Here is a 57,671-nt window from a genome sequence, read left to right on the forward strand (position 1 = left end):
GCGGACGGATAGCGTTTTGGATCGAACGGCGGTGCCTCGCGAGGCTCACTGTCCTCTCCCTTTTTATCCTTTTTGGGTTTGGCTTTTGCATCGCCCGGCTTGGCCTCTGGCAGGTCGAAGGTCTGGCGCAATATCTGCGTCAGAGCATCGTTCATGGGAAGATTGCGCGTTACCTCGCGCAGCATCTTGCCCGTATCCTCGCTATCGAGGCTGAGGTTGGCTTTTCGACTCTTCGCAATATCGCTAAGTTCACTATCCGCCAGCAATTTGCGCAAATGCACGCGTAGGGCATCGGAGGTCGCACTGTTTTTTAGGCGATCACGTGAGGCCATGAAGAGCTCGTTGCGCACTCCGAGATGGAGCTGGGTGCAGTCGACATGGACGAGAACGTAGTCTTTCAGCAGCGGCATCTTTAGGCTGCGGGTGATGAACTCGGACGTAAAGCTGCCATGCACCTGGCCGTTGAGAGCGAACATCACCGACATGTCGTTCTTAAAATACTCGCGCCGGATATAAGCCTTCGTCTCTTTCACGCCCTTGCCGCGGGAGCGCGGACTGAAAACGTAGACGGTGAGCGCGAGCTTGCCGAACTCTTTGCTCGTATCCTCCAGCGAGAACTGCGCTTCGATAGTGCGGTCGTCACCTTCTAGCCGACGCTTCAAGCCAGCAACGACGGTCACCGGGTTTACGTTATCGGGATAGCGCTCATTGTTGTCGACCGTAAGGAACGGCAGGGCAGGCTCGAACAGATATTCGTTGAGACTGAGGTTGAGATCGCGCGAGATGATCGAACGCGCGCCGCGCGGTAGCTCGTAAGAGTACAGCTTGACGAACGAACCGGTTTTGAATGTGCGTTCTTCCAAGCCAAGGTCGAGCTCATCGACATCGATGCTGGGGATCTCGCCATTGATGACGAGATACTCGTACCAGGTGTTCTTGCGGTTGGCCGCATCGACCAAATGCGGTGGATGCTGGCGGAGCAAAGTGAAACCCAAAGGCTTCGACCCATCATATCGCTTGCTGGCGATCAACTGATATCGCTTCGTTCCACAAAACACGACCGCGCCTGAGCCGCCCATGTTGTACTTTCCCTGTACGAAATGGACATCGTTCTTGTTGCCGCGAAGGAGCGAGAGGAAGGTGGCCGGAAAATCCTCCGGCGCTTGACCGACACCGTTGTCATAGATGAGGAGTGAAGTATCCTTGCGCGGGCCAGTTGCTACGATTTGAAGATCGCGGGCCCGCTCGCGCCGAACCTGCGAAATGTCCCAGTTCTTGTGATTGGGAAAATAGCGATTGAGCGCCTCTCCGATGCTTTGCGGCGCCCGGGCTGATCGTGGGTCGATGCCATCCTCGACAACCTTCTTTTCAAGGATAGCGTCGATCCCATTGGTTACCTTCTCGACCAAGGCTGGCACGGGATTGGCCTGCTGGTTTTCGACCACGCCATAGAAAGCCTCGTTGTCACCGTAGGGGCGCCAATACTCAGCGTTTTCAGTCAGCGAGTACTTCTCTAGGATCCTGTCGACATCCTTTTCGCACGATGCCGCAAGAAATTCATCAAAAAGCTGTTTCGCTTGCAAGTCTAAGTCCCCGTTCATTTGGCGTCAGGCGTATCAATCACAGTAGAAAGCTGGTCAACCCTATCAAATACTCGGTACCGATCTCTACCTTCCAAAAATTCAATTTGAAAACAGATTTGCGGCTTTATTTCAATCGCGACAGTTCGGAACCCGGTACGTGATAAAGAGTACCTCTCACATGTCGCAGAACGGCGAATTTGGGCTAGATTTGAGCCCGTGAACGCCGATACTTCGCCCCTTGCCGCCGTCACCCACGAATGCGAAAATTGTGACGGACCTCTCACCGGCACTGTGTGGTCCCGGCTCCGCCGTTGATCGCGAAATGCAGGAAGCGCGCGCGGCAGACTAGCTTTGCGGCATCTCGTTTTTTTGGTCAGATGCACCACGTTAGTGACAGTCTAGACGTCTCTGGTGCCCACGCTTCTTATCCAAGGTTTTCGGCATCAAGTTCGACAAAGTCATCGTCACCCAACGCACAAACGAATTGCAACCACGGCTTTTTTGAGGGGTCACCAGCATTGGCTACAATTTCAAATTCCCTGACCTCGCCCGGAAGCTGAATCCCGTCTCGGACCATCATATCGAGGAATTTTTCCTTTTCACGCATGAGCACGCGGAACTTGGGTGCGTGGTCTTTATGAAACTTGTCTTCTTCCAGTCCTTCGAGGTGTTCAATGAGACCGCGCGCATAGTCCTGCGTAAAGATCATTCTTTTATACTCATCATCACCCCCGCGAGGCATCAAGATTTGAATCACGTCTCCGGGCAAACCCTCGATTTCATGCCGTTCCAATTTGCCGGTCTCCATTGTCCGTATGAAGCACCGAACCTTGGACCCGACATGTACCGTGGGCGGTACGGATAACCCGACCCTCGACAAGTCAGAAAGAACAGCTTTTTGTACCGCCTGCGCGGGCAAGCTCCGCAACCGCCCCATAAAATCATATGCCTCGCTTCCGACGGTGAGCTGGTCGTGATCCCGAGCGTCATGCGTCATAAGATCTTTATATTTCCACTTGATTCCTTTTGGGGCATTGAGATGGACCAATTCCTCAGCGAAGGCTGTCGTGTCTTTAAAGCTCTTCAGATCACCTTTGACAGTTAGAATGCGACACGCCGCTCTGCCGCCGTCCCGCACGACCAGATCGCAGTCAGGCGAGACCACCATTCTCACCGACTTCTTGTCCGGGCAGATGAAAACATCGCCTAACGCGAATCTTCGACGCGCCCGCACCTTGTGCGACGCAAATCGCATGCGGTGGAAGAACTTTGCAATAGCGTCGGATGGAAATGGATGCGCGCCTGCAATCGATGCAGTCAATTCTTCATTGTCGAGATGCTCGAAGTGTGGGTTTGTCCATGGCACTTTATCATCGACAACTGCTCTCAAAGTTTCGCCTAAAAACCACTCAAGATAATCGGCGAACGGCTCTTTCTCGTCATAAAGACGGAACCGCAGTAGATAGGCGAAGTCTTTGACATCGAACTCCAGAAGTTCCTTTTGGATATCGTTTAAAGCGTCTTCGGCGCCTTTCTTCCAGTCAAAGAGAGCGTTTTCGAGGGCCCTGCCGAATGCTAGTCCGCCAGATGTGTCTGCGAGAACATCCATTGCACTGCCGTTTGCTGAAAGATCATCTCCACTTCCACTGAGCCACTGCTTGTGAAGATATCCAAACCTAAGGCTCATGACCTGTCCCTCAAGACTGGTGCGGTACCCTTTAGTACGTTTCTTAACGTCCTTTGATGACATCAGAACGACGGCAGGTTTCGCTCCCTTGTGCGCGTTGAGCATCTGCTTAAGCGTATCGATTGAGCGCCGCCTGTCGCTGTCTTCTTGATTCTTGTTCTGAGGTCCTTCAGCCCGCGTGGGAGGGCTCAGGAAGAAATCCATGAGTATCAGATCAGGAGTAAACTCTTCGCAAGCAGCAACTGCTCCGCGTAGTCCGACAAGACGGACTTCAATCCCTTCGCAGCTCTCGAGCACCTCGATAAGCGGTTTCAGAACATTGAGCGATGCGCCCTTGGCCGCATCAAAAGCACCTCCGGGATCGAGACTGGCCTCGCGCGTTTTGTAAAACTCGGAGTACAGCGCCGATAAAATCGAAATCACCGCATCGTCATCAATTTCATCGGCCTCAACCGCGGCCAAAGCGTCATCCACCAAAGATTGGTCATACTCGCCTGTGTCAATTCGCGACTGGAAAGCCTCGCTTTGGAGCATATCGGCCAGGTCGCCGATATTTTCGGATTCAATAGTGGGCACATCATAGGAGTCGTCCACGACCAAAACACAACTGACCGCACTCTCGCGCATGGTTTCGACAATTTTAGTGACATAGTTCATGGATCTAGCCCATCTCTAGGAGGAAGCCGTTCACCCGCTTCAGATGAATGCGGTCGACTTCATCATCCGTTTCAAGGGACCAATCGTGATAAGTCGCCATGTCCCGAGCGATGAAGAGCCCTAGCCCCTTGCCGATCCCACTTGGTTTGGTTGTCACGAATGGTTGGAAGATGCGCTCTCTTCGTTCTGCGGGAATACCTGGACCATTATCGTCCACAAAAAGAGTGCGCTCCGAAGGGTCAAGTGCGATCGACAAGATAGGCTCAAACCCGTCCTCGTACCGTGATTGACTTTTCAACCAATATGAAGCGTTCACTACCAGATTCTCTAAAATCTGGACGACCATGCCGCGCACAGCGCGGATTTCGAACGCCTTGTCCGGCAGATCCAGATTGAGCGCTATGTCATGTCGAGCGAATTCCCTTTCATGGCTCGCAAGCACCTCGTGGACGACTTCTCGCAAATCGAAACGTGATTTGGTTTGACGCTTTTCACCGGTCAGTTCATCGAATGCGGCAATGCGCTTATACAGCGTCTGCAATTGATCACCGAGCGTCTTAACTACCGGTTGCGAGGCTCCGACATCCTTTATCAGGCTCATTGTGTGGGAGACGGCTCGCTCCAGTTCATGAAAAATGAACTCTGTCATGAGCCCGACGCCAGCCAGATAGACGAACTTGTCCCTGTCATCGCCTGCCTGTTTGTGAACTTTATCGAGCTGTTTTAGTACAGACAGAGCCTCTTTGCTGAGGCTCCCGGCTGTTTTTTCTATCTGACTTATTTCGCTGTCGAAAGCGCCATCGGCTTGGCTGCGTAGAGCTTCGACCGCTTTGCCCAGAGCTTTCTCAGCTCGCAGAATCTGGTTCTTCTCTAGCTCCTCCTTGCGGAACTGGATCTTTTCAGCATCGTCGACCTCATTGAGGAAATGCCGAAACTCTACATTGATGATCCATTCCACCAATCGCTTGAGCGCGTCGGAGACCTCAGACTGGACCAAGCCTTCTCGGTTTGTCTGCTCACTCAGATAGCGGTGCGGGGTTTCAATTCGAACCCGCCCAAACACTTGCTGGCGATTGAGTTTGAAGCCAGACGACCCAAACGCCTTTTTGTCGAGGCCCAACCAATCGTCGTCCGGCTCGCCGAACGGGAGAACCCGGAATCCGTGCCGATAAAGCATGGGGCCACCCGACCACCGTGCCAGTTCCTTCTTAGAAGCAGACGGGGTCGCGCTCAACCCTTCGATCTCCTTCAGGATGCCCCGGTTGTACCAATAGACCTCAAGCTCAAAAGCCTTGAGCTTTTCCAATGCCTCCAAACTGATTGGGGTTTGCGCGAAAGCGGCATGTCCTCGCTTCGCCCGACGCTTTTTCGTCGAGCTGGTTAAGGTCATCACCTCTGCGCCTTTTGCGTCGATCGTGGTTCGCTGCTTCTTGAGCTGATAGTCGACGAGCCCGGTGACCAATGGATTGCCATCATCGTCGATTGAGAAGTTGGCCTTGCATATGGCATGAGCGTTGTTTCGCAATGGCTTAGGCACGGAGGGAATCATGATCCGCTTTCCGTTGTGCCGAGCCTCAATTAGCTTGTTTGCTAACCCTTTCTCGAAAGGATCGACGAACCGGGAGATTTTACCATCTAGGAGCTGAGTGAAGCGAACCAGGTCCCAATCTGCATTGAGGTTCTCGATCCTGATATGCGTGCCGCTAAACGACGGCTCGGACTTCTCTTCTCCCAGCTCCGGTTCAATGACGATGCTTTCGACCCGCTGGTCCTTCTCGTGGCTGAACTTCGTCCAATCTATGTCGAGAATGTTCCAGTTTTCATCGTCCAAGGTGGTCGTTTTTACAAGGAGACGATCACCCAGGCGCATAGCTGATAGGCGGCCAATACCCTTGTCGCCAAGATTAGTTGCTCCTTTTTCGTTCTCTTTCCTCCTGGAGCGGGTGCCTATGCGCAAGAAAACGGTTTTCAAATCATCGAAGGTCATGCCGTTACCCTGGTCACGAATTTCGATCCAGTTGAGAGAGGGATAGTGGTGTTGTAGGACGGTCTTGAATTCACCGCGTTTCTTGCAGGCGTTGAGCGCTGCCACTAGGTCAAGAGAGGCGGGGTCGTCTGGTACAGCAAACTTTGAGCCGACAAACGTCACCAGTTCGGCAACGGACGCTTTCGTTTCTCGTGCTTGGCGCAAAGCCTCCCGATAATCAGAAAAAGACAAGGGACAGTGGACGTCTACAACCACTTTTGGTGATTTGGCGTCTACTGCATTCTTAATCAATTCATACAAAGCTATCTCATCATCGCTGATAAGTTCGCGGCCCAGCTCAAGCAAGGTTCGCGCTTCGAATGTAAAGCTCATTTATTTCCCCAATCGAGCCTACAACTGGCAGATAAGGCAGCCGCTCTCTTCGACTTCTTCTATATCGTCTCCAAAGACTTGTGCGAGCGTTAAATTCTCACCGCGCTCCTGCTTCCGCTTGCGGCGGCGTTCATGCTCGTCCTTGATGGCGTGCATGCGCTCGGGTTGCTCCAGTTCTGCCAGGCTTTCGCGCTCGCTCCATGTGAAGGTGTTTCCGCTACCCTCGAAAGGCTTCTCGTAGGCCTTGGCTTTCTCGAACAAATCGGGATGCGTTTCTTTCAATCGTACCCATTCGATCTTTTGCTGGTAAAAGCAGAAGAAACAGCCCGACCGCGTGCGACCCCATTCGGTGTAAGGCGGCAAGCCCACACCCGAGCTCATCAGGATCTCTCGAATGTCCGGCAGCTTCAGCCCGTCCTCCTGGAAAGGATAGACGGTACGTAATGTTGGGTTTGTGGCTGATATAGCCGGTGCGGTTTTCGTCCGCGCGCAAGCCAACATAATTGACGACCGGATCGTCGCCGACAAATTCCTCGAACGGCTTAAGCTTGAGCATCTTGGTGCACCAGCGCCGATGGTTGGAGGGGATCATGCCGCCGTAGACATCGTACCAATGATCGAAGCCTAGTTCTGCATTGAGGCGATGAACCCGTTTGCCCAGATAATCTTCGATGCGCTCGAGGTATTCGTAAGTTTCGGGAATCTCTTTACGGGTGTCGGAGAAGATATATTCCATGTCCGGCACGCGGTCGCGCATGTAGATGGCCAGTGCCGCGGAATCCTTGCCGCCGGAAAGGCTCAGAATGTGGCGTGTCATTGAGCGTCCTCTTTGTTTTTGTCCGCCAGCATGGACTGCAAAACCTTAATCAGAACCGCTTCAGGCCGGTCTACACCGGCAAGAAGTTTGCGAAGCTTGGTCGCTGTCTTCTCATCCGCCTCACTGCCTTCGTGGAGGAAATAGGCACGGTCAGCTCCGCCGGACGTGGTTATATGGATTGCGGTGATCGGTGTCGTTCCCGCCGCCTCCTTGCGCAGAATAGCAAGCCTTCTTGCAAGTTCCTGTGCAACGGCATTCACTTCGAACCCAAACTGGTCGAGATGGGTGTCGTCCCAGCCCTCCAGACGCTTTCCGACAAGCAGGCTCGCCACCCGGTCTAGCCAAAGCGCCTCGGTGAGGTCTTGGTTCATCGCCCGCTCGACGAAGGCTTTGAGCTTGTAGTCGCCCAGCTTCGCCAGATGATCTTCGTAGTCCGAGCGCAATTGCTCGCGAAGCTTCTTCAAGGAGCGCGCGCCGAAAGCCGACCTGATGTGCTCGGAGGCTCGAATGCGAAGGCGTGGCAGCGCCTCTTCGAGTTCGCACAACGCCGCATCGAAAGTCTCAATAAAGTGATCGTCGTCAATCCCGGGTTTGTCGACCGCATTGCATGCTTGAGGGAGCGAAAGGAATACGAACTGGATCGGGTCGCGCGCCTTTTTCAAAGCAAGTCTAACGGACTTCGCGATCCCGCTCACTTCGTTTGTGGTACGAGCGTAAGCGTTGAGATCGCGCCACCAAACGAATATCCGCTCGACCACTGGCTTTAGCTCGGGTTCTGGCCGGTCAGTAGCGAAGATTGAAAGCTCGTTACTCAGTCGTTGCAGCAGGTCATCATTGTTTTCCGCTGCGACTTTTCGGAGTGCGAAATGCTTCGGGGTCTTCGCAAGCCGCATAAAATGCGCCTGCGACAGCTCGGGCTGGAAAGTTCCGCGCTCAATTAGGGCGATGGTCGTGCGATGGTGTAGCATGACTGCGGCGATCAGCAACAAAGCAGGCCCCGCACGCAACCCCGTGGGTGGCTCTGCCAATTTTCCGATCAGCTCTTCGAAGGAGACTGGATCATCTGAACGCACCAGGTCTTCGACACGTTTCCAAGCGTGGTGCCAGCCAGGCTCGCTCCTCTTTGCAGGTGGGTGGAAGGCGAGCGTACCTTCTTCTTCCCGGTGCATGCCCGTAGCCTGGAACATCGAGCGGTAAATCGTCTTCTCGGGAGGTGCGCCCTCCAGGCCCAGTGACTCTTTGCCTTCCTCTTCGATCATCAGCTTCAAGAGGCGCATGCGAGCTGCGGCGATCGCCGTCGACAGCTTGGAGCGATTGATGAGCTCGTTGCGCAGCTTCGGCGCCTTTTTGAAGACGTCGTCGCATATTGCGCTCAGTTTGCGGCTCAGTTCCGAGCGGTTCCGGAAAGCCATGGGCGTTCCGAGATAGAACCAGCTCTCGCCATTCGCATCAAAATCGAACGGCGACAGACGGGATTGGAGCTGCTGCTCTCGTTGAGCGATGTTGCGCCCCACTTCACCGCGCGCGAGATCGTCCATTCGCAGTTCCTTGCAGGCCTCCGCGACCCATCTCCAGCATTTGAGCTCGTGTGATAGCGTAAGATCTGCCTCGGACACAGGTTTCAAATGAACGAGCGCAAGCGGACCCAAGCGTTCCGAAAGCGCCGCGGCGTGCCGCCGGCGGTCTTCGATTTGCTCACCAGGATTTACAGGGACAATCGCGATACTGCCATCGATACTATCCGGGAGAACTACTGGCGCTTCTCCGAACGCTGGCAGAAAACTGCGAAGCGTTCCCGCTCGATGATAGTGTCGCTGTGCGATTACCGGACGAAGCGGGGGTATTGAAGCGATGTCATCATTCAGATGCGATGGCTTGCTGATCGCTCGCTGCGCCTCTGCGTACCAGTGCGATAGATCGACACTGCTGTTCGACCACAAGCTATAGTCCCTCGACGACGCACGAGCATAAAGGATACCAGCCCGAGCAAGCTCGGAAAGCGCTTCTTCAACATCATCGGATCGGATATCGAGCGCCCATGAAAGCGTGTCTGCGTCACTCCGGAGCCCTGCTAACGGCTCGAGCGCGGCGATGACAGCCACCGATTTCAAAACTCGTATCTCGACTTTGTCGCCGCAGACCAAGCCCTCAACTGCTTCGCGACCCATGGCCCAGCGGCGATCCCGATCGGCACCGTCGAACCTCAGGCTTCCCAAAGTGCTCATGTAATCGTAGACTTGGTCGAGCCGATACCATTGGTCTGCCCCATAAGCGGTCGAATGCGCAAATTGCAGATATCCGGCAGGCTCGGAAGACTGAAGAAAACTGAAGACCGAGCGATCATGCTGGCCGAACCGGCTTGCTGCCATCGTCAGGCACGACAGGGCGGCCGGATGCAGTGGATAAAGGTCTCCGCCCATCCTGACGAGTTCGGCATCATCGATCGCAAAAAGCGAGCGCTTTGCTGCGCTCTCGAAACAGGATTTGGCCGCCTTGCGAACCGCAACTGCATGCTCCTTTTCCCGCTCGAGCGCATTGGCGACGAGGTAGATCGCCTGCTCGCGTGGCTCGGAAAAGGCGATCTCTTCGTACCGCTCGGCGCTTCGGGCCCACTCCTGGCTGGTCCAGCCTTCGCTCGAGCCGAGATAATCATCGAAGCGGTGATGGAGAAAAGCGACTACACCTAGTGCCGGATGCGCGCGACCGCTCGCGCGTTCTGCCAATTGCTGAAAGAGTGCCGGATCTTCGCTGCGCGGGTGAGCCGCAGCGTATTCGAGATAGCGGCCCATCTCATCGACCAACACCAAGAGACTGCGTCCGTCCGCTTCCGCAATCGCGGCAGCGAGGCGCGTCAAATAGGAGAGCACCGCCTTGGTCGATATTGCGTTTGCGTTATCCGCGCTGCGCAGTTGTCCGCACTGCGAAGCAATTTCACTGTCTTCGCCAAAAAGCGCAGAGGCTTTCTCGCCAACCGCATGGAGCAAGTCGCGCGCCAGGCTGGTCCGACTTCCGGTGAGGATTAGAGCCTCGCAGTCGGGGAGTCCGCTCTTTCCCAGAACGGGCGACGCTATTTCTTCCGCTTTTCCCGCGGCATCTCCGGCGAGCTTGGCAAGCAGCAATCCAAATGACGATTTGCCCGAGCCATAGGGGCCGGTGATCCGAAAGGCTCTTTGCGTTGAACTCTTCGAAAACCCTTTCGACAAGCGCTTGAGAGCCTCACGCGCTCGCGAGGTAAGTATATAGCCCTCAAGGGACGCAGGATCGGTCAGATCGCGTTCGATATCGACAGCCCGCACATAGCGCGGATGAACCTGAATGCGATCGGCGATCAGCGTGCGGGCCATGCGAGCGCCTCCAGTTCTTTGAAGTGATTGTCATCCGGCGAAATAAGCGCCTTCCCCCCGGCGCCGTCGCCTTCCAACTCCAGACTCGTCTTGTGTGCCACTTCTTCAACGAGGATTTGCAAACTGCCTTCATCCAGCCTGAATGCTGCGGTAGGCCCGCGCTTGTCCAATTGCAGCGTTCGAAGCGAGAGCTGCTGGGACGAAGCGCCGGTGCCGGCCCAGTAGTCGCGAAGCGCGAATGCGAAATCTCCCACGCGAAGATCAGACTTCGGCCCGCGATTGATACTGACGATCGTTCCTCCACTCGATTGAGTGGTTTCGAGCAGCTTCAGCTCCTGAAACGGCGAGCCTGCGCCTTCTTCGGCTGCGGATAGGGTGTCGCCGCGCGACCAGTCGTAGGTGCGAAGAAAAATATCGACATGAACGCTAGCCGTACTGGCCGAGATTGCACCTTTCGTTGCTGCCGCGCTGGCTTCGGCAAGACCAATGAGGTGCTCACGCGTGATCCGCGCGTCGAACACGTCCTGCAATGCGATCACCCACGCCCCCAGGCCGCCATGAGCCGCAATCTGCCAATGCAGTCGCCACAGCGTGCCATTGTCTTCCAGATAGGGGTCGATGCCCTTCGTGGGATGCATCAGGCGATGCGCAAGATCGGTATTGAGCGTCTGGCCTGATGCGGTTCGCGTCAGTCCAAAAGCCTGCCCCCAGAAACGGATAGACTTGACCATGTTGCGCCCGAGACCAAGCGCCAAAATCGCGCCTTCATCGCTCGCGAAGAGTTTCGGGTTCTCCTCCAACGCTTGGTAGAGCTTGACGAGCCATCCATATCGACACGCAAAGGATTCATGCCCTGAAAAAAGGCGCGATTTGCCTTCATCAAGAGGCCAGGGCGTTTGATCTGACACCAGTGTTTCTGTTTTGCTCATGACCTCTCCAGCAAGCGTGAAATCGCATTGGCGATGAGGTCCGCTGCCTCATCTATTTCGGCTTCGAGGCTCATTCTCCCAAAGCCGATCCGCACCGCCGTATTCAACCGAGCTTCCGGCAGCCCCATAGCGGCGAGCACTATGGACTTGCCGATCGCCCCGGAACTGCAGGCCGAACCCGTAGCAAGCGCCAGTTGAGGCAACAAGGCCAGCAGCGTATCGGCATCGACTTCATTGAAACTCAGATTGAGGTTGTGCGGAATGCGCTCCGAAGCATTCCCATTGATCGCAATGCAGACGTCACGCGACCCGAGCCGCTCAAGAAATCGGTCCGCGAGATCCGCGCAGCGATCCCAGTCTTCGACCCGCTCGGCTATCGCGAGCTCGGCCGCCCGTCCGAACCCAACAGCAAGCGCGGTCGGAACGGTGCCTGGAAACATTCCGCCCTGTTGTCCGCCACCTGTGACAAGCGGAGTCATTCTTTCGATCATGTCGGGCGAAGCGCAGATTGCTCCGATGCCCTGTGGACCATAAGCCTTATGGCTGGATAAAGTGATGATGGCGTCAGGCCCGAGCTCATCGATGGGAATACGCCCCAGAGCCTGCGCTGCATCGGTATGAAAGATGATACCCTGAGCGTTACAAAACTCTGCCAACTCGACAATCGGCTGTATGGTTCCAACCTCGTTGTTGACTGCCATAACCGATACAAACGACGCACCGGCGATGAGATCGTAGGCCGCGTCGAGATTTATTACGCCTTCTTCCGTAACTGGAAGGATATCCAGAGACGCGCCCATAGCTTCGCACCATTTGGCAGTTTCCATCACGCAAGGGTGCTCGATAGCGCTCACAGCAATGCGCGCATCAGTTCCAGCAAAGCTTCTTAAAACCTGGTTGCAAGCGAAGGTTGCGCTGGGCGTAAAGATGATGCCATCTGCAGTCTTGCCAGTTGCGTTGGCGATCTGAGCCCGTGCCTGATCCACTGCTCTTTCTGCCGCCAAACCTGCCTCGTGTTGCACCGAGTGTGAATTGGCAGGTGCGCTGAACCAAGGCAGCATCACTTCGAGCACCCGCGCATCCATAGGTGTCGTCGCTTGGAAATCAAGAAAAATGGGCAGGTTCATGACTTTACGCGATTCCCACGAATTGCGAGTGGTGATCGCACGAATACATCAAGAAAAGGCAGGTTAATGCTTCACACATGGTACACAGACCATTGCTGAGCGAGCTGCGAATTACAATTGAAAGAGCGATCTTACACCCGCAAAATCGCGCGAAATTGTCGCTCGAGCAGATGTGCCTTCGTCCGCTTTCACGTTGCACCTGCTGAAGAGCCGACGGCCCGCTTCCGGCCCGCAAATCGCAATCGTCAAGAGTTGCTCATTCGCCCTGAACCTGTCTGGCTATCGGGCTCAATACTCCTGTCCGAAGTTTGTATACACATTTCGGACAATTTCCGTCCCAGCTGGCTTCCGCTGCCATCAGAAGGGTAGCCGGCTCTCAGGTGGTCGCAATGCGGAAGTTCGCGCGAGCTGCTAGGTGTACTTCCTCGCTGCCGAAGATGACCGGTGCCATCCCGGCTTTTGGCGCACAAGGTCATAAAGCTCTCCCAAACCATATGACCCGGTACGATCACTTCAACTCCTTCACGATCCACGTCATTCCATGAAGGATAGGCGGGGTTGTCACTGGAAATTGTAATTTGTTTCGCGCCGGGCTTGATGGCGATGCGCTTTACAACCAGCGTATCGTCAGAGCGCAACACATAGATCCCATCCCGCAGCCTTGCTCCATGGTCGGACGCATCGACGAGCACCTCATCGCCATCGCTAAGTGTGGGCTCCATCGAGATCTCCCAGAACGCTTACGATTGAAAGACTTGCGCCCTTAGCGCCGGTCAATCGGCGGAGCCATTTCTCGTCAAAGCCAAAGCGCGTGTAACTGGATTCATTTGATGCAATGGCACCGAAGCCAGCTGAGGCGTCCACGTCTAGAACGGGAACTTCGATCATTCCATCTATCGGTGTTTGAGCAGGGCTACCGAGCCTTTGTTCATCGACGCCAAAGAAGCTTGCAAGTGTCTTGCGATCCTCGGGGTCAAGGATACGAGGCGATCCGCGCTTTATGAATTGCTGGATATAGCTTGGATTACGTCCAAGCAGCCTCGAAACCGCCGCGTAGCCGTATCCGCCCTGGGTGATCAGCCGCTCAAGTTCCTCTCTTACATGTTCCATTTGTGTGGTCCTTCAGGATCGATCATAGGATTTCTTCCTAGACTCGCGGAAATCATCCTAGTAAGAACATAACAAGAACACAAGAGATTTGCGAGTCGGAGTGAGAAAGGTATGACGCTGTTGGAACGGATCGAAAGGCATCTGAAAGAAAACCATATTTCGGCAACGCGTTTTGGAAGGCGCGCCGTGGGCGATCCCCGATTTGTGCTCGATTTGAGGATGGGGCGCAGACCACGCCGAAGAACCATTGAGCGACTCAATGCCTATCTGAATAGGCCTGAGAGCAGGCGTCCTTCAATCTCCTAGCAGCATTGCGCCAAAGGCCCGAATGGTTTGACCAACCGACCCTAAGTCCAGTTGATTATCGACCAGATTTTGAGCTTCGCACAACTTGGCTTACACTCTCGTCTCGAGAGCAGAGGGGGCTTTGGTTTCTGGCGAAAGGACGCTGACTTATGAGCAATTCCGACAAAACTCCGCCGGAGAGTAAAGGCGATTGGGAAGGCTTTCGTGAGATCGACCGCGCCATCGCAGAGAACAGAAGAGCAAAGTATCGCTGGCAGAAAGCTTGGGCCGACCCGTGGGAACGGAGAGCCCTAACTTTTGCTGCTTTGGTGGCGACAGCATTCATAATTTACGTCGCCATTTACGATGGCTTGATCTGACCTACCATTCCTTCACACCATCAGCGGCCTCAGCAGACGCGCCTCGAGCGTCGCGTGTCGTCCGATCAAGCTTCCCTCTTCTTTGTCCGATGGTTTGTGAGCCCTCGCTTTGCCTCTGACTAACGTCGTCTGCGATCTCTTCTCTGCCATTTGACGGATCTCCCAATGAGCTTGGCACGCTGCCAAGACGAACAGAACTGCGAACACCGCCTGCGCTTCCAACATTGGGCCGCGCCACCGGCGCTCCATCAGGTAGGACAAGTTCGCTCGCGATCTCGTCATTGAGGCCATCAGCGTAGCTTTCAACAAAGCGGGATTGCAGTTGTTGCCCTTGCGCGCTCATTTGGAAATCGATGTCATCAAAGCGAGCTTGGCCGTAATAATCGCGATTGGCTTCGATCTCAGCCATGCCCCACTCGCGGTAGGCCTGGCTTAGATTCAAGGTTCCAGCTGCATTGGCACTTTCATACCAGCTAGCCTGGCTCTCCAACCGATTGGCTATCTCTTCAGCGCGCCGTGCTTCAAGCGTGTAGCTTTGCGCTTCAGTCAGCGATGTTGTGACGCCCGCTGAACTGCTTGAGACAAGCGCTTCTGAGCTTGAACTCGTTTCGCGCAGGAAACCTTCTCTCGAGCTTGACCAGTTCTGGCTTTCTGAAACTTGGCTCAATGCGCTTTCGATGCGTGAGCGATCTTCTGAGGCGATACCTATATCGCTGTCTGTCCAGCTTTGATTGCGTCCCCCTTTCACTAATCCGCTGCCGCTAAAGATATCACCTTCTGCCTTCGCTCCGACCCCCGCGTCGCCATTCAGGAACCATGAGACCGTTATGTCGTCCGAAGCCCGGCGTGATAGGCCAAATTGCTGCTGGAGTGTGTTCGATGCATTATCGAGTTCACTGAAGGTTCTGCCAATGCTGTCATTGGTTGATGTTCCGCTGACCGTCTCATTCGAGCGAGAACGGGTGTACGCATCGCGCAGCTCGCTAAAGCGTGTAACCGCTGAGCTGGTCGATTGCTGAGCGAGATTGGAGAAAGTCTCGCTCTGGCTGCGGCTCTCGCTCGCCATGGTCGAAAGTCGGCTGGAGAAATCCTGTCCAAGCGTCGGGGTAAAGGGATAGCTCGAGTTCGGCACGTTGGCGAACTCGGCTTGTGGGAAGCTGGTTGTCTGGGTGCCGTTCTCGCCGATGCCTCGCGTTTGGGCGGCTCCATAAGCGATGTTTGGCGCGAGGCTGCCTTGCGCAAATTGGCGGGAGAAGACGCTTGAATTGTCGAGATTGGTGTTGCCGAGCGAGAGATTGCCTGTGCTCGCTTCGCGCGCTGCCTCTTCCGCTGCGTTCTGGCTGGGATTGAGATAGCTTGTGGCTTGGCCCGAAATGGCCATCGCCCCGCGAGCAACCCCGCCTGCGAGGAAGGGTATGGAGGCGACAAGATATCCAGCGAGAATACCAATGTCGTTGTTGACGTCGGTCATGCCAGAGAAGGTTGCAAGGCTAAGGCCGCTAGAGCCGCTTGCTGCCGCAACATCGCCTGCGCCTTTCAGCATCAAGATCATGTGGAGGATTACAAAGAGCGGTCCCCAGGCAGCAAGGTAGAAAAAGCCGGTGACATAGCCTCTCAGAGCGATCGGCCCGGTCCTTGGCATTAGGAAAAGCGGGAAGAGAACTGGAAACAGCGCGTAGAAGACCACCGTCAGTACGACATTGAGGATCGGCACCCATTTCATCGCATTATGGGCGATTGAGGAATAGGTGCGTTCGGTCTGGATATCGGCTCGGGTCTGGGCAAACACATCAACACTTGAAGCGCCGCTTGATCCGGCAAAGCCATGCATGGCCTGATTCATCGCGTTGATCGTCAGCACCTGGCGAAAGATGCTGCTCGCATCCTTCGAAATGCCTGTCAGATATTGGTAAGCGACGGGCAAGTCCGCGATGAGCTTGGCTTTAGCGAGCGCTTCGGTTTGCCTCGGATAGAGCTGGCGGTACGGCAACAAGCGTCATCTCATCGATCATGCTCGCCCATTGACCAGAGAGGCTTGTGTAGGCCTCACGGCAGATGACGATATTCGCTGTCACGCTGTCATCACCTTGGCGGGTCAGGAACTTCTGCGCACGCGCCGGGCTTCCCGGCGCTATCGTGGCCCAGATGTCATCGCTTTCTGAGAGCTCTTTCATCGAATAGCGGCCAAGCAGCAGATCATAGAACACGCATTGGCGCACATGCTCATCGAAGTTAGCAGCAAATTCAGGATCAGCGATGCGCAGGCTCCGCGTGGCTTCGAGGAGGCGCGCACCATAGATCATACCGTTCTTGGAATAATTGAGGTCATCGGGCAGCCCGAACACGGTCTCAGCTGAACGTGTCAGGTAGTCACCAATTTGACTGGTGAAGCTCGCCATAAGTGCAAGGCCGAGCGGAACATTGGCGACAGTCGCAGGAGCCAGGCTGGGATTGACGCGGTCTGTCACTTGCACATCCATGCGCGGCACCATCAGGCACATATAGATGAGTGTCGCTCCCAGGAACCAGTTGAGCCAAGCGCGCCAATTCTGATTGAATGCAACGACTATAACCGCCAGCGTCATAGCCATAACGAGCGCCACCTGGATCAGGCTCTTGTAGCCCCCAGCACCCGTCCATGCGGCTACGGCGTTCAGGACATTGACGATGTATTCGCCGCCGCCCGTGGTGAAGATCTCAACCATCGTCTTTGCCTCAGGGCACTATCGAGCGCGATTGCAGGCCGCGCGACCAGTCGAGCGCAGCCGACATGGACGGTGACATCGACGCGGCGAGCGCGTTTTCGATCATCGCTGTCTTCTCGATGATCTGCATGATCGCAGAGACTTTGGCTTGGCCTGTCGCTTGCCGCTGGATGAGACTGCTACGCACTTCGGTCACTTGTCCGCGCCAGATCGCCAACTTGGCTTCGTCCGCAGCAATAAAGCTCGCCATCGAACGGCCAGCTTCCGAGACGATCCGGTCAAGGATCGCATAGAGCAGGTCGACACTCGCAATCTCAGCCAGCGTATCGCGGTCATCGGTCGGCATCCCGCGCCCATAGGCGGCTTGAACAGTTAGTATCTTGTAGAGCGGGATCGAGGCGACCTGAAGCAGCTCCTTCTCGGCATTCCCGATGGCCGTGTCCGTCCGGATCGCATCGACCATATTGCCAATGAGCTGCGCCACGCGTGGTCGGATCGCCTTGGCGTTTGACAGGCTCATCTGCTGGAAGCTTGGGTTCAGGCAGAGATCGGTCTCATCGCAGCGGAAGACGCGCACGCTTTGGCCTTGGGTTCCATCAAGCAGCGCGCTCACCAGCGTCGAAGACGCATCGCCAGCGAAGGGCACAAACTTGCCCGGCTCGTCATCCTTGGGCGGGACGTAGATAACCGTGCCGATCAGCGTCATGGCGTATTCGGCGAGCTCGCGGTCGAAAGTGCCGCTGGGGTTGAAGAAGGCGCTCTCTTTAAGGACGTGCCAGGTGTAGTTGCGTGCTACGCCGGGATTGACGTCGGCATAGTCAGTACCTGCGCTTTCATTGGTGGAAGCGCGCTGGCCTCGCGTGCCGCAGCCATGCTTGGCAGCGGCATAGTCGGTGAAGATGCCTTCAGAATTCCCGATCGCTTCGCAGATCGCTTTGTCGGCCAAATCGCCTTTGGGCCAGAGCCCTCCCACCAGCCCCTGCGCCATCTCACAGGAGTTGATTGAGAGATTGTTCATGAGCTGAGCCTTTTGGCTAAACTCCTGCATGATCTTATTGCATTCAGGGCAGACGGTATCGATCGCCAAGCTGAAGGCGAAGCCGACTGCATTGTTGGCCACTGCCTTCATCAGCGCGACCATCTCGCTTGCATTGATAAAGGAAAAGGAGCCCGCAAAGATATCGATCCCGCCGCACCCCGCACGCGCTCTTGGCAATTGCAGATTGGCGATATTGGTCGTCTTTTGCGGAAATCGCGTCCACACATTGCCCAGACTATAGTAGCCTGCGGACTGGCCTTCGAAGGCGGTCGGACCGGTAACGTTTGCCGCCGCGCCCATATCATCCATAAAACGATCCATGCTGTCGCCGACATTTGCCGCAAGAGGCGAGGCTATCATGCTGGCAGCAGCAAGGCCGAGCGCAGCGTTTCTGATGCTAGTAATCATGTCCGGCTTCCTTTGAGGTGAGGAGATAGATGCGGTCTTGCAGCTCATCAGCGGACAGCACACCGTATCCGATCGGGATCGGTCGTTTGGCCTCGCTGTCCCACAGGACCAAAGCGGGAGTTGCTTTGGTCTCAAGGCCCATCCGCTCTCTTTGATTGGTCTCGACCCTGTAGTCGGGGAAATGCCTTGACGGTCCGCCATCGGTTGAGATCGCGCGTACGGTGATCCCCCAGCGGCTGGCTACGCCTTTAACGATCGGGCTCATCACTTCGCAGGGGCCACAAGTGGCGCTAAAGAAATAGAATAAGCCATAACGCTCCGAGAGCCTGCCCATCACGGAGTCGCGTTCTGCTGCCCGCACGTCCTGCCACTGTTTTTTGGCGACCGCACCGACAGGACGCTGCAGCGTGTAATCGAGTTCGGGATCCTGCCAGATGGCCCGCTGCCAGACGTCGGAGAAGAGCGAAGCACGATCGAGCTGCGCGCGCTGGAAGCGGATGTACGCTGCGACATTGTCTCTCGTCGGATAGAGGATCGCGCGCGCTTTCAACTCGCGCAGCTCGCTGGTAATTGCTTCCAATTCTTGGGTGGCTGGTATCGCCTCCTGCTCCGGTTCTACCTCTTGCTGTGGCTCGTTTTTGGGGATCGGCTTGGCGCAATAGAACCAATAGCCGAGCTTGCGCTCCTGGCAGTAGAGCGTGTCTGCTGCAGTGCTTCTCTCGGTGCTCTCAACTCGCTGTGCGCTTGCTGGCACTGCGCTCAAGACTGCCGAGATGAGGATTAGCGCAAGCCGTGATGCTATGCTCATCATTGACCGCCCCTTGCGTAATAGTCGTCGATCTTTTGCTGGATGAGGATGCTCGTTTCGAGCTCATCGGGGAGGCGCGCCGCTTCGGTGAATTCGGCATAGACTTCGCTGAAATCCATGAGGCTCAAATCAAGCTGCGCAAACTCGTCGAGGGTAAAACCTTCGCACTGCTCGTGCTTGGGCTTGTCCCATGGTTTGGGGAGCTGTTTGCGACCCTGTTCCTGCAAGATGCGCGAGAGCTTACTCTCAAAGCAGCAATAGGCTTTCTTCTTGGTCAGGCAGACACCGAGGAATTTCTTCGAACAATAGGTCCCGATATAGGCACAAAGCCCCTGCGCATCGCGTTCATGGAGCAGCACTTCCTCGCGGTCGCAGCCAAGCGCGACCAGCAAGCTGATGCCGGGGATCAGCGGAAAGCCTTTGCCCTTGCAGCAATTGAGCACGCCAAAGACTTTGGACGAGCAGGTGTTTCGGGTCCCGCGGAATAGCGTCAGCGTACCCGGATCGAACTGCCCACGCGCCTCATCCATTGCATTGAGCGCGGTGACCGCATCTTTGAACTCATCATTGGGCGTGCGCTCAATGGTCTCGCAGCTTCCATCGATGCAATAGACATCGCCATCGCAGACGAACTGGGGTGAGTTCTCGGTTTCTGGAAGCGGGCATTCGTAGATGCGCTCCCAGGTCTCACAGGGAACCTCCTCTGTGATGCATTCTTCGCGCACAAAGCGGCAGGTGCCGAGCGCTTCGATATCCGAGCAATCGCTTGCCGCTTCGCGCGATGTGCAAGTGTAGCTTCGCTCCCATTCCCAGCAGCTCTGGGTGACGGCCACTCCATCAATAATGCGGGTTCGCGGGCTCTCATCGGTGCAGATTTCCGCATCGAGTGTGCAATCTCCATCCTCCACAAAAGGCTGGCACTGGGTTTCATCTGGAGCGGCGTCGACCGTGCTTTGCGTGGTGATCGCATAGGGCGTGTAGCGCGAGTCAGGCGCGTCGCAGGAAATCTCAGCGATAGGATCGCCCGGTTCAGAGCAGTAACGGCTAAAGCCGTTATCCCACCACTGCAGACATGGGCCGGGTCGATAGCCGGTGATGCGGCACAAGCCGCTGTTAAATGTAGAGCACCATGGGAGACCTTGTTGGATGCCCGTATCGCTGCAGAGATAGTGCCATTGCTGGCGCTGGGTCACGCTGGCGACTAGCGGGACAGAGCATTGACCCTGGGCTTGCTCGACCCGTGTGCCAGTGTTGCATGTTGCGGTGTAAGTGCCCGCTGACCCGGAGCCAGGCGGCAAGGGGACGCATTCGCCTTGACTGCCCGAGATCGACATACCGCTGGTGTAATCAAGCGGTGCCTTATTGATTGCCAGACTGCGGGCGATCACCGCTTCAATATCATCGTTTTCGAAGCGTGCGCGATTGGCCATGCTGTCGCGCACCAAGCGATGGCCTTGATGATTGCGCGACGTAGCTGTGGCCGCTCCCTCGATCTGGTCGGGATTATCGGCGAGCCGCTCGAGATTTCGTACGGCCTCGCGGTCATAGTTGGGGAGCTCGGACGCGCTGGGCTGCGCTTTACTCGCTGCTTGTGCTTCACTGCGCAGGCTCTCGCCAAAGGCTTTGCCATCGCTTCTGGCTTCCTGCTGCTGAGCCGAGGCAGGCGCGGCCAGCAAGGACAGAGCGAAAAGTAGAGTTTTGATGGATGATTGGCGGATCACATGTGCTCTCCTTGCATGCGGCGAAGATGAAGGCGGGCAAGGCGAGCACCGGGGCCACCGCCGCCCGCAAAAGTCTCGAGCACTTCTTCCACGCTGATATTGCCAGCCATGCGGTCGTGGGGTGGCACGGCATCGGTGCAGTCGAGATCCATCGCATGGAGAAAAATCGCTGGCGATCATCACGAAGCTCGGTGCCGCTTCGATCTGGAAAGCGCGAAAGAGACGCGGATCAATGCCGAGCGCGCCGGCTTCATCACCATCACTCCAGAATGCTGCGAGACGCTGCTTAAAGGCTTTGCTGTCGCCTTGAGGGAAACCTCGAAGGACAGTGATACCGCCCGCTTGGGTCATGTCTCGTACCAGCGCCTTCAAAGACGCTTCCGGCATGCCGAGCGAAGCAAAGGCGATGAATTTGGGTGTCTCAATGAGGCTCGCGGCTTCTGCATCGGCTTGCGCGCGGATCATCCCATCGAGATCAAGCTGGCCTTCATCCACCGCCGCCTGCCCAGTTGCGGCGTAGCCAGCGCGATTGTCATTTGCCTCTTGCTGGGTTTGTTTGGCTTCTTGCGCCAGAGCATCGGCTTTGGACCGTACTGCGGTGGCCAGCGCTTCGGCGTCGTTCGTGTGTTCGCTTGCGCGCGCTCGGATTTCAGCAAGATCGAGTTCGGGTGAAGCATCCTGAGCTGATGCGACAGCTACCGTTGCAGCGATCGCAAGACTGGTGATGGCGAAAAGCGGGAAGCCATGTTTCATAGCGCGCAGCAATTCCTTTTGCGCCAGACGAGATATCCCATGTCTTCGCCAATGGCGGGGATCATCTGTCCGGGGGATTGAAAGGTGGTTGAGGCCCCGATGGGCGGGCAGGCGTAGCGGCCTTTGGTCGCCGGATTAGGGTTGGTGGCTTGAAAGCGATATTGCTGTTTTCTCATCACCGGCATGAGGTATTTACCGCACAGTCCTTTCGAGCCCATCGTGCCCCATGAAACGAGCTGGCGGTGCAGCTTGTAAGCAAAGCGTGAGAGCACGAGCCGCGAGGCTTGCACATGGCCGATCGAGGCAGAGACATTGCCATTCATCGGATACATTGAGCCCTGGCAGCCCGCGCACCAGAACATTTCATCAAGCGGAAGATTGGCGGTCGAAGCCGCGCAGTCGGCAGCGCAGGCGGCTAGTGCGAGCGGATTGGCGAAGAGCACCGCTTCAGGGTTGATGATCGCGGTAAGCTCGCTGTCCTGCCACAGCGGATCAATCTCGGAGATGTAGAGAATGTCGATTGAGCCGGGTTCGAGGCACAGGAAATCAGCAACGATCTCCATCCAATAGATAAGAGGATAGGCGTACCAGTGGACGTGCCAGCTTGAATAGTATTGGCTTGCCCCGCCGATTGCAGACGGCCCTGAAATCGAGCGAAAGCCGATATCGAAGCCGGGATCGAGCTTCATACCGCCCAGATTAACGAAGCACCATGGCTTCATGCTGACATCGGCAAGCCGCACCGGCTCCCAGAACCCCATCGCAATGCCGGGCCTGATACCGCACAGGCAAAGCGGAAAATCAGGGTTATCAGGATCGGGGCGGCTTGAAGGCCAGATTTCAAGCCCGCCGACCGAGATCGGGAAGAGGCATGACCAGCAGATATCTGTTATTGGATTGACGAACTGCCCGGTGCATTTGCCAGGCCCGGCATCAGCGGAAGCAGGCGAAGCGAAGGCCAGTGACAACGAGGCGAGCACGAGAACCAGGACAGCGCGGATAGTGCTCATGGCCGCACCTTCCGCACTGGCAAAGCGATCTCGCTTACCTCAAGTATGCGTCCTTGCTGACGCACTCGTGCTGGCACAGCTTTGATCTTGAACTTGGCCGTGAGTTTGCCGGCTTGATCGAAATAGAAGCGGCGTTGACGAGTTTTCATGAGTTCGAGAGGCGCGCCTTTGACCAAGATCAGCTTGGCCTTTGAGTCTTGCTCAAGCGCCCATCGGATCTGCGCTGGATCATCGCCATCGAGGAACAGAAGGTCAGCGCGCAGCTTCACACTATCAAGCGGATTGACCCGCGTACCGGCGGCATGGATCAGCTCGCCCTGGGCTCCGCGAATATCACTAGCGAGCGTGATGGTCGGATCGAAGATCCAATTGCGGCTTTCCTGCGCGTTGGTGAGGCCGGGAACAGGATTGGGCCGATTGACCCGCGCAATCGTTCGCCGCTTCAATTCCTGATTAAGCCGCGCGGTCTCGCCTGACTTCTCCATCTGGAGGAGCCGCGAGTGGATCTGTTCGAGCAGGTCGCGCTCGACAATCGGAAAGAGCGCGCCGCGCTGACCGTAGTCGCGCGCTTGCACCTGTATCGGCAGGATTGCGAGGGAAAGCGCGATGAAAGACAGAGTGCCGCGCATCACAGGATGGCCCTCCCGCTGCCCATGATCTGCCTGGCACAGACAAAACCTATTTCCGCATAGCGGCTATCAAGCCCGCGCGGATGATTGGTTCCGGCGTAGAAACACCCTTCCGGGATCTCACCTTGTGGCCCTTGCGTGAGCGCTATGCCGAGGCTGGTTCTGTCGAGACGCGTAGCAATGGGTTTGTCATTGACGAAGACTTGGTCGCCTTCATGGCTGACCATATCGCCGGGCATGCCCAGCACGCGCTTGCCGAACATTTGTGGCTCTTTGCCAAAATGACTTGTAACGAGGCGGCTCTTGGGAGGCTCAAAGAATATCAGGCTGTCACGCGTTATCTGCGCGTCTTTATCGAGCCAGAACGCCCAATTGGGTAGGCTTGGGCTCGCATTGATGAGGAAGGCGTGATTTTTGCTAAAGGCATCGAGTGGTGCCCAGGCAAGCGGCAAGAGGACGACCCCTAGGAGGAGCAGCGGGCGCTTGAAGCGAAGAGGCAGATTCATGGCCGTTCTCCCGCTTTGAGCTTTTCAGCGATGCGCGCTTCTAGCTCGGGTGTTGCGTCCTCTAGCCGCGCCTGCGAGCACAGCTTCGGCAACCAGAATGACGCGCCCGTCGCGTCCCATATCGTCAACCGCGCTTTCCGCTGCTTTAAGGTAGGCCAGGCTTGCCGCCTGGACCGCTGCAGGATCCGCATCAGCGCGCGCGGCTTCTTCGACAAATGTCCCGATCGTCTCGGCAAGCCGGACTGTGACGATGCGTTGGATGGGTGGTTCGTTTGTGATCTCTCGCGTGATCCATGCGCCCCAAAGAAAAGCGGCGATGCAGGCTGACATGACAAGCGCTTTGAGAAGGAGCGCGCGGGTTAGGTTTGCATCAGGCATGGGACACCTCGTCTTCATGGAGGCGGCGCTCAAGCCGACGCAGAAAACCTGGCATTCTAAAGAGGGCAAGCGTCCCCGCGATTAGAAGGAAGGCGATCTGCAAATCCGATGCAAAGAGCCGCTGCGCTATGGGTTCAGCGGTTCGGTAATGGTCAGCAAGATTGCCAAGCTGCGCGAACAGCGTGGCGAGATCCCAGCCTGCGAGCAGCAGAAAAACGAACAGCGGCAGGCCAAGCACCAGTAACAGAGTGCTGGCTGCGAAGATGACGCATTCGATCAGCACAAAGCAGCTGCCTTGGAAGAGCGCGAGCCAATTGAAGGAACGCCGCGTACGCTGTGCCCATTTCGTCAGAGGCAACGGTGTGCGATCGACAAGCGTGCTGGTCTCGAGCGTCATTGGCTGTCTCCTCCCAAGCCTGCGACCAGCGCAACTGCGCGTTCCAGTGGCATGCCGCTTTCGACATGGCTCTGGATGGCAGCATAGGTGTCGGGATCAGAGGAGAAGATCGTTGCGGACAGTGGGTCGAGGACTAACCTTCCGACCGCTTCTGTCTCTGGGCCCTTCACATAGATCTCGCTATATTCGGTGCCCGAGCGCTTGAGGCTGCGGATCAGCGTCTCGGTCCGGTTGTCCATATCGAGCCGCGCTTCCTTCCGGAAATCGGCGATGGTCTCGGGCTTTTGCTGGAGCACCAGCATCCAGTCGCTGTTTTCAAGCGCGGCGCGCGCGCCATCCGATTTGTAATAGTCATTGAGAGATTGGGTGGCGGTCGCGAGAGCGCCGCCATATTTGCGCGCTGTTCGAGCGTAAGTCTCGACAAACTCGCCCATCGACCCGCCTTTGAGCATGGCCCAGGCCTCATCGATAAGTAGCAGCTTCTTGGTTGCCCTAGAGCTGCGTGTCATCGCCTGACCGGTCATGAACATGATGGCCGAGAGAACGACGCTCCTCAGTTCCTCGCGGCTCGCCAGATCGCTCATTTCAAAGACGGTGAAATCATCTTCGAGCGCAAAGCTGGCTTTGCCTGAGAAAAACCCGGCATAGCTCCCTCCCTGGCAAAAGGGCGCAATCGCTGTCGCAAGCTCTTTGCCAGCTTGGTTCTCGCTTGAATGAAGCGCGTGGGCGACATCATCCACCGCCCCGCCGCTCCCAAGTGCATCCCATACATGGGTCACAGCCTGATCGATCAGCCCACGTTCGGTGTCCGATGGCGCCGTGCTTGGCCGCGCCATCTGGCCAATGATCGCTTTGATCATGGCGAAGCAGTCGAGCCGGTAATCTTCGTCGATCTCGGCGCGCGCATCATCGACCATCGAGAAGGGGTTGAGCGAAAAGCCAGAGGCGAGCGTAAACTCGACAAAGCGACCGCCTTGCAGCTTTACTGAATGCTCAAAGCTGCGACCGTCATCAATCACCACAACCTTCGCGCCGGCACCGCGCAAAGCGGTGCAAAGTTCTTGCAGCAGCACCGACTTGCCCGAACCGGATTTACCGCAGATCGCGATATTGTGATTGCCCGCATTGTTCTCGAAGGGCGACCAGAAAAAGGGTTGGCCGCGCCTTCCAAGCAGCAAGAGATGCGGGACTTCTCCGCCAAGATACTCGCCTTGCATCGGCGCGATATTGGCAGCCGTCGTCGAGAGCATCGTCCGAAAGCGCTTGAGACGCGCCATGTCTTGGACAAGGCCGTCCGCAAGGCTGAGTGGGAAGGCAGCCACCAGTCCTTGCAATTGCAGGAAACGTTCGTCGGCCAAATCCCATCCCGCCGCCTTGTAAATCGCTTTGATGGTGCGCTCATGCGCATCGCCTTCACCAAGCGGCGAGATCGTGGTGACGCCGTAGAAGAGTTTGACCAGCTTCTTGCCCGCTTGAAGCTCGGCCTGAACGTGTTTCCATTCGACTAGATTGCTGGGAGAGATTGGGAAGAAAGCGCGCGCTTTTCGTTTCAGAAAGGCTGGTCGTACGCATGAATTTATAGCCTGCGCGAGCGCTAGCTGCTTCCTGATCGGGATAGTGCAGGCACAGCATGGTGGCTGCAGGGCAAGGGAAGCGCAGTTTGTCGGTGAACATATCACCGATGAGGCGCGCACATTCCCACGGCGCCCAGCGTTCAGGTGTCGAACGCACGCCATAATGGCGAACGTCAAAGCGGTCGGGATAGCATTCGCCCATTTGCGGCACGCCATCGCGGCTTCGCCCGGTTTCGCGAAAGCGCTCGGTGCGAAGGATCAACCGATCATCTTCGACTTCCAGTTCGATATCGCGTCGGATCGCTTGGGCATCGAGCGTGTCTTCGCGGTTCCAGTGTGTAGTCTCAGGCTCGCGCGCCGTGGTGGGCGATGTGAGTTCATCGATCAGCGCCAAGAGCCCAGCGGGCTCAAGCGGGGTTGACGAAAGGCCCAGCGAATTGAGCATGCCCATCAGGCCCTTGAGGCATTCGCTAAGCTCTGCGTCGCTCACATTGCTTGGAACTGGCACGCCAAGCGAAATGATCAATCGTGTATGGCGGGCATGGAAAGGCGCGTGCTCGGAGCCAGATTGCCAGACAAGATCGTAAAGCCGGTCGGTGCGCGCTTTAGCTATCGCTTCATAGATGCCGCCTTGCTCGTAACGCGGAGCAAACCAGGGCGCGACAATCGAGCCGATGCGCGGGCTCGCGAAATTGAGCACTTGCAGGCATGCGCCCCGCGGCAGACTTTCCGAAAAGAACTGGCCCAGGATTTCGCCTGTGCGTTCATCTGCACCGATCAGCGGGGTTACTTCGAGAGCAAAACCTTTCGAATGGGCGTTGCGATAGAGCCCCGCGCTTTCATCGAAGACGCGGTAAGGCAGCCAGTCCGACAGCATTTCAAGCGAAAAATGCGCCGCCGTTTGGTCGGCCTTTTTGGCATCGCCGAACAGGCCTGAAAGAAGCGCATCGCGCGCAGAGCTTAGTGAGAGGGTCATAGCGTCTCTCCATCATCTGTTGGCGATTGGGGCACCCGGCCTGGGGAGGGGAAAGGCCGGGTGCCCCTGCGCCGGCGCTTTCGCGCCGGGCAGCTCCGGAGAAGTCTGGGAGGGGATAACCAGAACGTCCGGGAGCTGCTGCGGGGTTAAAATGGAAGGTGGAGCAATGGGTTGCTTTTGCTGTGTGCCTTGGCTGGCACGGTACGAGCGCGCGAAGAACCTGGCCCGTTGAAAGAGGTGCTCGCCACTCCGAATGCGGCGGCTCGGGCAAAGGCACATGGACAATGCGCGCTTCGTGCTCGCGTCCGCTGGCATCGCGCCGCGCAGCGACCACGATACGCAGCCTGCGGTCACTGCTTGGCGGTGCCACCTGAGTGACAGGTTCTTGAGGCAGGCTCGCCTTGGTCGCGGAATCATCAATCGCCGATGTGGGCGCGCAGCTGCCACCCGGCGCGCGGCAAGCGAAATCACCGCTCACATTGCTGCCCAAAGTTGCGCAGCCACTGATTGTGACAGCGAGCCCAGCAAGGATCGCAAGCTTGTAGGTGCGCGGGCTCATTGGTCTGCTCCGCCTTTGGCAAAACGGATCAGCGTTTGCGTATCGCGGTAGCCGTGAAGCACTGCACCATCTTTCGCGCGAACGATGACGGGCGTTCCGGAAAAGCCATTGGCTTTGGCAAAGGCCTCATTGGCATCTAGCGCCTCGCTTACATCGCAGCTCGAGGGTATTGGGTGTGTCTGCCCGGCATAAGCCTGATGCATCGCTTTGGCGGGATCACGCGCGCAGAGCACGCCTTCAGCCATCCGGCGGCTTGATGCGCCAAAGATCGAGATCGGGCGTTCTTCGATGAAAAGGCCTGTGTCTTTGAGGGCGCCGGTGAGCTGGCGGCAATAGCCGCATTGAAAGTCTGAAAAGACGATCAGCTTCTCACCCCTGGGATTGCCCCAGTGCACTGCGCCGTCTTTCGGAAGGCCAGCTGTATCGACTTTGGATTTCGCAGCTTTGGATGGGTGGCTTTGATCCGCGCTATCAGCGCCTCCAGCGGCGCGCGCGGCTCCTGCGGCCAGAAGATCGGGGTTGAGCTCGATCAGCCGAGTGGCTGTCACATCACGGCGTTTTTCAAGATCATAGAGCCGTCCGACGAAGAGATAGCGCGCCGCCTCGTCGATATAGAAAAGCGTGTCGCCTGAGACCACTTCGCACCAGGGCGCAAAACTCTTGCAGTCCAGCGCATCAATCGGCGTTTTTGGCAGCCGGAGCTTGAGCGCCTGGCTGACATCGCGCGCAATCGCGGCATGGGCCGGGATGGCGGTCACCATGGCGACACCGCTGGTGAGCACGGCAGCGGCGCTCGCTGCTGCGATCGAGAAATGAATAGCCCGTGTCATCAGACCGGGACGAAAATCGCGAAAGTTCATTGAGAGGGGCTCCTGACATGGACGCCGTCGAGAAAGACGATTTCGACTTCGATGCCGGTCGGCATCTCGACGACGGGTTGGTATTGTTCGGCGCGTTCGATGAGGTATTGGCTGACGGTGTCAGCGGCTTCGCCAGCGCCTTGGCCAAAACCGCCTGCAAGAATGTCGGTGGGTGAAAGCGAGGCGCGCTCGCCATCTTCGCCGATACGACCCGCGAAAATGCCATTGGCGTTGGCGGAAAAGCCCCGGCCAAACCCGCCGACAATCCCAGCGAGCAGCGCTTGGCTTACAAGACTGCCTTCGCGGCTTACGACGCGATGCGCGAACGCCGGACTTGCCAGCAAAGGCGATGAAGCCTTTGACCTCGCTCACCGCATAACGACCGCCTGGCTGCGCGCAGGTCATGCGCGCTAATTTGACGTAGACTTTCTCAGCCGAGAGATCGCCGCGCGCCGCGCCATTGACGAGGCAACCGGTCAAATCGGTGGTGAGGAGGCGATTGCCTTTGAGGACAGAGCGCGCCGGGCCAGTGATGCGCAGCACCACAGGGAGCGGATCGCTTTGACTGGTCACGCCCGTAGACGCATCGACCCCGACGATGACCGTCGCTGGCGCGTAGCTGTTGGGCGGCAGGTAATCTCTGCTCGCTTCCAAAAGCAGCGGGGGTGATCCGTTGCTTGCAGTGCTCGGCGCAGGTTCGGAGGTCGCGCTTGTAAAACTGAGCAAGCTTGCCTTGGGTTCGGCAAGCGGTGCTGGCTCCAATGCCGTTGGATTGGAGCCAGGCTGAGGCGGAGCAATTGAGGTGACCGGCGCAATGGGCGGATTGGCTCTTGCACTTTCGAGCTCCGAACGAAGGGCCGCATTTTCAGCTGAGATCGCATCGATTGCGGCCTGGCCATCGCTCAACATGCGCGCGTTTTCACCGCGCAGTGTATCGAGTTCCTGTTCGATCGAGCTTTTGGGAAGCTGGCTTTCTTGCAGGTCCTTGATCGCGCGGCCCTGCGCATCGAGCCGATTGCCATAGGTCGCCACAAACTCGCGTTGCGAGAGATTGCGATTAATCAGGCCACCCGTATCGATCGTGGTCGCACCGCCATCCGCGCCATTTTCCTCTTCATCGCCGCTGAAAATGAACATCGATCCGCCGATGAGGGCTACCGCGCCAATCCCGGCGAGGAGCAGCTTTTGCCGTTTGGCGATTGCGCTGTTGAGACCCGCTCTTTTGCTCTCGGGCGCTTTGGCATTGCTCTCGGCCATCACTTCAGCCCTCCCTTGGCAAAGACAAGGAAGGCCCGCGTCGTCTCGCCGGGTGCGAGCGTTTCGCTGGCATAGGCAAAGGCCAGCGCGCCTGCGGGCCCATCGCGCTCATTTGCAAGATCGATTGTCTCAGATCCGAGATTGCGCAGGGTGAAGGCTTGGCCGGTGAGTTCCCCGCCCTCGTATTCTGCGACCTGTTGGACTTCGAGGCTGCCAGTGCGGCGCGGGCGTGACAGCGCAGCCCGCGCTCGGAAACCTGGCAAGACGGCATCGCTCGCCATCGCTTCGATCAGATGGATCGCGGCTTCGTCTTCGGATGGTGCGGAGTTCAAGCCGTCGCCATCATCAGGTTTGGCTAGCGCTGGATTGGTGACGAAGAGCTGGCTCGCTTCGTCGCCTTCGACCTTGCAGGCGAATTTGTAGACATGGCCCTTACTGCTGGTGGCAAAGAAGCTGGCCCGTGCGCTCGCATATTGCTGCGGGACGGAGACATATATGTCGCCGCGCACTGGCTCATGCGTCACTTCAAAATCATTATAGGGATAGCCGCTTGCCATCTTTGAGACATTGGCAAAGCCGTCTTTGATCAGCGCAATCCGGGTGAGCGCACCGCGCGCGAGGACGCAATCAATCGTTGCCCCATCAGCGGCTTCGACAAACTGATCGGCATGCGCAGGGAAAGCCTGGACGAGCGAGACTGAAGCGAGCAGCACACTTGTAAGGGCTGTCGGCAGGGATCGGGTGGAGAAGCTCATTGGCTTTCCTCCTCTTGGGCAGGAAGTTGGCGGAAACCGGTCAGGCCAAGGCTGAGCCCGCGGCGCTGCCAGGTGAACTCAAAGCTGCGGGTCTGGCTGGCGATCACTTGCGCGCCGACAAAGGTCTTGAGCGTTCCGCTTACAGTTGAAGTGAGTGCGTCCGGATCGACATGGATTTGCGCAATCACGAAGGCTTGGCTGATGTCCGAGCCGCGTTGCTCATCAACGATCTTGATCAGTTCAGCCTTGAGACTTCCGCGCGCTGCTGGATCAGCAAGCTTGAGGATGCTCTCCATCCAATAATCGAGGCTTTCGGGCGCGCGATTGAGCAACATCAGAGCGGTGTCACGGGTAACCAGCTCAAGATATGTCGCGTCGATCCCGCCACTGGAGAGCTCGACCCGTTCCGAAGTGATCGGCACGAGGACAATGGCTTCATCGCTTGTTGCTGCGGTCCCGACTGCAAGGATGGTGGTTAGACCCAGCACTCCTGCGAGCGCGGCAAAGCGGTTGCGCTGTTTCAGATGGCGCTGCGCTTCTTCATAGGCGAATTCAGATTTCATGGGTGCCCTCCCTCAGCCGGCAAGCAGGCGGCAATGGGAGGGCGGCGTGGCTTTCAATCCGAGGAAACTCCCCGGCAAATACCAATAGGCAGCGTGCACCAATTTTGAGCTTGCACCAGATCTTTTCGCTTTCCGAAGAGCGAACTAGGTCACGTACCGCGAGGCCAGTCCCAATGATGATGTGCTGCGCTAGAATGCCCCAAGCGAACGGGATCAGCAGCCCCGCAAACTCATCGATTGTCCAAAAGCCAATCAGCTCCGGATCATCGAGTCTTTGAGGCACCAGGTATGTGTCGGCCATGCCGCCCTCCTTTCAGCGTAACCAGCGATCAGATGGTCGCGGTCACGACAGAGGTGACGATCGGCACACCCGTGCCAACGCCGATGCCAACGCCCACAGGCACAGCGACCTGGCCAAGCGCGAAACGGCCTGAGGCCAGCGCGATGAGGCCACCGGCGAGGCTAAGGACGGTAATGATCTTACCGCCGGAGCCTTCGAGGAAGTCTGTGAACTTCTGCAGCGCGGGATCGAAGGTCGTATCAGCGCCGGCATAGGCCGCGCCGGCACAGGCCAGGGCAACGGCTGCCGGGACGATATAATCGCGTGTCCGAACGTTGCTTTTGGCCTTTGGGGGGAGAGTAAGGGTCTTGGTCATCGAGGAACTCCATTGGGAACAAGAAGCAGCGATGTGTTCGCTGTATGTTCTTTCCTCGATTGAGTGGCAGGGTGTAGGAAAAGCGAAACTGAGAATTGATGGCCTGCACCAAGCAAAATTCAGCAATGGGAGGGATCAAGGCCAGAAACTGAGCCGACAGCCCGTCAAATCGAGAGCTTTGTGCCGGTTAGCGCGCAGTACGTACCGGATTGTGCGTTGAAGTTACCGAAATTCGCGCGAATCAGGAGCACTGACTGATTCGGTACTTCCTATGTGTTCTATCTATGTTCTTTTCTATTTCCTACACCCTTCCTACATCGATAGCCCGTTCCTGAGACCAAAGCCCAAGGAAGAAAGGAATCGGCAATGACTGACATGGTGCAGCTTTCCGAAGAACAGACCCGTATTGATCTGGCACGGCTGCTGATCGGGGCCGTCAAAGCAAGCGGTCGCACTCGCTGTGACATCGCGCGCGATGCGCAGATCCATAAAGATGCCTTGCGACGCGTTCTCAACGGTAAGCGTTCGGCGACATTGGGTGAAGCAGCTCAGAATCCTTCAGGCCAGCGGCGTTAGCCCGCAGCAAGCTCTGTTGATGTTCTTGCTCACCGATGCCGATCAGTCGGCAGAATGGCAGGGGACCGAGATTGGTCGGTTTCTGGAAGGCTTCCTGACCGCTCTGCCGATAGCCTTGGCTTGCGAGCTTGGGGGCCGGCTACAAGATGTAAGGCCCCGCTGGGCCAAAGGCACTGCGCACCGTGTTGCGCGGCTGCTGTCTGATCATATTGATGAGCTCGAGCGGAAGGATGTGTTGCTCGGAGATGTCTTTGCAGTGGCCGAAGGAGGTCATCATGGGTGAGCATTTAGAAAAAAGACTGACCGAGCCGCGCCGCGTGACACGTCTCATTCGTCTTCCAGAAGTGATGAGCCGGGTCGGGCTTGGCCGTTCAACGATTTATCGCTGGATGAGTGAGGGTAGGTTCCCCAAGCCTGTGCAACTGGGTGGGCATGCCGTGGCTTGGTCTGAGGACGACCTCGACGAGTGGATCGCAGGTAAGCTCAACTAGCCTTTGCCTCGAGCTCGCGGTCATTCCAGTGCTGACCCAATTGCGGACGTTAGCTTAGAGCCCAAGGTCACCGCTTGGAGCGCCTTCTAACAAATGTGAGAACGGCTTTACTTCAAAGCGGCTTCAAGCGCTCGTGCTTGTCGGTTGCGCATTCAGAGTGGTCATTGATCGCCGCCATGACCTGGCATCCGCCGACTTTACCGCCCCTGCAATTTTCGATCATGCGTTTCAGCTCGCGTTCCAGAGCCTCTAGCTGTGCCAGCCGCTTTTGAACTTCGGCAAGTTGCTTCTGAGCGATTGTGTCAACTGCCGAGCAGTCTTGGTCTGGTTCAGTCTGCAATCCAATCAAGTCTTTGATTGCGTCCATCGAAAAGCCGAGTTCGCGGGCATGCCTCACAAATGAGAGGCGTTCCACATCGACGCTGCCATAGAGCCTTTGCCCACTTGCGCTGCGGTCTGGCGTGCCCATCAAGCCGATACTTTCGTAATATCGAATGGTGGTCACTTTGACCTTTGCCGCACTTGAAAGACGGCCAATTGTCATCGGTTTCATAAGAATGTGCTTTTCCCGCTTGCCTCTACAGTCGCTGTAGCCTGTATCACTTGATTCAGAATCATAATCAAGCGAGTCGAAAAATGCCTCAAACCCAGATTTCAGAGCGATCCAAGAAACAGAGAAAGCTGTATTTCCCGCCCCTGATGCAGTTCGCGTTCTATGGCCTTGCTGGCCATATTCTGGCGACAAACCTGCCCGTGCTTGCTTACGGATCAATGCCTCTCTTTTGGCTATCGGTTCCGGTCATTGCGGCGGGAGCGCTGGTGCTCTTCTTGGCAGTTCGTTCGTTTGGGAAGGCGAACACAACGGTAAATCCGATCACGCCTGAGCAAGCCGAACAGCTCGTCACAACAGGTTTGTACCGTTTTACGAGAAACCCGATGTATCTGGGTATGCTACTCGTGCTTGTGGGTGGAGCCTTGGCCCTCCAAAACCTCGCAGCATTCAGTGGACCAATTCTCTACGCCCTCTCTATCACGCTCCTCCAGATAATCCCTGAAGAGCGAGTTCTGGAGCAGAATTTCGGTAGCGCATTTACAGCCTACCGCAAGCAGACGCGGCGCTGGTTGTAGGAGTGCTGCACATGATTGACCTGCCTTCATGGGTGTCTTGGAGTTTGTTCGGATTAGCGGCCAGCTCGATTTGCACGATAATCGGGCTTTCCATTTTTGCAGTCTTGAGCGGAAAGTTTCAGTTCTTCCCGCCCCCTTCAGGAAACAGTTGGCAGCACCGCACCTTCATGGCGCTGTTTCGCCTGTTCCTTTACCCATTGCTGGCGCTTTCCCTTTTCGACTTTGCATCTGTGGCTCCCGCTTATGCTGTGCTCCAATATACTGTGGGCCTAGTGCTGTTGGTTGTCGGCTTTGCACTCGCATTCTGGATCACGTTCCAGATGGGCTGGCGCAATGCCTTTGGCGAAAAGCACGGCCTGAAAACAGAAGGTTGGTTCAGGATAAGCAGGAACCCTGTTTACGTCGCAACATGGGTCGGCATGATTGGTTGGGGCCTGCTCGCCAACACGTTGCTTGTCTGGATATTATTGGCGCTCTGGGCGACCATGTATTTGCTTGCCCCTGTATTCGAGGAACCATGGTTGGAGCAGCAATACGGCCAGGACTATCTGGACTACAAACGCCAAATACAGGCGGTTTCTGTGATGAGCCATCTTCATCGAGATCCTTGGCCGTGTTTACCCTTCTTTTGCGGGCTGCATTTTTCTCGCGCTCGGAATAGTAACTCTCATTCAGCCGGAAATCATGAGCTACTATGCCATTGGGCTCGACCAGCCATCTGCGCGCGTGGCTATGCGCGCCATGATCGGAGGCGGTGAGATAGGAATAGGCTGCGTTTTAATTCTCGGAGATCGCATCAATCTCTCTCCGCGCCAACGAAGCCTGATCGCTGCAGCAATCTTTATCTGCGTGGGATTTAGCAGAGTTGCCGCTGTTTCAATTGAAGGCGCAGAGCTCCTCGCCTTCCAACCGCTGCGTGAAGCTCTTATCGAGATATTGTTTGGCGGCATAGGGCTATGGGCGGCGCGTGGATTGGAGCACGATCAACTATGAGCATTTTCAGCCATCCAAGTTCCATGATTGATATAAACTTGTATAAATCTTCACGTGTTTCTAAGATGTTCGCTGAAGTGACGCGCAAGATTTTGCCTTTTCTCGCGGTATTAGCGATCCTATTCAGCAGTGTACTGTCTCTCCCGGACGTGCATGCCGGGGAAGGTGAAAGCTTCGCTCATGCAGCAGATCATATTTACGCGCATGGCGCGGACCATTTTGACACGAACGATGCAACGCCAGACCATGATGGACAGGACCATTCGGCAACGCACCATCACAATTGTAGTTTTAGTCTCGCTGACACCAGCGTGCTCCTGCGAACACCTTTCTGGAGTTCGGATAACCTGAGGGGCCCGCTTGCCACGTCATCGCTCGCCTCCTGTGCTCCCCCAGTCCTGATACAGCCTCCCAAAGCCTGACCGACAATCATTTGCGAGCTCGCTTTCGAGCGCGCTCGATTGGTTTCAGTCAGGAGATAAGAAATGCGGTGCATTGCACTGGCCGCGGCCTTGATTGCCGTGAGCACGGGTTTGCCGATATCGGCACAGGAAACAACAATTACCCTCGATGAAGCGCTCGCCAGAGCGGGCGTTGACGGTCAAGAGGGAACAAGTTCGACCAGTAATCCGCGCGTCTACGGCCCGCAGGCGGAAGCGGAAGCCGCGCGTGCGGCCATCGACCAGGCGCGGCTTCGGCCCAACCCCGAGCTATCGCTTGAGGCCGAGAATATCGCGGGCTCCGGGGCTTTCTCCGGGCTGCGATCGACCGAATATACTCTGGCGATCGGTCAGCAGCTCGAACTCGGCGGCAAACGAAGGGCGCGCATCGCGAGTGCACGGGCATCAGCCGACTTCACCGGTTTGCAGACCGAATTTGCTTTGTCGCAACTCGCTTTGGGGGTGCGCGAGCGTTATGTTGGAGCTGTAGCCGCAGGCCAACGCCTCGTTCTCGCGCGGGAAATCGTCGAGCGAAACCGTGAACTGACGCGGATCGCCAACGTCCTTGTAGAGGTCGGGCGGGAGCCGCCGCTTCGAGCTATGCGTGCACAAGCTACGCTTGCCGAGGCGGAAGCCGAATTGCAGGCTGCACAAGCAGACGATTTAGCAGCACGTCAGGCGCTCGCGGCTCTTTGGGTATCCGGACAGCCCAATCCCGCAGTATCGAACGTCTTTCCTGACCTGTCGCCGCCCCTCGCGCCGCCGGTTTCCGAAGATCCGTTGCAACTGCGCATTGCGGGCGCGCAAACCAGCTTTGCTGAAGCCGAAATTGCGCGTGAGCGCTCGCTTGGCGTTCCCGACCCAACGCTGTCGGCAGGCGTGCGCCGTTTTGAGGAAAGCAACGATCAAGCCTTCATCGTCGGGATTTCCATTCCGCTTCCCTTTCGCAACCGTAACCAGGGCAACATCGCAGCCGCTGAAGCGCAATACCGCGCGGCAAGCGCGAGCGAGGCGATAGCCGAGGCGGACTACCGCGTGGAGTTCGAGCGGACGCGAACGCTGTATCTGGCCGCCGAAACGCGGGTGGAAACCCTTTCCAGCGCATCGCTGCCGCAGGCCGAGGAAGCTCTTAGGCTTGTCGAGATCGGCTACCGCAACGGTAGATTCCCGCTGATCGAAGTCCTCGCAGCGGCCGAAGCGCGCGACGCCATTCGTGAAAATCTGATTCAGGCAGAAGAGTCCCGCGGCCTGCTCGCGGCACGGCTCATCTGGCTCACCGCACAGTGAGGCGTATTCCCATGAAACGTAACCAGCTTATCGCAATTATCGGCATTCTTGTTCTTTTAGCAGTCGCCGCCTGGGCTTTCTGGCCGGGAGGGGCGGACGGTCATTCGAATGAAGAACATGGCGAAGAAGGGCATAGCGAAGAGGAAGGCGGTAAAGAAACCGAAGCTTCCGAAGGCGCTTTGCAGATTAGCGAAGAGCAGATCGAGGCTTCCTCCATCGAAATCGAAGCTGTTCAATTTGGCGCTGCTACAGAGCTCGTATTCCCCGCTACGGTCGCAGCGGCACCGAATGCCAGCGCGCGGATCGATGCGCGTGCCTCGGGGGTCGTGCGGAGCGTGAATAGGACGCTTGGCGACTATGTCCGGCGGGGTGAGGCGATTGCTCGGATCGAAAGCGCCGATGCCGCCGGTCTGGCGTCACAGGTCGCAACTGCGCGAGCGCGGGTAAATGAACTGTCCGCGCTCTACGACCGCGAAAGGCGGTTGTTCGAAGCCAATGTAACGGCTCGGCAGGACCTGGAAGCTGCGCAGGCCAATTTGCAAGTTGCAAGGTCAGAATTGTCGCGTGCACAAGCGGCAGCTTCTGCTGCCGGAGTCAGTGGTGATGGTCGGTCGCTTGCCGTAACCAGCCCGATTTCCGGGCAGATCACGGCCGCTCCCATCGTATTGGGTTCGTATGTCTCGGCTGGCGAGGAAATGTTTCAGATCGTGAACGCGAGCGGCTTGCAGGTGCAAGTCGCCCTGCCAACAAGCGATGCGGCAAGGATAAAACCCGGAGACGAGGCAACGCTGGAGCTTGGCGAAGACCGCGAAATCGGTGGGCGGGTGCGTTCGGTTACTCCGGCGCTCGACCCTGAGAGCCGAACCGCAACCGCCATCATCACCCTAGCCGGAGCGGTCGAGGGATTGCAGCCGGGCGCATTCTTGCAGGCGCGTATTCGGCCTTCCGGAGAGACCGATGCGACTGCCATCTCGGTGCCTGAGGCTGCCGTTCAGATGGTCGAAGGGCGCGAAGTCGTGTTCGTCCGCACCCAGACTGGCTTTCAGGCAACGCCTGTTGTGACGGGTTCACGCTCGGGCGGACGCATCACGATCGTGTCCGGCCTGCAAGAAGGCCAGCGGATCGCGGCGGAGAACGCGTTTCTTCTGAAAGCCGAACTCGGAAAAGAGGAGGCTGAAGATGGACATTGATCGTTCAAACGACAGCTCCGGAACCGAAGCAAATGGCAATGGCGGATTGATTGGCGGCGTCCTTGACTGGTCGGTGCGCAATCGCTGGGCGGTCGTGGCCCTTGCTCTAGGTGTAGCCATCTGGGGCGCCTTCAATCTTGCGAAACTGCCGATTGATGCGGTGCCGGACATCACCAATGTTCAGGTGCAGATCAACACCGAAGCCCCGGCGCTTTCCCCTTCACAAATTGAAACGCAGGTCACATTCCCGGTTGAGACAGGCCTTGCCGGTATCGACGGGCTTGAAATGACCCGCTCGATCTCGCGCAACGGCTTCAGTCAGGTCTCCGCGATTTTCGAGGAAGGCACCGACATCTACTTTGCGCGCTCGCAGGTTGAAGAACGGCTTGCCAATCTGGCCTCTTCGCTTCCCGCAGGTGCGGAACCGTCCATGGGCCCGATTGCGACCGGCCTTGGCGAAGTTTTGATGTATACAATCGAGTTCGAGCATCCGGACGGGACAGATGCGCCAACAGGCGGCTCGGTTGGCTGGCAGAACGACGGCAGCTTCGTCACCGACCGAGGCGAAAAGCTCGACACCGAGCTTGCCAGAGCTGCCTATCTGCGCACGGTGCAGGATTGGGTGGTTGCGCCATTGATGCGGTCTGCCGACGGCGTCGCAGGCGTGGACTCCATCGGCGGCTTTGCAAAGCAATATCTAGTACAACCAGACCCCGATCGTCTCACGGGCTACGGCCTCTCGCTCGATCAACTGATTGTTGCGCTTGAAGCGGCAAACCAGGCGGAAGGCGCCAATTTTGTCGAACGTGCTGGCGAAGCGCTTCTGGCACGTGTCGATTCCCGGCTGACTTCCGTTCAGGACATCGAACAGGCAGTGGTGACGACCCGCGAAGGCGTGCCGATCCGCGTTGGCGATATTGCCACGGTCGAAATTGGCGGTGACCTTCGCACAGGGGCTGCCTCGCTGAACGGCGATGAAGCGGTCGTCGGAACGGTTCTGATGCGGGCGGGCGAGAACAGCCGGACGGTTGCCGCTGGCGCTGCAGAAAGACTTGAGGAAGTTCGCGCATCGCTGCCTGCCGGAGTGGTGGCTGAGATTGTCTACAACCGATCCACTTTGGTCGATGCGACCATCGCGACGGTCCGCAACAACCTGGTCGAAGGCGCCTTGCTCGTTATCGTCGTGCTGTTCCTGCTACTTGGAAACATACGCGCCGCAATCATTGCCGCATTGGTCATTCCTCTCTCGATGCTGATGGCAGCCATCGGAATGAACCGGCTCGGCGTATCGGGCAATCTGATGAGCCTTGGTGCGCTCGATTTCGGCCTGATCGTCGATGGTGCTGTTATCATTGTCGAGAACAGTATCGCACGCCTTGCCCATAGGCAGGAGCACGAAGGACGCTTGCTAACGCTGCGTGAACGCCTCGCAGAAACCCGCGCAGCGGCGCATGAGATGATCAAGCCGACCGTCTACGGTCAGGCGATCATCTTTCTGGTCTTTGCGCCTCTTCTCACCTTCACCGGTGTTGAGGGCAAAACCTTCACGCCCATGGCCATCACCGTCATGCTTGCCCTGGCTTCGGCTTTCATCCTGTCACTGACTTTTGTCCCTGCGATGATCGCTCTCTTGCTGAACAAAAAAATCAACGAGAAAGAAGTGAAGCCAATTCGCGTGGCAAAAGAACGCTATGGTCCACTGCTGCGTAAGGCCCTGGCCCGTCCATGGCCGGTCATCGGCACCGGTGTCGGCGTATTTGCACTTGCAGCGCTGGTCTTCAGCTTCATTGGCAGCGAATTTACGCCGCAACTCGACGAGCGTGATCTGGCAGTGCAGTCATTGCGCATCCCCTCTACTCCGCTCGAGCAGTCGCTCACAATGCAGCGCCAGGTCGAGACACGTCTCACACAGTTCCCGCAGGTTGAGCTAGTGTTCTCGCGCACCGGCACGGCCGAGGTCGCAACCGATCCGATGCCGCCGAACATTTCGGATGCCTATGTGATCCTCAAACCGCGAGAAGAATGGCCTGACCCCTCGCTGTCCAAGGATGCACTGGTAAGCGAGATGGAGGAGGCGCTGGGCGGCCTTGTCGGCAATCTCTATGAGTTCAGCCAGCCCATCGAATTGCGCTTCAACGAGCTCATTGCAGGCGTTCGCGGCGATGTGGCGGTCAAGCTGTACGGAGATGATCTGACCGCCATGACTTCCGCTGCGAACGAAGTCGCCGCCGTGCTGAATGGCGTCGAAGGTGCAGCCGACGTAAAGGTTCAGCAGGTCTCTGGCTTCCCGACACTCGATATCGCCTTCGATCGGCCAACGATCGCGCGCTACGGGCTAAGCGTCGAGGATGTGACCCAGTCCGTTGCCATCGCGCTTGGCGGTCGCAACGCCGGCCTGGTGTTCGAAGGCGACCGCCGGTTCGATGTGGTCGTCAGATTGTCAGATGCCAATCGCAACGATTTTGACCAGCTCGGCACCTTGCCGATTGTCCTCCCGAATGGCGGGAGTATTCCGCTGCGCGCGGTGGCCGAGTTTCAGGTCATCGATGGGCTGGCCGAGGTCCGCCGCGAACAGGGACGAAGACTGGTCATCGTATCCGCCAATGTGCGGGAGCGTGATCTTGGCTCATTTGTCGAGCAGGCCCAGTCCGAAGTGGCCACAAACGTCGAACTGCCATCCGCGTCGTTTATCGAATGGGGCGGGCAGTATCAGAACCTGCAGCAAGCGCAGCAACGTCTACTGATCGTGGTTCCGCTCGCCTTTGCGGTCATCCTGCTACTGCTCTACATGGCGGTCGGCGGATGGGTCTCGGCGCTAGCGGTGTTCAGCGCGATTCCGATGGCACTGGCTGGCGGTGTCTTCTTCCTGGCCCTGAGAGGCATGCCATTCTCGATCTCGGCAGCCGTGGGCTTCATTGCCTTGTCAGGCGTTGCGACCTTGAACGGTCTCGTCATGATAACCGCAATCAAGCAACGGCTCGAAAAGGGTTTGGAGCTTAGCGAAGCGATTGTCGAAGGCGCTATCGCGCGTCTGCGTCCGGTCCTCATGACGGCGCTTGTCGCCTCGCTCGGCTTCGTTCCGATGGCGCTGGCGACAGGGACGGGTGCCGAGGTGCAGCGCCCGCTCGCCACCGTTGTGATCGGCGGGTTGATTACGGCGACGGCGCTTACACTGTTTGTGCTGCCTGCAATTGTGAGCCTGATCTTTTCCAAGAATTGTAGGGAGCCTGAGCTTGGCCAATATGACAGAAAGGAAATTCTATGAGCTGCAACGATGACTTCGATCTGGATTCGGCGGACAAGCGACGCACATTGTGGATCGTATTGTGGCTCAACGTCGCAATCGCGGTTGGTTTCTTTGTCGTCGCCTATTTCGCGGACTCGAACGCGCTCTTGGCCAATGGCCTGGACAATTCATCCGATGCTTTTGTCTACGCGCTCAGTCTTCTGGCTCTAACCCGTTCGCAATCCTGGAAACGAGGGGCCGCGCGTTTCTCAGGCATCATGCTCCTGATCCTCGCCGGAGGTGTTATCGCCGATGCCGTCAGGCGTTTCATCGAAGGCTCGGAGCCGGGCGGCCTGATGATGATCGCGATGGCCGCCATCGCGGCGGTGGTGAACCTCATCTGCCTGCGCATGCTCCAGAAGCTCGAGCAAAAGGACGTCAATCTGCGCGCAGCGACCACCTTTAGCTTCAACGATTTCATATCGAACGGCGGCATAATCATCGCCGGGATCATCGTTATGCTTACAGGCGCAAACTGGCCGGATCTCGTCGTTGGGATCGCGGTTGCTGGCATCGCTCTTTATGGCGGAGTCGACATCCTTCGCGATGCGGAAAGGGATAAGCATGAGGAAGCCGGCACCGAACATAGCAAGGGCGGCGCATTCGAAGAATGACGGTTACATATTTTATTACTGTCGGTAGGATTAGTCAGACTTCGGAGGTTGCTTCAAAACCAGAACCTGACGCCAATCACATAGTTGGTAACGCTGGGATCTTCACCCTCCGCCAGCGCGAAGTCGCGGCTACTACCAAGCTTCCATTCCTGCTCGATCCCGAAATAGGGCGCAAACTCGCGGGCGAACTCGTAGCGCAATCGCAGTCCCGCTTCGAAAGTATCGATCCCTGATCCAACACCCAATTCAGGGATATCCTGCGCGGAGAGCTCGACCTCTACCCGTGGTTGCAGAATGAGCCTGTTGGTGATGCGTTGATCGATTTCGGCTTCGATGCGAGCGGTCAAGTCGCCCTTGGTCGAAAGAAACGCAGCGGCATCGACCTCAAAGACGTAGGGCGCCAGACCTTGTACCCCGATGACTGCATGGGTGCGGGTTGGTCCGGTAAGGTCCTGCCTAACGCCAGCTTGAAGATCAAAGAACGGCCCAATAGCGCGGCTGTAAAGAGCCTGAACTTCGGCATCTTCAATTGCCTCTCCGAAGCTTCCTTCGCCCTCAGACTTGAACCAGAACTTGTCTAAGTCACCGCCGTAATAGCCCTGAACGTCCCAGAGGTAGCCGTCATCGCCTTCGCGTGAGCGGTACTCAACGCGATCTCCCTGGAACCAGAAGATCGGCAAGCCGCTCACCTCGCGCGCGACATGTGCTCTCGATTGCGCCATGACGTCCTCGCCGACGAACGCATCGACCGCATAGGTTGGACCGATGAACGCCTCGGGTGGAGGCGGGCCCTGAGGGATCGGCATCTCGTCCATCGTGCCATCATCCATCCCGGCGTGAGCAACCGCATCAGCTTGCTCCGAATGCCCTTGATGGGTGGAATGGTCCATTTGATCTTGCGGTAGCTCTGGGGCGGCGTCAGACTGCGCGTGGTCCGCCGCAGAATGGTCAGTATGGTCTGACAATGAGGTTTCAGCCTGCGCCTCATCCCCTTGCGAAGAATGCTCTTGGCCGGGCTCGCTATGCTGCTGGGCGGCGAGAGGTTGGGCAAGCACCAGCAAAGGTGCTGACAAAAGAGCAGAGCGCATCAGCCTTGCCCTCCGCCGAGCGGTCGGACGGTGACCACTTGAAACATGCCGCTGTGCATGTGGTAGAGCAGGTGACAATGGAACGCCCAATCCCCTGGTTCGTCGGCGGTCAGATCGAATTGGGCGCTGCTGCCGGGCTGAACAACGAGAGTGTGCTTTAGGGGCTGTCTGTCTCTAGGCGCTTCGTTCACAAGCTCGAAGAAATGGCCATGCAGATGGATCGGGTGGGCCATCATAGTGTTGTTGACCAGCTTGACCCTGACACGCTCATTAAAGGCAAAGCGGATCGGATCGTCGGTAACAGCTGAGAATTTCTTGCCGTCGAACGACCACATATAGCGTTCCATGTTGCCGGTGAGATGGATCTCTTTCATCCGGGTCGGCCTGCGATGGTCGGCGTTGGGCGTAGCTGCGACAAGCTGCTTGTAGTTCAGGACCCGGTGGCCAACATCGGACAGACCGATACCGGGCGAACCCATCCGATCGACCGGATTGGGAGCGATCGAATCCACTCCCGGACCAACCTCGACGAAAGGCGGGACGACAGATTTGTCGCGCATATTCATGCCCGACATGTCCATTTCACCGCCCGAGTGATCCATGCCGCTCGTATCGCCGCCGGAATGCGCATTATGGCCTGAATGGTCCATCGCGCCGTGCGTACCGGTGTCATCTGAAGAGCCGTGGCTCATGCCCATATCCGCCATCGTCAGCAGCGGGGGCGCGCGCAACTCGGGGATCGATGCGCGCGCTCCGGGCCTGCTCGCGAGCATGGCCGTCGCCATTCCGGAGCGATCCATAGTCTCGGCGACAAGCGCATAGGCGTCCTCGCCACGCGGTTCGACGATCACGTCATAGGTTTCCGCGTTACCGATCTGGAATTCGTCGACTTCGACAGGATCGACATTCTGCCCATCGGCCTGGATCACCGTCATCGGCAGGCCTGGAATGCGAATGTTGAAGAAGGTCATTGCTGCCGCGTTGATAAAGCGGAGCCGGACCCGCTCGCCCGGATTGCACAGATATTCGAGATTATCGCTCGACACATGGCCGTTGATTAGAAACTCAAACCCAGCAGCGCTCGCATCCGAGATATCGGTCGGCATCATCCGCATGCGCGCCCACATACGGCGCTCTTCGCCGGTCAGTGCATAGTCGTCGGTGAGCGTTCTTTGCTGGTAGTTGAAATAGCCTTCGCCCGCTTTCAGCTTTTTCATCACCGTGTAGGGATGCATCGGCGACCAGTCCGATAGCACAACGACATAGTCCCGGTCGTAGCTATGCGGATCGCCATCCTTGGGATCGACGATAAGCGGACCATAATGTCCCATGGGTTCCTGCATGGTGTGGGCATGCCACCAATAGGTGCCCGACTGCCGAAGTGGGAACTCGTAGCGAAAGCGCTCCCCTGGTTTGACAGCAGCCATAGTCACACCCGGAACACCGTCCATCAAAAACGGAACCAACAGGCCGTGCCAGTGGATCGATGTGTCCATCGAGCTCTCGTTGACGAGATCGACAATGAGGTTTTGCCCTTCCGTAAGCCGCAAAAGCGGTCCCGGAATGGTTCCATTGACCGTCACGGCAGGACCGTGGCGGCGCCCTGCATTGAGCGCCGCGTCGCGCACCGTCATGGTCATGCGCTCGCCAGTGAGGACATCGCTGCCCTTTCGCGCGAGAGTGCCATTGGTTGCGCCGCGCGCCCATGCGGGCATGGCGCCGGTAAGTCCAAGCAGGCCCAAGCCACCGGCGCTTGTGCCGAGGAACTTCCTGCGATTTATGATTGTCATCCTTGAAAGGCTCCTGACGGGTGTTACCTTTCGTTACGAACGGAAGGGCCTTATCCCTCAGAATTGATCGAATTTTTCTCTTAGGCGTTGTCTGGCGCGGTAGACCCGGGTTTCGATCGCTTTCTCGCTCACACCGAGCAGACTTGCAGCCTCGGCCTGGCTACGACCATCGATGCTCACCAGCACAAGGGCTTCGCGCAGGCGGATCGGGAGCCGTTCGATTTCGGCTTGAAGCAAACCAAGTTCCTGACGGGCGGACGCTCGGTTTTCCGGATCTGGGCTTTCATCCACGATGAGAGCTGCATCGTCAACCGAGCCGAATCCGAAGAAGCGTTTCGCTTTTCTGGTTCTAAGCCGGTCACGGCACTTATTGAGGACCACCGTGGTGAGATATGGGCCGACTGGCCTTTCAGGGTCGAGGCGATGCCTCGAAACCCAGACGGATGCCAAACCATCCTGAACAGCATCTTCGCCGTGCTGCCGGCTTCCTAGCATGCGCGCTGCAAGCGCCAACAGCCGGCCAATATGTGGCTCGACGAGCGCACTGAATGCTGCCCTGCTTCCCTCAGAAGCCTGCCGGATCAGCCCCGGCTCGTGGTCGCCTCCGTGCGAAGACACAAGCAATCAATCGCGCGGAGCGTCGGTCAGAGCATCGGAGACCTGACGGTCGAACAAAAGCTGTTGGTCGGGATCCAGTAATTCGCGCATGTCGAAGACGTGCCGCACCGTCGCTTTCTGAAGTTCCCCCATCTTTTCGTGGACATCGTCGATCGCGGCGCTCACTTCGGGACCGTATTCGTGTTCGGCCTCCATTGCCCTTGCAAGCCGGGCATTGGCTGCGCGCAAGGAGGCTTCGAGCTCTGATTTTTCTACGGCATAGCGGCTTTCGAGAGCTTCAAGCTGCGAGTTCTGCTCGGGGCTAAGCTCTAGCTCATCATGAACAAACTGGTGCAATCCGCCGCTGGGCTCCTCGTCGCGCCAATAATCTGATGCAAAGGCACCTAGGCAACCAGCGAAGGCTGCCAGCAGGATGGCAAAGAGTATGTGCTGCGTTTTCAAATCCTAGCGCCCGCCTTCGAGAAGTGCTGCGGGAGACAGTCGTTCGCCTGAATCAAAACTGGCGACGGCGATAGTTGTCCCAGGATCGAGACTGCGGGGAACCTCGCTCGCCCCGAAACCTGCCCCCAGTCCAACGACGAATAATCCGGAGAAGAGCGCTGCACGCCGGCGCCTTTCTGCGATTTCACCCAATTGTCCGGCGCGATGCCACACTCCGTCCATGATCTGATGAGGATCACCGGAACCGGTCTGTTCCGACAGTGATGCCAAAGCGGCATCGAATGAGGGTTGTCTGCTCATGTCACACTCTTAGTAGCCATACACCGACCTATACGCTGAACTTCGCGCAAGCCCTTAAATAAATTTGAGGGCTCGGCTCAGCGCTTGCGTATCAGGGTTATGCAGACCCGGCGACATCTTGCCATCCTTGCTCTTCTGGTCGCGGCTATATCAGTACGCGCCTCTCGGCGCGCACGAAGGCCATAAATCAAACATGTCCGATGAAGAGATGGTGATGATGGAAGCCAGCTCCACCGGTGCCACAACCGAACCCGGCACCGGTGGAGCAGATAAAAGTATGCACGGCGCGAACGGCGCTCGCACCATGTCAGAGGCTCAAATGATGCAACAAAAGATCGAGGAGAACCGTCTGACATCGTTCAGCGATCTATTGGCCAGACTACATCCGATTGCAGCCCACTTCCCTATTGCCTTGTTTCTCGTCGCCGCGCTCGCGGAGTTCGGGCTGATCGTCAGGCCCAACCTGGGCCTGCATTCCACAGTCCGCTTTCTGGTGGCCGCAGGTGCAATTGGTGGTCTTGGTAGCGCGGCCTTTGGCTGGTTCGCGGCGGGCTGGCGACTTTCTGACCGATCCGAAACGCTGATGATCCATCGTTGGAATGGCACTGCGATTGCTGCGGCGGGCCTGTTGGCCTGGTGGCTGAGTTCACCGGGCAAAAATCGTTGGTGGCTCAGGCTGATACTGACGATCATCGCCGGGGCGCTCATCGTCCAGGGGTACTACGGCGGCGAAATGGTTCACGGCCCTAACCATATGGGGGTCATGTGATGCCCCGCACGAGCCTGCCAAGCGGCGATCGCAGTTTCACTCCGGCCCTCGGCAAGGCTTGGCTTACGCCTTTATACGACGCGGCTATCGCAATCTTGACTCGAGAAAGCGCCTGGCGTGACGCCCTAGTTCGCGCTGCCGACCTTAAGCCATTCGACAAGGTGATCGATGTCGGCAGCGGAACAGGCACCTTGCTGCGCCAGATGATGTCGAGCTGCCCGCCAGCTGAACTTCTGGGGGTTGAACCAGACCCGGACGTCTTGGCTATCGCCAAGAAAAAACTCGGCAGCGCCTCTCACATCATCCAGTGGCACAATGGCTTCGTTGACACCCTCAATCTCGACCGGGGTTGGCAACCCAACAAGATCATAAGCAGCCTCGTTCTCCACCAAGTCCCTCCTGAGGAGAAGCGCGCAATCCTCGAGCAGATCGCCGCCCTACTGAAGCCCGGCGGTATGGTGCTAATTGCCGACTATATGCGCCAAGAATCGCCGCTGATGCGCCGGCTTTTCAGACTGACTGTTCAGCAACTCGACGGGCTTGAGGATACGCAACCCAACGCAGACGGACTCATCGAAGAACATCTGCAAGAGATCTTCGAGGATGCTGAGCGCTTGCGCGTTTTCCCAACCGCGACCGGGGCGATTTCGCTTTGGTGCGGATATTCCAAGAAAGTCCCAAACTCATGAGAATCCGGTCTTTAGTGCAACCTAGAAGGTCGTTTGTGGCATCCGCATTGCTACTGCTGGCAGCTTGCTCGAACGCTGCGCAGGCTGCGACCTACACGATGTTTCGCGATCCGAACTGTGGCTGCTGCCTGGAATGGGCAGATTACTTCGAGAAAGCGGTCGATGCCGAGGTTGACTCGGTCGACATGGCCGAAATGGCAAAGATCAAAACCGAACGCGGCGTACCGCAACAGCTCTGGTCGTGCCACACGATGGAAATCGAGGGCTATATCATTGAGGGCCACGTGCCCGCCGATGCGATCGAGCGACTGCTGCGCGAACGGCCCGAGGATATCACGGGGCTGGCCGTTCCTGGGATGCCAGTCGGCTCGCCCGGTATGGAATTCGAAAACCGTATCCAGCCCTTCGATGTGATCGCTTTTGGACCTAGCGGCCAAAGCGTGTTCGCATCCTACCCCTGAAACTCAAACACTATCGGAGAAGCACGATGAAATATCTCACCGCAACACTGATCGCTTTTGGCTTGTCGGCATCGCCCGCGCTCGCACAGGAGCGCGAAACTGCAACGAAACGCGCACAAATGTGCAAGATGATGCACAATGGCAAAGAGAAGCATGGGGTGATGGTCAAAGGCGAAGACGGCAAAATGACCTGTCAGATGAGGGATCATGCAGGCAGCGACCATTCGCAGATGGACCATTCGAGCATGGATCACTCAAGCAGCGATCACTCGGCGATGGACCACGGCGAGAAACGCGACGAAGCACGCGAAGCATCGGAGAAGGACAAGCCGCAATCGGGTCACGATCATAGCTGATGAGATGCCGCCGGGGTCCTTCCCCCAATCCCCCACGCCTCGGCGGTGTAACTAATCTCTATTTGGCCATCTTTTCGACCAATGCGACAAGCTCAGCGACTTTCTCAGACTGATCAGCCTTATCGTCCGAGGCGATCGCTTCTTCGATGCAGTGTCTTGCGTGAATGTCGAGGACCTTGATGCGCGCTTGTCGCGCCGCCGCTTCAAGCGCGATGATCTGTTGGAGAATGTCCACGCAATAGCGGTCTTCCTCCATCATCTTGACGATACCGCGAGCCTGCCCCTCGACCCGCCGCATGCGGGATATCGTATTCGCAAACTTGCTGTTTTCCGTGTCGCTCATCGTCATTTCTCCGTTGGCCGAGACCATTCCCCCAGAATTACTTCTCTTGCAATCTTATTGGCAAGATACCATACCCCCCTATAGTATAATATAATTGGAGTCCGATATGTCTGATACACCTTTGAAAACCTCGATCGTTAGCTGGGGATGGACGCTGAGTGCCTTTCTTCTGATCAGTTATCTCATTTGCGTTGGCTTCGGGCTGCTCTCTCCGGAGCAATTCCGCATGCATGAGGCATGGGCGCCGTGGCTTCCGGGTTTTGAATGGCTCACGCTTACCGGTTTTATCGCCGGGGCGATCGGCAGTTTTCTTTACGGTTGGTACATCGCAGTGCTGGCCGTCCCGCTCTACCGCTTCTTCCAAGGTCGTAACCGGTAACTCTGACTGCATTGCGTCAGCCGCGAACGCGGCAGCACCACACAAACGGACGGAGCAGATGATGGACCACGCTCATTGCGCGCATCACAACGACGACAATACGAACGCTGGGGACGGACGATACGATATTGTCCCGGAAGGCTATAATGGCGCGGTTTACACCTGCCCGATGCACCCCGAAGTCCGACAACCCAAAATGGGCTCGTGTCCGCTCTGCGGCATGGGACTCGAGCTTGAATCAGCTCGCTATGGTCGCAGAGGGGCCAAACCCGGAGCTTGTCGACTTTACCAGAAGGTTCTGGATCGGCGCGTTCCTCACGCTCCCGCTTTTGGTGCTCACCATGGGGCCGTTTCTGAGTTGGCCAGGAGTCCGCGACATTCTGGGCGAGCGCAACACACTATGGGTGGAATTTGTTCTGGGGACCCCCGTTGTTCTGTGGTGTGGCTGGCCGTTTTTGGAGCGGGGTTGGAATTCATTCAAGACATGGAATCTCAACATGTTCTCGCTCATCGCCATGGGTGTCAGCGCGGCTTGGGTATTCAGTGTCGTGGCGATCGGCGCTCCCGACATCTTTCCCGATGGTTTTCGCGATGCCGAGGGCCATGTGGGTGTCTATTTCGAGGCTGCAGCGGTCATTGTGACGCTGGTCCTATTGGGCCAGGTGATGGAGCTGCGCGCCCGCGAGGGCACCGGCAAAGCCATTCGCGCGCTGCTCGATCTCGCCGCGAAGACAGCCCGTGTGATCAGGGAAGATGGAACAGAGGATGAGATCCCGCTTGAAGAGGTCGCCGTAGGCGACAGGATCAGAGTGCGACCGGGCGAAAAAGTCCCGGTAGATGGTGTGGTTCTCAAGGGCCGGTCATCGATCGATGAAAGCATGATCACCGGTGAGCCCGTTCCGGTCGAGAAAGTCGAAGGGGACGGTGTCACGGGCGCGACAATCAACGGTACGGGCAGTCTCGTCATCGAGGCGAAGCGCGTTGGTTCAGACACGATGCTCGCCCAGATCGTCGATATGGTTGCTGCCGCGCAGCGCTCGCGCGCGCCAATCCAGAAATATGCCGACAAGGTTGCTGGATTGTTCGTTCCGGCAGTCATCGCGATTGCCGTCCTTGCCTTCATTGCCTGGGCCATCTGGGGACCCCAGCCTGCCTTGGCCTACGCGCTGGTGGCGGCTGTTGCCGTTCTGATTATTGCCTGTCCTTGTGCTCTGGGTCTTGCAACGCCGATGTCGATCATGACGGCAACGGGCCGCGGCGCCCAGGTCGGTGTGCTTATCAAGAATGCCGAAGCGCTCGAGCGATTTGAGACGATCGACACGCTTATCGTCGACAAGACCGGCACGCTCACCGAAGGAAAGCCCAAACTGGTCGCTGTCATCGCAGAGCCCGGGTTTGAGCAGACGGAGCTTCTGCGCTTGGCGGCCTCGCTCGAACGAGGGTCTGAGCATCCGCTGGCCGAAGCGATTGTACGCGGCGCTGAAGAGCGCGGTCTCGAGCTTGCAAGCGCCGAGGATTTCGAAGCGATCACTGGCAAAGGTGTTGTTGGCCGCGTTGCCGGCAAATCGGTTGCACTCGGCAATCTCGCGCTCGTTACCGACATGGGCCTTGATGGCACAGCGCTGAGCGAACAAGCCAATGCGCGGCGGGATGACGGTGAAACCGTAATGTTCGTCGTCATTGGCGGCGAGATCGCAGGGCTCGTTGCAGTGGCCGATCCTATCAAGGAAACAACGCCGGATGCGATCCGCGCTCTTCATGAACTCGGTCTCAAAATCATCATGGCTACCGGCGACAACGAGCGGACCGCAAAAGCAGTCGCAGCCCGGCTCGGCATAGATGAGGTGAAGGCAGGCGTTTTGCCTGAAGACAAAGCTAAGCTAATTCGCGATTTGCAATCGAAAGGCACCAAGGTTGCGATGGCCGGAGACGGGGTCAACGACGCGCCAGCGCTTGCTCAAGCCGATGTCGGTATCGCGATGGGCACCGGAGCCGACGTCGCAATCGAGAGTGCGGGTATTACACTGGTGAAGGGTAATCTCGACGGCATTGTACGCGCGCGCAAACTTGCGCGGGCCACCATGCGCAACATTCGCCAGAACCTGTTCTTCGCACTGATCTACAATGCATCGGGCGTGCCGATCGCCGCAGGTCTGCTCTATCCGTTCTTTGGGATTTTGATCAGCCCGATGTTTGCAGCCTTTGCAATGAGCGCGTCATCTATCTCGGTGGTGGTCAATTCACTGCGCTTGCGCGGAGCAAACCTATGATCCTTCTCGGCCAGGATCACGCGTTCGCCCGCGAGATTTCCACCGCCCCGTTTAGTCACTGACAAGCACAGGCTTCCTCAGAACATATTGATTGCTCGAAAAAGTTTTGAGGGGTGCGATCGAATAATTCGTACCGATACCTGATTCCATCGCCTGCACTCGGGCGAACCACGAGGACTGTTTTGCAAAAGCACAAGCATGATGACCAGACCAGCGACACCGGTTCAATAAGCCTTCCTGGCGGTGTCGCCATGGGCACCGGCGTAATGATCGGCGCCGGTATCTTTGCGCTCACGGGCCAGATCGCGGAATTGGCCGGGCCGCTTTTCCCGCTGTCATTCATTGCCGGGGCACTTGTCACCTCACTAGCCGCCTATAGCTATATCAAGATGTCGAACCGCTGGCCCTCATCAGGCGGCATCGCGATGATTTTGCAAAAAGCTTATGGACCAGGCGTGGTGGCCGCATCAGCTTCTCTGCTGATGGCGCTGTCGATGGTCATCAACGAGAGCCTCGTGGCGCGGACTTTCGCCACTTACGCGTTGAGACCGTTCGAGCTTGAGCAAAACAGTCTGCTGGTCCCGGCATTGGCGCTCGGATTGATTGTCTTCGCGTACCTTGTGAACTCCGCTGGAAATCGGTCCGTCAGCGGGCTCTCTTTAATCATGTCAGCCATCAAGATCGGCGGGATCGCAGTGTTTGCTATCGCTGCAATCTGGGCCAGTGGCTTCGCTTCGGGCGCGTTCAGCGAACCTGTTACCATGTCAGGCGGAGAAGCTTTGCTAGCCTCGGTCGCGTTCTCGATCCTGGCCTTCAAGGGGTTTACCACGATCACCAATAGCGGGGGTGAAATCGTCGATCCCCACCGCAATGTCGTACCGCACAATAATGATCTCGATCGCGGTATGCGTCGTTGTCTATTTGCTGGTCGCTATCGCCGTGGGCTCAAGTCTTTCGATTGCCCAGATCGTGGAGGCGCGCGACTATTCGCTGGCTGCTGCTGCAGAACCCGCACTCGGAGACCTCGGTTTCTACTTCACCGTCGCAATCGCGATCACGGCAACAGCTTCTGGTGTCATCGCCAGCGTTTTTGCCGTGTCGCGGATGCTGACGATGCTGACCGAGATGAAGATGATCCCGCATAGCCATTTCGGCATGAGCGGCGGCATCAGAAGCCACATGCTCGTCTACACAGTTGTAGTCGCTGGTGCGTTGGCGGTACTATTCGACCTGTCTCGCATCGCTGCCTTGGGCGCCTTCTTCTACCTCGTGATGGACATGCTCGTTCATTGGGGCGTGTTTCGCAACTTGCGCGAAGAAATTGGAGCCAAGGCGTTAATTCTCCTTGCAGCTCTTGCCGCCGACGCGGTGGTCCTCACAGCCTTCACGATAACAAAGCTGAATACCGATCCAGCGATCGTTGGGTATGCGGTTGGCGGAATTGCCGTCGTCTTTCTGGCCGAGTGGCTCTTCCTCAAGAGAAATGCCAACCAATCGGAAGAAGCGGCCTAGAGCGATGGCGAACGATTTTCTCTATAGATTACAGGCTTCGAAGCCTTTGCTATTGTTCACTTGTCGAACCCGCTCGCAGTCTCTAGATTTCGTAAAATGATGGTTCTGCGAGCCCTTACGATGATTTTTCTTTGCGCGGGCCTGATCTTTCAAGGATCGGCGGCAGCATCGGCGATGCCTCAGACAGAGCCGATGCTGGCTTCTGATTGCGCCAAGATGATGCACCACTCGGAAGAGAGTGAGACGGGTCACCACCACGACGATGATTCTGAATCCCCCTGTCAGGAGATGTCGTTCGATTGCTTGCTGGCAATGAACGCCGTGTCCCCCGTTTGGGTGGGAAGCGATTCGCGTTCGCATATTGTTAAGGCGTTTTCCGACAGCCCTGTGTATTTGTCGAACATTACCTCACCTCTGTTTAGTCGCGCTTCTGCGCCCGATTACCCCCTCCACGAACCTGACTTGATTGCATAACCTGGAGGCGAATTGCGCCTTCTGAATGCGTGGTCTTGACGCTGCAATGCACCGCCATTGCCGCCGGACCTCGGCACGCAAATCAAGTGAGATTTTTCCATGAAACGGTCCATAGGCGGTATCCTTGCCGCCGCCCTGATGCCGGCGCAGGTCGTGCTCGCGCAGCCGGTTGGCTATGAAGAAGCTTTGCGGGCAGCGCGCGAAGATCAGCCGCTGCTCCAGGCGGCGCAATTGCGTATCGACGGCACGCGAGATGCCTCGCAAGCCGCAGATGAGTTGCCCGATCCTATCTTGCGTGGCGGGATTGCAAACCTGCCAATCACCGGGCCTGTGGCGTTCGAGTTTGATCGCCAGCTTCCAACGCAGATTGCTGTTGGCATTGAGCAACCAATCCCGAACCTTGCACGGCGCAGAGCCCGTAGAGGCGTAGCGGGCGCAGATCTAGCCGTCGCTCAAATGCGGCTTGGAGTTGCGCAGCAGCGGATCGACATCGCCACATCAACCGCCTGGATCGACTTGTACTATGCCGAGGAGAAGCTCGCCTTCGCCCATACGGCGCTGAGCGATCTGCGCAGGCTTCAGCCGGTGGCAAACAGCGCTGTCGCGTCGGGTGCCGCCCGTCCGGTCGAAAGCCTAGCCATTCGCCGCGAGCTCCTTGTGATTGAAGATGCAATCACGAGAATTGAAGCCGAAAGAGATACCGCGCGCGCCATGCTCTCGAGCTACATTCACACAGACGACCCTACTATCGCGGGTAATGCGCCAGCGGCCGATGTCGACAGCGGCAGCCTCGAACAAGCTCTGAACCTTAACCCCGTCATCCGTCTTGCCGATGCTGCCACCGGACGCGCAGAAGCGAACGCCGACCTCGCGCGCGCCGACTTGCGCCCCGACTTCGGAGTGAGCGTAAACTATGGCCGACGCGACCCTGCCTTCGGAGACGCATTCTCTGTCATGGGATCGGTTACCCTGCCCATCTTCACCGATCGACGTCAAAAGCCGCGCATTCGTGCCGCCGAGGCAGAAGCTGCTGCGGCGCAGGCAGAGCGCGATGATCGTTTGCGGGCGCTTCGTATGCAATTCGAATCCGATCTCGCCTCATGGCGCAGTGCCAAGCGCCAATGGGAACGCGCCCACGATGAATTGCTGCCGCTGGCCCGCCAAAGGGTTGAGCTGGAGACGGCGAGCTTTGCTGCCGGAAACGCAGACCTGATCGATGTGATTGCAGCAAAGGCGGATTTGGCCTTGCTCGATCTTGAAATCTTTGAACGCGAAGCTGCGACCGTGGAATGGGCCGAGATGCTTCGCTTGACCTACGGGGAGCAGCAGCCATGAGCAATACAGTCGACAGCTCGCGCCCTTCAAAGCGAACCTATGCAATCATGGCAGCCGTCGCGCTTGTCAGCCTCGGCGCGGGATATGCGCTCTCGCTTATAGGCGGTGAGAGCGAGGGTGGGATGTCGGGCTCCGCCGAGACGGAGTGCGAAGAGGTGCTTTACTGGTACGATCCGATGGTTCCCGGACAGCGCTTTGACGAGCCTGGCAAGTCGCCCTTCATGGACATGATGCTGGTTCCCAAGTGCGCGGGAGAAGCTGCGGAAGCGGGCGTCCGGATTGATCCGGGCCTGGTCCAGAATTTCGGCATTCGCACGGCAGCGGCGGAGTTCGGAGTTCTCGAGCCGGAAATCACCGTGACAGGCGTCCTGGCCTACAACAGCCGAGATGTTGCCATCGTCCAGCCAAGAGCGGGCGGATATGTCCAACGCACCTATGGCCTAGCACAGGACGATGTCGTGGGTCGCGGCACTCCGATAGTCGACATTCTCGTCCCTGACTGGGGCGGTGCGCAGCGTGAGTACATTGCCGTGCTCGATACCGGCGATCAGGCACTTGCAGATGCGATGCGGCAGCGCATGCGCCTGCTCGGCATGACCGACGCAATGATCGCGTCGGTTGAACGCACACGCAGAGCGCAAAACACGATCACTGTCACGGCTCCGGTGGGCGGTGCCGTAACAATGCTCGGTGTGCGGCCAGGCATGACGGTGATGGAAGGTCAGACACTGGCCGAGATTACAGGCTTCTCGCCGATATGGCTGGAAGCCTCAGTGCCCGAGGCACAGGCCGCAAATGTACGGCAGGGTCAAACTGTCAGCGCCACTCTGGCAGCGTTTCCCGATGAACGACTTGGAGGACGTATCACGGCCATTTTGCCCAACGCCGATACTGCAAGCCGGACGATCACCGTCCGGGCTGAGCTGCCGAACCCACGCGGCAGGTTGAAGCCAGGGATGTTTGCGCAGGTGTCGCTTTCACCCGACACACGGCGAGCCTTGCTGGTACCGTCGGAGGCGGTCATTCGAACCGACCGCCGCAATCTTGTGATGCTCAAGCAGGATGAAGGCGCCTTTCTTCCAGCCGAGGTCGAAATCGGGCGCGAGGCGAATGGCAGGACCGAGGTCCTGGCAGGCCTTGCCGAAGGCGAAGAGGTCGTCACCTCCGGGCAGTTCCTGATCGATTCCGAAGCGAGTTTGGCCGGGATCGATGTCAGATCGATCGACGGAAGCATGAATATGGCATCCGACGGCCCCGCAAAGATGAAAACCTACACTGCCACGGGAAGCATAACGAAGATTGCCGGAGCTTCGATCACTCTCAATCACGCGCCGGTTCCCGCCCTCGAATGGCCGAGCATGGTGATGCCCTTTGACCTGGCCGACGCCTCTTTGGTCAAGGGTCTCGAACCGGGGGACGATGTCGAGTTCACGTTCTCGCAGCACGACACCGGTCCGCGCATCGAGTCCATTCGGAAGGTCGAACGATGATTGCGCGGATTATTGACGCGTCGATCGCCAATCGGTTTTTCATCGTTCTGGCGGCCGTCGCGGTCACGCTCGCCGGCTTCTGGGCGGTGCGCGCAACGCCGGTCGATGCGATCCCCGATCTGTCTGATGTGCAAGTCGTGGTGCGGTCTAATTATCCGGGCCAAGCTCCGCGCATCGTTGAGGATCAGGTCACATACCCGCTCGCAACCACGATGCTTTCGGTGCCGGGCGCGGAAACAGTGCGCGGGTATTCGATGTTCGGCGACAGCTTCGTCTATGTGATCTTCGAGGATGGGACGGACCTCTACTGGGCGCGTTCGCGCGTGCTCGAATATCTCAACCAGGTGCAAAACGAATTGCCCGAAGGTGTGACCAGCTCGCTCGGGCCGGACGCGACGGGCGTGGGCTGGATTTACGAATATGCGTTGGTTGACCGAACTGGGAACAGCGACCTTGCTGGGCTCAGAAGCCTTCAGGACTGGTTCCTGCGCTATGAGCTTCAGACCATTCCGGGCATCGCAGAGGTCGCCAGCGTGGGCGGCATGGTCAAGCAGTACCAGGTCGTGCTGGAACCCTACCGGATGGCTTCGCTTGGCGTCACTTACAGCGATGTCGTGCGCGCCATACAAGCTTCCAATCAGGAGGCTGGCGGATCGGTGGTTGAAATGGGTGAGGCCGAGTTTATGGTCCGCGCATCAGGCTATCTCACGTCTCTCGACGACTTCCGGCAGATCCCACTCAAATCAGTCGGGAACGGTATACCGGTTACTCTATCCGATATCGCCACGATCCAGCTTGGCCCCGAAATGCGGCGAGGGATCGCCGAACTCAATGGCGAAGGCGAAGTCGCAGGCGGTATTGTTGTGCTCAGACAGGGCGAAGATGCGCGGGCAACCATCGCGGCTGTCGAAGAGAAGCTCGACGTGCTCCAAGCCAGTCTTCCTGAAGGGGTCGAGATTGTCACGACCTATGATCGTTCGAAGCTGATCGACGCCTCGATCGAAAACCTGACCGGAAAACTTATTGCCGAATTCATCATCGTTGCGATCGTATGCGCGCTGTTCTTGTGGCATGTGCGATCAGCACTGGTGGCTATCGTCACGCTTCCATTGGGGGTGCTGGCGGCCTTTATCGTGATGCGTTTCCAAGGGGTCGATGCGAACATCATGTCCCTGGGCGGCATCGCCATCGCAATCGGCGCGATGGTCGACGCTGCCATCGTCATGATCGAGAACGCGCACAAACACATCGAGCATTGGGAAGAGGACCATCCCGACGAGCAGATGTCCAACGATGAGCGCTGGAAGCTGATTGCGGAAGCATCGAAAGAGGTGGGGCCAGCGCTGTTTTTCAGCCTCCTGATCATAACCCTATCGTTCCTGCCGGTGTTTACTCTGCAGGCGCAGGAAGGCCGCCTGTTTTCGCCGCTGGCCTTCACAAAGACCTATGCCATGGCGGCGGCCGCCATTCTGTCGGTGACGCTGGTTCCCGTTCTGATGGGGTGGCTGATCCGCGGGAA

General features: G+C 57.5%; 46 protein-coding genes and 8 pseudogenes (2 of these 54 cut by a window edge). 21 read left to right on the plus strand and 33 right to left on the minus strand.

Annotation, left to right across the window (positions count from 1 at the left end):
• From ACZ1GM_RS03110 to ACZ1GM_RS03150, 9 genes and pseudogenes are all read right to left on the minus strand, one after another.
• Positions 1-1,583, minus strand: partial view of a hypothetical protein gene (locus ACZ1GM_RS03110; RefSeq protein WP_472677715.1) — the 5' portion only. Its footprint begins 844 nt before the window's first position; only the first 1,583 of its 2,427 coding nucleotides appear in the window; its start codon is at positions 1,581-1,583; its stop codon lies beyond the left edge, outside the window.
• Positions 1,584-2,007: 424 nt separating this feature from the next.
• Positions 2,008-3,927, minus strand: a complete 1,920-nt coding sequence (locus ACZ1GM_RS03115) for a hypothetical protein (protein ID WP_472677716.1) — start codon at positions 3,925-3,927, stop codon at positions 2,008-2,010.
• Positions 3,928-3,931: 4 nt separating this feature from the next.
• The gene (locus ACZ1GM_RS03120) at positions 3,932-6,286 is read right to left on the minus strand and encodes a sensor histidine kinase (RefSeq protein ID WP_472677717.1); all 2,355 of its coding nucleotides are present in this window, start codon (positions 6,284-6,286) and stop codon (positions 3,932-3,934) included.
• 18 nt (positions 6,287-6,304) lie between these two features.
• The gene (locus ACZ1GM_RS03125; RefSeq protein ID WP_472677718.1) at positions 6,305-6,547 is read right to left on the minus strand and encodes a hypothetical protein; all 243 of its coding nucleotides are present in this window, start codon (positions 6,545-6,547) and stop codon (positions 6,305-6,307) included.
• A complete protein-coding gene (locus ACZ1GM_RS03130) occupies positions 6,504-7,103 on the minus strand; it encodes a phosphoadenosine phosphosulfate reductase family protein (RefSeq protein WP_472677719.1) in 600 nt (199 codons plus the stop codon). Before ACZ1GM_RS03130 ends, ACZ1GM_RS03125 begins: the two co-directional genes overlap by 44 nt.
• Positions 7,100-10,447, minus strand: coding sequence for a hypothetical protein (locus ACZ1GM_RS03135; RefSeq protein ID WP_472677720.1), 3,348 nt, complete (start codon positions 10,445-10,447; stop codon positions 7,100-7,102). Before ACZ1GM_RS03135 ends, ACZ1GM_RS03130 begins: the two co-directional genes overlap by 4 nt.
• A complete protein-coding gene (locus ACZ1GM_RS03140) occupies positions 10,432-11,376 on the minus strand; it encodes a DUF4007 family protein (RefSeq protein ID WP_472677721.1) in 945 nt (314 codons plus the stop codon). Before ACZ1GM_RS03140 ends, ACZ1GM_RS03135 begins: the two co-directional genes overlap by 16 nt.
• Positions 11,373-12,503 (minus strand): cysteine desulfurase family protein, encoded by a 1,131-nt coding sequence (locus ACZ1GM_RS03145; RefSeq protein ID WP_472677722.1) that lies wholly within the window; start codon positions 12,501-12,503, stop codon positions 11,373-11,375. The genes ACZ1GM_RS03140 and ACZ1GM_RS03145 overlap by 4 nt, the downstream gene beginning before the upstream one ends.
• Positions 12,504-12,975: 472 nt before the next feature.
• Positions 12,976-13,613: pseudogene (locus ACZ1GM_RS03150) on the minus strand (S24 family peptidase).
• A gap of 455 nt (positions 13,614-14,068) precedes the next feature.
• Here ACZ1GM_RS03150 and ACZ1GM_RS03155 point away from each other — a divergent pair.
• Complete coding sequence (locus tag ACZ1GM_RS03155) at positions 14,069-14,278, plus strand: hypothetical protein (RefSeq protein ID WP_472677723.1); 210 nt, start codon at positions 14,069-14,071, stop codon at positions 14,276-14,278.
• A 1-nt stretch (position 14,279) separates the two neighbouring features.
• Here the strand turns inward: ACZ1GM_RS03155 and ACZ1GM_RS03160 are convergent.
• From ACZ1GM_RS03160 to ACZ1GM_RS03240, 17 genes and pseudogenes are all read right to left on the minus strand, one after another.
• A pseudogene (locus ACZ1GM_RS03160) lies at positions 14,280-16,983 on the minus strand (conjugal transfer protein TraG N-terminal domain-containing protein).
• 10 nt (positions 16,984-16,993) lie between these two features.
• A complete protein-coding gene (locus ACZ1GM_RS03165; protein ID WP_472677724.1) occupies positions 16,994-18,430 on the minus strand; it encodes a conjugal transfer protein TraH in 1,437 nt (478 codons plus the stop codon).
• Positions 18,420-19,238 (minus strand): conjugal transfer protein TraF, encoded by an 819-nt coding sequence (locus ACZ1GM_RS03170; RefSeq protein ID WP_472678617.1) that lies wholly within the window; start codon positions 19,236-19,238, stop codon positions 18,420-18,422. Before ACZ1GM_RS03170 ends, ACZ1GM_RS03165 begins: the two co-directional genes overlap by 11 nt.
• A complete protein-coding gene (locus tag ACZ1GM_RS03175) occupies positions 19,238-20,956 on the minus strand; it encodes a conjugal transfer protein TraN (protein WP_472678618.1) in 1,719 nt (572 codons plus the stop codon). Before ACZ1GM_RS03175 ends, ACZ1GM_RS03170 begins: the two co-directional genes overlap by 1 nt.
• A gap of 198 nt (positions 20,957-21,154) precedes the next feature.
• Positions 21,155-21,712 (minus strand): annotated as a pseudogene (locus ACZ1GM_RS03180) (type-F conjugative transfer system pilin assembly protein TrbC); the annotation flags it as partial.
• The gene (gene traU / locus ACZ1GM_RS03185; protein WP_472677725.1) at positions 21,709-22,722 is read right to left on the minus strand and encodes a conjugal transfer pilus assembly protein TraU; all 1,014 of its coding nucleotides are present in this window, start codon (positions 22,720-22,722) and stop codon (positions 21,709-21,711) included. The pseudogene ACZ1GM_RS03180 and the gene traU, both read right to left, overlap by 4 nt.
• The gene (gene traW, locus ACZ1GM_RS03190; protein WP_472677726.1) at positions 22,719-23,351 is read right to left on the minus strand and encodes a type-F conjugative transfer system protein TraW; all 633 of its coding nucleotides are present in this window, start codon (positions 23,349-23,351) and stop codon (positions 22,719-22,721) included. The genes traU and traW overlap by 4 nt, the downstream gene beginning before the upstream one ends.
• Positions 23,351-23,857, minus strand: coding sequence for a S26 family signal peptidase (locus ACZ1GM_RS03195; protein WP_472621238.1), 507 nt, complete (start codon positions 23,855-23,857; stop codon positions 23,351-23,353). The genes traW and ACZ1GM_RS03195 overlap by 1 nt, the downstream gene beginning before the upstream one ends.
• Positions 23,858-23,881: 24 nt before the next feature.
• Entirely contained in the window at positions 23,882-24,235 is a 354-nt protein-coding gene (locus ACZ1GM_RS03200; protein WP_472677727.1) for a TrbI F-type domain-containing protein, read from the minus strand.
• Entirely contained in the window at positions 24,228-24,632 is a 405-nt protein-coding gene (locus ACZ1GM_RS03205) for a hypothetical protein (RefSeq protein WP_472677728.1), read from the minus strand. The genes ACZ1GM_RS03200 and ACZ1GM_RS03205 overlap by 8 nt, the downstream gene beginning before the upstream one ends.
• Positions 24,629-27,182, minus strand: a pseudogene (gene traC / locus ACZ1GM_RS03210) (type IV secretion system protein TraC). The gene ACZ1GM_RS03205 and the pseudogene traC overlap by 4 nt, the downstream one beginning before the upstream one ends.
• Positions 27,183-27,737: 555 nt before the next feature.
• Positions 27,738-28,601, minus strand: a complete 864-nt coding sequence (locus tag ACZ1GM_RS03215; protein ID WP_472677729.1) for a DsbC family protein — start codon at positions 28,599-28,601, stop codon at positions 27,738-27,740.
• Positions 28,598-29,858: pseudogene (locus tag ACZ1GM_RS03220) on the minus strand (TraB/VirB10 family protein). Before ACZ1GM_RS03220 ends, ACZ1GM_RS03215 begins: the two are co-directional and overlap by 4 nt.
• Positions 29,858-30,613 (minus strand): type-F conjugative transfer system secretin TraK, encoded by a 756-nt coding sequence (locus tag ACZ1GM_RS03225; protein WP_472677730.1) that lies wholly within the window; start codon positions 30,611-30,613, stop codon positions 29,858-29,860. The pseudogene ACZ1GM_RS03220 and the gene ACZ1GM_RS03225 overlap by 1 nt, the downstream one beginning before the upstream one ends.
• Positions 30,610-31,176, minus strand: a complete 567-nt coding sequence (locus ACZ1GM_RS03230; protein ID WP_472677731.1) for a type IV conjugative transfer system protein TraE — start codon at positions 31,174-31,176, stop codon at positions 30,610-30,612. The genes ACZ1GM_RS03225 and ACZ1GM_RS03230 overlap by 4 nt, the downstream gene beginning before the upstream one ends.
• 12 nt (positions 31,177-31,188) lie before the next feature.
• A pseudogene (gene traL, locus ACZ1GM_RS03235) lies at positions 31,189-31,477 on the minus strand (type IV conjugative transfer system protein TraL).
• A gap of 28 nt (positions 31,478-31,505) precedes the next feature.
• Positions 31,506-31,832, minus strand: coding sequence for a hypothetical protein (locus ACZ1GM_RS03240; RefSeq protein WP_472677732.1), 327 nt, complete (start codon positions 31,830-31,832; stop codon positions 31,506-31,508).
• Positions 31,833-32,198: 366 nt separating this feature from the next.
• Here ACZ1GM_RS03240 and ACZ1GM_RS03245 point away from each other — a divergent pair, with 366 nt between their 5' ends.
• From ACZ1GM_RS03245 to ACZ1GM_RS03255, 3 genes are read left to right on the plus strand one after another with little or no spacing between them, the layout of a single operon-like run.
• A complete protein-coding gene (locus tag ACZ1GM_RS03245) occupies positions 32,199-32,408 on the plus strand; it encodes a hypothetical protein (RefSeq protein WP_472677733.1) in 210 nt (69 codons plus the stop codon).
• Complete coding sequence (locus tag ACZ1GM_RS03250; RefSeq protein ID WP_472677734.1) at positions 32,371-32,691, plus strand: hypothetical protein; 321 nt, start codon at positions 32,371-32,373, stop codon at positions 32,689-32,691. Before ACZ1GM_RS03245 ends, ACZ1GM_RS03250 begins: the two co-directional genes overlap by 38 nt.
• Positions 32,684-32,899: a helix-turn-helix transcriptional regulator gene (locus ACZ1GM_RS03255; RefSeq protein ID WP_472677735.1), complete on the plus strand. Its 216-nt coding sequence runs from the start codon at positions 32,684-32,686 to the stop codon at positions 32,897-32,899. Before ACZ1GM_RS03250 ends, ACZ1GM_RS03255 begins: the two co-directional genes overlap by 8 nt.
• Positions 32,900-33,011: 112 nt before the next feature.
• Here ACZ1GM_RS03255 and ACZ1GM_RS03260 read toward each other — a convergent pair whose 3' ends face one another.
• Complete coding sequence (locus ACZ1GM_RS03260) at positions 33,012-33,452, minus strand: MerR family transcriptional regulator (RefSeq protein ID WP_472677736.1); 441 nt, start codon at positions 33,450-33,452, stop codon at positions 33,012-33,014.
• 83 nt (positions 33,453-33,535) lie between these two features.
• Here ACZ1GM_RS03260 and ACZ1GM_RS03265 point away from each other — a divergent pair, with 83 nt between their 5' ends.
• The 7 genes from ACZ1GM_RS03265 to ACZ1GM_RS03295 all read left to right on the plus strand — a co-directional run bounded on the left by ACZ1GM_RS03265 (position 33,536) and on the right by ACZ1GM_RS03295 (position 41,837).
• Positions 33,536-34,027, plus strand: coding sequence for a methyltransferase family protein (locus tag ACZ1GM_RS03265; protein WP_472677737.1), 492 nt, complete (start codon positions 33,536-33,538; stop codon positions 34,025-34,027).
• Positions 34,028-34,038: 11 nt separating this feature from the next.
• The gene (locus ACZ1GM_RS03270; protein ID WP_472677738.1) at positions 34,039-34,785 is read left to right on the plus strand and encodes a methyltransferase family protein; all 747 of its coding nucleotides are present in this window, start codon (positions 34,039-34,041) and stop codon (positions 34,783-34,785) included.
• The gene (locus ACZ1GM_RS03275) at positions 34,712-35,020 is read left to right on the plus strand and encodes a hypothetical protein (RefSeq protein ID WP_472677739.1); all 309 of its coding nucleotides are present in this window, start codon (positions 34,712-34,714) and stop codon (positions 35,018-35,020) included. Before ACZ1GM_RS03270 ends, ACZ1GM_RS03275 begins: the two co-directional genes overlap by 74 nt.
• A 485-nt stretch (positions 35,021-35,505) precedes the next feature.
• The gene (locus ACZ1GM_RS03280; RefSeq protein ID WP_472677740.1) at positions 35,506-36,747 is read left to right on the plus strand and encodes a TolC family protein; all 1,242 of its coding nucleotides are present in this window, start codon (positions 35,506-35,508) and stop codon (positions 36,745-36,747) included.
• Between the two features lie 11 nt (positions 36,748-36,758).
• Complete coding sequence (locus ACZ1GM_RS03285) at positions 36,759-37,937, plus strand: efflux RND transporter periplasmic adaptor subunit (RefSeq protein ID WP_472677741.1); 1,179 nt, start codon at positions 36,759-36,761, stop codon at positions 37,935-37,937.
• A gap of 46 nt (positions 37,938-37,983) precedes the next feature.
• Positions 37,984-41,202 (plus strand): efflux RND transporter permease subunit, encoded by a 3,219-nt coding sequence (locus tag ACZ1GM_RS03290; protein WP_472678619.1) that lies wholly within the window; start codon positions 37,984-37,986, stop codon positions 41,200-41,202.
• Positions 41,199-41,837 carry a cation diffusion facilitator family transporter gene (locus ACZ1GM_RS03295; protein WP_472677742.1) on the plus strand — a complete coding sequence of 213 codons (639 nt, stop codon included), beginning with the start codon at positions 41,199-41,201 and terminating at the stop codon, positions 41,835-41,837. The genes ACZ1GM_RS03290 and ACZ1GM_RS03295 overlap by 4 nt, the downstream gene beginning before the upstream one ends.
• A gap of 53 nt (positions 41,838-41,890) precedes the next feature.
• Here ACZ1GM_RS03295 and ACZ1GM_RS03300 read toward each other — a convergent pair whose 3' ends face one another.
• The 5 genes from ACZ1GM_RS03300 to ACZ1GM_RS03320 form a co-directional block, all read right to left on the minus strand.
• Positions 41,891-42,925, minus strand: a complete 1,035-nt coding sequence (locus ACZ1GM_RS03300; protein WP_472677743.1) for a copper resistance protein B — start codon at positions 42,923-42,925, stop codon at positions 41,891-41,893.
• Entirely contained in the window at positions 42,925-44,715 is a 1,791-nt protein-coding gene (locus ACZ1GM_RS03305; RefSeq protein WP_472677744.1) for a copper resistance system multicopper oxidase, read from the minus strand. Before ACZ1GM_RS03305 ends, ACZ1GM_RS03300 begins: the two co-directional genes overlap by 1 nt.
• Positions 44,716-44,772: 57 nt before the next feature.
• The gene (locus ACZ1GM_RS03310; protein ID WP_472677745.1) at positions 44,773-45,210 is read right to left on the minus strand and encodes an RNA polymerase sigma factor; all 438 of its coding nucleotides are present in this window, start codon (positions 45,208-45,210) and stop codon (positions 44,773-44,775) included.
• Positions 45,211-45,339: 129 nt separating this feature from the next.
• Positions 45,340-45,774, minus strand: a complete 435-nt coding sequence (locus tag ACZ1GM_RS03315; RefSeq protein ID WP_472677746.1) for a Spy/CpxP family protein refolding chaperone — start codon at positions 45,772-45,774, stop codon at positions 45,340-45,342.
• Between the two features lie 3 nt (positions 45,775-45,777).
• Complete coding sequence (locus ACZ1GM_RS03320) at positions 45,778-46,074, minus strand: hypothetical protein (RefSeq protein ID WP_472677747.1); 297 nt, start codon at positions 46,072-46,074, stop codon at positions 45,778-45,780.
• A gap of 193 nt (positions 46,075-46,267) precedes the next feature.
• On the opposite strand from ACZ1GM_RS03320, the gene ACZ1GM_RS03325 reads away from it, so the two are divergent.
• From ACZ1GM_RS03325 to ACZ1GM_RS03340, 4 genes are read left to right on the plus strand one after another with little or no spacing between them, the layout of a single operon-like run.
• Entirely contained in the window at positions 46,268-46,843 is a 576-nt protein-coding gene (locus ACZ1GM_RS03325; protein ID WP_472677748.1) for a DUF2231 domain-containing protein, read from the plus strand.
• Complete coding sequence (locus ACZ1GM_RS03330; RefSeq protein WP_472677749.1) at positions 46,843-47,532, plus strand: class I SAM-dependent methyltransferase; 690 nt, start codon at positions 46,843-46,845, stop codon at positions 47,530-47,532. The genes ACZ1GM_RS03325 and ACZ1GM_RS03330 overlap by 1 nt, the downstream gene beginning before the upstream one ends.
• The gene (locus tag ACZ1GM_RS03335) at positions 47,529-47,993 is read left to right on the plus strand and encodes a DUF411 domain-containing protein (protein ID WP_472677750.1); all 465 of its coding nucleotides are present in this window, start codon (positions 47,529-47,531) and stop codon (positions 47,991-47,993) included. The genes ACZ1GM_RS03330 and ACZ1GM_RS03335 overlap by 4 nt, the downstream gene beginning before the upstream one ends.
• Before the next feature lie 26 nt (positions 47,994-48,019).
• Positions 48,020-48,349, plus strand: coding sequence for a hypothetical protein (locus tag ACZ1GM_RS03340; RefSeq protein WP_472677751.1), 330 nt, complete (start codon positions 48,020-48,022; stop codon positions 48,347-48,349).
• A gap of 58 nt (positions 48,350-48,407) precedes the next feature.
• On the opposite strand, the gene ACZ1GM_RS03345 is transcribed toward ACZ1GM_RS03340, so the two are convergent.
• On the minus strand, positions 48,408-48,692 hold the full coding sequence (locus ACZ1GM_RS03345) for a metal-sensitive transcriptional regulator (RefSeq protein WP_472677752.1): 285 nt from the start codon (positions 48,690-48,692) through the stop codon (positions 48,408-48,410).
• 106 nt (positions 48,693-48,798) lie between these two features.
• On the opposite strand from ACZ1GM_RS03345, the gene ACZ1GM_RS03350 reads away from it, so the two are divergent.
• The 6 genes and pseudogenes from ACZ1GM_RS03350 to ACZ1GM_RS03375 all read left to right on the plus strand — a co-directional run.
• Positions 48,799-49,071 carry a hypothetical protein gene (locus tag ACZ1GM_RS03350; protein WP_472677753.1) on the plus strand — a complete coding sequence of 91 codons (273 nt, stop codon included), beginning with the start codon at positions 48,799-48,801 and terminating at the stop codon, positions 49,069-49,071.
• A gap of 58 nt (positions 49,072-49,129) precedes the next feature.
• Positions 49,130-51,341 (plus strand): annotated as a pseudogene (locus ACZ1GM_RS03355) (copper-transporting P-type ATPase).
• 251 nt (positions 51,342-51,592) lie between these two features.
• A pseudogene (locus tag ACZ1GM_RS03360) lies at positions 51,593-52,853 on the plus strand (APC family permease).
• 573 nt (positions 52,854-53,426) lie between these two features.
• Positions 53,427-54,662 (plus strand): TolC family protein, encoded by a 1,236-nt coding sequence (locus tag ACZ1GM_RS03365; RefSeq protein ID WP_472677754.1) that lies wholly within the window; start codon positions 53,427-53,429, stop codon positions 54,660-54,662.
• Positions 54,659-56,152, plus strand: coding sequence for an efflux RND transporter periplasmic adaptor subunit (locus ACZ1GM_RS03370; RefSeq protein WP_472677755.1), 1,494 nt, complete (start codon positions 54,659-54,661; stop codon positions 56,150-56,152). The genes ACZ1GM_RS03365 and ACZ1GM_RS03370 overlap by 4 nt, the downstream gene beginning before the upstream one ends.
• Positions 56,149-57,671, plus strand: partial view of an efflux RND transporter permease subunit gene (locus ACZ1GM_RS03375; RefSeq protein ID WP_472677756.1) — the beginning only. It continues 1,642 nt past the right edge of the window; only the first 1,523 of its 3,165 coding nucleotides appear in the window; it begins with the start codon at positions 56,149-56,151; its stop codon lies beyond the right edge, outside the window. Before ACZ1GM_RS03370 ends, ACZ1GM_RS03375 begins: the two co-directional genes overlap by 4 nt.

Source organism: Qipengyuania sp. JB2-7, assembly GCF_055693485.1.

Coding starts and splice junctions, on each gene's coding strand:
- ACZ1GM_RS03115 (WP_472677716.1), bottom strand. CDS start 3,927: ATGAACTATGTCACTAAAATTGTCGAAACCATGCGCGAGAGTGCGGTC.
- ACZ1GM_RS03120 (WP_472677717.1), bottom strand. CDS start 6,286: ATGAGCTTTACATTCGAAGCGCGAACCTTGCTTGAGCTGGGCCGCGAA.
- ACZ1GM_RS03130 (WP_472677719.1), bottom strand. CDS start 7,103: ATGACACGCCACATTCTGAGCCTTTCCGGCGGCAAGGATTCCGCGGCA.
- ACZ1GM_RS03135 (WP_472677720.1), bottom strand. CDS start 10,447: ATGGCCCGCACGCTGATCGCCGATCGCATTCAGGTTCATCCGCGCTAT.
- ACZ1GM_RS03140 (WP_472677721.1), bottom strand. CDS start 11,376: ATGAGCAAAACAGAAACACTGGTGTCAGATCAAACGCCCTGGCCTCTT.
- ACZ1GM_RS03145 (WP_472677722.1), bottom strand. CDS start 12,503: ATGAACCTGCCCATTTTTCTTGATTTCCAAGCGACGACACCTATGGAT.
- ACZ1GM_RS03155 (WP_472677723.1), top strand. CDS start 14,069: ATGAGCAATTCCGACAAAACTCCGCCGGAGAGTAAAGGCGATTGGGAA.
- ACZ1GM_RS03165 (WP_472677724.1), bottom strand. CDS start 18,430: ATGATTACTAGCATCAGAAACGCTGCGCTCGGCCTTGCTGCTGCCAGC.
- ACZ1GM_RS03170 (WP_472678617.1), bottom strand. CDS start 19,238: ATGAGCATAGCATCACGGCTTGCGCTAATCCTCATCTCGGCAGTCTTG.
- traU (WP_472677725.1), bottom strand. CDS start 22,722: ATGAGCACTATCCGCGCTGTCCTGGTTCTCGTGCTCGCCTCGTTGTCA.
- traW (WP_472677726.1), bottom strand. CDS start 23,351: ATGCGCGGCACTCTGTCTTTCATCGCGCTTTCCCTCGCAATCCTGCCG.
- ACZ1GM_RS03195 (WP_472621238.1), bottom strand. CDS start 23,857: ATGAATCTGCCTCTTCGCTTCAAGCGCCCGCTGCTCCTCCTAGGGGTC.
- ACZ1GM_RS03200 (WP_472677727.1), bottom strand. CDS start 24,235: ATGCCTGATGCAAACCTAACCCGCGCGCTCCTTCTCAAAGCGCTTGTC.
- ACZ1GM_RS03205 (WP_472677728.1), bottom strand. CDS start 24,632: ATGACGCTCGAGACCAGCACGCTTGTCGATCGCACACCGTTGCCTCTG.
- ACZ1GM_RS03215 (WP_472677729.1), bottom strand. CDS start 28,601: ATGAACTTTCGCGATTTTCGTCCCGGTCTGATGACACGGGCTATTCAT.
- ACZ1GM_RS03225 (WP_472677730.1), bottom strand. CDS start 30,613: ATGAGCTTCTCCACCCGATCCCTGCCGACAGCCCTTACAAGTGTGCTG.
- ACZ1GM_RS03230 (WP_472677731.1), bottom strand. CDS start 31,176: ATGAAATCTGAATTCGCCTATGAAGAAGCGCAGCGCCATCTGAAACAG.
- ACZ1GM_RS03240 (WP_472677732.1), bottom strand. CDS start 31,832: ATGACCAAGACCCTTACTCTCCCCCCAAAGGCCAAAAGCAACGTTCGG.
- ACZ1GM_RS03245 (WP_472677733.1), top strand. CDS start 32,199: ATGACTGACATGGTGCAGCTTTCCGAAGAACAGACCCGTATTGATCTG.
- ACZ1GM_RS03255 (WP_472677735.1), top strand. CDS start 32,684: ATGGGTGAGCATTTAGAAAAAAGACTGACCGAGCCGCGCCGCGTGACA.
- ACZ1GM_RS03260 (WP_472677736.1), bottom strand. CDS start 33,452: ATGAAACCGATGACAATTGGCCGTCTTTCAAGTGCGGCAAAGGTCAAA.
- ACZ1GM_RS03265 (WP_472677737.1), top strand. CDS start 33,536: ATGCCTCAAACCCAGATTTCAGAGCGATCCAAGAAACAGAGAAAGCTG.
- ACZ1GM_RS03270 (WP_472677738.1), top strand. CDS start 34,039: ATGATTGACCTGCCTTCATGGGTGTCTTGGAGTTTGTTCGGATTAGCG.
- ACZ1GM_RS03275 (WP_472677739.1), top strand. CDS start 34,712: ATGAGCTACTATGCCATTGGGCTCGACCAGCCATCTGCGCGCGTGGCT.
- ACZ1GM_RS03280 (WP_472677740.1), top strand. CDS start 35,506: ATGCGGTGCATTGCACTGGCCGCGGCCTTGATTGCCGTGAGCACGGGT.
- ACZ1GM_RS03285 (WP_472677741.1), top strand. CDS start 36,759: ATGAAACGTAACCAGCTTATCGCAATTATCGGCATTCTTGTTCTTTTA.
- ACZ1GM_RS03295 (WP_472677742.1), top strand. CDS start 41,199: ATGAGCTGCAACGATGACTTCGATCTGGATTCGGCGGACAAGCGACGC.
- ACZ1GM_RS03300 (WP_472677743.1), bottom strand. CDS start 42,925: ATGCGCTCTGCTCTTTTGTCAGCACCTTTGCTGGTGCTTGCCCAACCT.
- ACZ1GM_RS03305 (WP_472677744.1), bottom strand. CDS start 44,715: ATGACAATCATAAATCGCAGGAAGTTCCTCGGCACAAGCGCCGGTGGC.
- ACZ1GM_RS03310 (WP_472677745.1), bottom strand. CDS start 45,210: ATGCTAGGAAGCCGGCAGCACGGCGAAGATGCTGTTCAGGATGGTTTG.
- ACZ1GM_RS03320 (WP_472677747.1), bottom strand. CDS start 46,074: ATGAGCAGACAACCCTCATTCGATGCCGCTTTGGCATCACTGTCGGAA.
- ACZ1GM_RS03325 (WP_472677748.1), top strand. CDS start 46,268: ATGTCCGATGAAGAGATGGTGATGATGGAAGCCAGCTCCACCGGTGCC.
- ACZ1GM_RS03330 (WP_472677749.1), top strand. CDS start 46,843: ATGCCCCGCACGAGCCTGCCAAGCGGCGATCGCAGTTTCACTCCGGCC.
- ACZ1GM_RS03335 (WP_472677750.1), top strand. CDS start 47,529: ATGAGAATCCGGTCTTTAGTGCAACCTAGAAGGTCGTTTGTGGCATCC.
- ACZ1GM_RS03340 (WP_472677751.1), top strand. CDS start 48,020: ATGAAATATCTCACCGCAACACTGATCGCTTTTGGCTTGTCGGCATCG.
- ACZ1GM_RS03345 (WP_472677752.1), bottom strand. CDS start 48,692: ATGAGCGACACGGAAAACAGCAAGTTTGCGAATACGATATCCCGCATG.
- ACZ1GM_RS03350 (WP_472677753.1), top strand. CDS start 48,799: ATGTCTGATACACCTTTGAAAACCTCGATCGTTAGCTGGGGATGGACG.
- ACZ1GM_RS03365 (WP_472677754.1), top strand. CDS start 53,427: ATGAAACGGTCCATAGGCGGTATCCTTGCCGCCGCCCTGATGCCGGCG.
- ACZ1GM_RS03370 (WP_472677755.1), top strand. CDS start 54,659: ATGAGCAATACAGTCGACAGCTCGCGCCCTTCAAAGCGAACCTATGCA.